5 protein-coding genes are annotated in these 40965 nt (G+C 57.6%); all 5 read left to right on the forward strand.

Going from position 1 to position 40965, the window contains the following annotated elements; genetic code table 11:
• The coding region (locus C1T21_RS00005) for a non-ribosomal peptide synthetase (RefSeq protein WP_103046694.1) at positions 1–14880 on the forward strand (14880 nt) is incomplete at its 5' end.
• Positions 14881–15034: 154 nt separating this feature from the next.
• Positions 15035–18343, forward strand: a complete 3309-nt coding sequence (locus C1T21_RS00010; protein WP_103046695.1) for a non-ribosomal peptide synthetase — start codon at positions 15035–15037, stop codon at positions 18341–18343.
• Positions 18333–20159: an ABC transporter ATP-binding protein gene (locus tag C1T21_RS00015; RefSeq protein WP_103046696.1), complete on the forward strand. Its 1827-nt coding sequence runs from the start codon at positions 18333–18335 to the stop codon at positions 20157–20159. The genes C1T21_RS00010 and C1T21_RS00015 overlap by 11 nt, the downstream gene beginning before the upstream one ends.
• A complete protein-coding gene (locus tag C1T21_RS00020) occupies positions 20156–21889 on the forward strand; it encodes an ABC transporter ATP-binding protein (protein WP_103046697.1) in 1734 nt (577 codons plus the stop codon). Before C1T21_RS00015 ends, C1T21_RS00020 begins: the two co-directional genes overlap by 4 nt.
• A gap of 230 nt (positions 21890–22119) precedes the next feature.
• A partial coding sequence (locus C1T21_RS00025) for a non-ribosomal peptide synthetase (protein ID WP_103046698.1) occupies positions 22120–40965 on the forward strand: 18846 nt, incomplete at its 3' end.

Raw genomic sequence — 40965 nt, forward strand, 5'->3', positions numbered from 1 at the left:
ATGGCTTTTGAAAAAGAAACGTTGTTTTGGAACGAAAAATTCGGTAGCGACGATTATACCTTGACGCGGCTGCCTTACAGCAAAGCTCCAAGCTCCCTGGCGCCCATTATGACAACCGTCGGCGGGACGCTTTCGGAGGAAGTGGCGCAGCGCGTCCTTCAAATGAGCAAGGGCGCTCCGCTGGCCACTTTTATGATTTTGCTCGCTGGTGTTCAGTCGCTCTTGCATAAATATACAGGCGCTTCTGACATTCTGGTCGGCATGCCGGTTGTACGGAAACCGACGGAGACGCGCCGATCCGTTAATCATACGATCATTTTGAAAAACTCGCTTTCGGCGGGTGCGACTTTTAAAACGCTTCTGAGCGAGCTGAGGACTTCCTTGCCGGAAGCGATTCAGCATCAACATATTCCGTTCTTGAAAATGACGGAGAAGCTGGACCTGCAATATGCAGGCGGGATACCCGTCGTCCATACGCTAGTATCCCTTAAGGAGCTGCATCTGGACGAAATCGGGCAAAACGTGGTCACAGATTGTTCCTTTGAATTCAGCTTAACCGGCGGGACGATACAGCTAGCGCTGTCATATAACGAGCACTTATATGACTCCGAGTTCATGACTCGGGTCGTCGGCCATCTGAATCGCCTGCTGGCCGTGGGGCTTCACGAGTTGGAGCTGGACATCGTGCGGGCGGACATGCTGTCGGAGGACGAGAAATTTCAATTGCTGCAAAGCTTTAACGATACCGAGAAGGACTATCCCCGTGATCGGACGATTCATCAGCTCGTGGAGGAGCAGGCGAAGCGGGTGCCCGAAGCGACGGCGGTTGTCTTTGAGGGGCGGCGGCTTTCGTACGCGGAGCTGAACGAACGGGCGAACCGGCTGGCGCGGACGCTGCGATCGGTCGGCGTGCTGCCCAATCAGCTGGTAGGCATGATGGCCAGGAGATCGCTGGAGACGGTCGTTGGCATTCTAGCGGTTTTGAAAGCTGGCGGTGCCTACGTGCCGATCGACCCGGAATACCCGGAAGAACGCATCCGCTACATTCTGGAGAACTCGAACGCGCAGCTGCTGCTGACTCAAAGGGAGTTGCTGCAGCAGGTGCCGTTCGAAGGGACCGTGGTGGCGCTGGATGACGAGCAGGCCTACAGCGACGATGGCTCGAACCTGGAGCCGGCCAGCGGTCCGAACGATCTGGCTTATGTCATCTATACATCAGGTACGACGGGCAAACCCAAAGGGGTCATGCTGGAGCATCGCGGGCTGGTCAGCCTGAAACTGACGTTTGCCCATACGCTTCACACGACCGAACAGGATCGAGTGCTGCAATTCGCCAGCCTATCGTTCGATGCGTCGTGCTGGGAGATGTTCAACGCTCTGTATTTTGGGGCGACCTTATATATACCGTCAACCGAGACGATTTTGGATGATCAGCTGTTCGAACGTTTCATGAACGAGCATGCAATTACGATCGCCACTTTGCCGCCAACTTATGCGGCTTATTTGAATTCAGACCGCCTGCCGAGTCTGAGCAGGCTCATCACGGCGGGCTCCGCCGTTTCAGCCGAATTCGTGCAGCAGTGGAAAGACAAGGTACAGTACTATAATGCGTACGGTCCGACGGAAGCCTCGATCGCCACATCCGTGTGGGCGGCGTCTACGCATGACACCGAACGCAGAGCGATACCGATCGGACGTCCGATCTGGAACCATCGCTTGTATATACTGGGCGCACAGAATCAGCTGGCGCCTATCGGAGTGGAGGGAGAATTATGCATCGCGGGCGTCGGCCTCGCCCGGGGATATTGGAACCGGCCGGATCTGACGGCGGAGAAATTCATCGAACACCCGTTTGAGCCCGGAGAGAGACTGTACCGGACGGGCGACTTGGCCCGCTGGCTGCCGGACGGAAATATTGAGTACTTGGGCCGGATTGACCATCAGGTGAAAATCCGTGGATTCCGGATCGAGATCGGCGAGATTGAAGAGCAGCTTCTGAAGATCGACTCCGTGCAGGAGACGATCGTAATCGCGCGGGAAGGCAAAAGCGGGCAAGAACTGTGCGCTTACCTGGTCGCGGGGCGCCCGCTTACGCTCGGCGAGCTAAGAAGCGCGCTGGCGCAAAAATTGCCGAATTACATGATTCCGGCGCATTTTGTTCAGCTTCCGCAGATGCCGCTCACGCCGAACGACAAAATCGACCGCAAGGCTTTGCCCGCTCCGGAAGGAAACGCGCTGACCGGCGGCGCGTACGTAGCTCCCCGCAATGAAGCCGAGCGGACGCTTGCCGATGTGTGGCAGGCGGTATTGAACGCCGATCGCGTTGGGGTAACGGATCATTTCTTCGAGCTGGGCGGAGACTCGATCAAGTCCATTCAAGTATCTTCGCGGCTTCATCAAGCCGGGTACAAGCTGGAAATCCGGGATTTGTTCAAATATCCGACTATTTCACAGCTCAGCCTGCATGTGAAACCGATCGGACGTACCATTGATCAAGGCGAAATAACGGGTGAAACGGCGCTGATGCCGATTCAGCATTGGTTTTTCGAGAGCTCCTTTGCGGACCCGCATCATTTCAACCAGTCGGTGATGCTGTACCGGAAGGAACGCTTCGACGAAGAGACGGTGCGTCAGGTGCTGCAAAAGCTGGCCGAGCATCATGACGCCTTGCGGATGGTGTTCCGCAAGACGGAACAAGGGTTTAGCGCGCGGAACCGCGCGATTCAGGAAGGCGGGCTGTTCACGCTGGACGTGTTCGACTTCAAGGATGCGGAGAATACCGCGCAGGCTGTGGAAGCGAAGGCAACGGACATTCAAGCGGGCATCGATCTGGAGAACGGGCCCCTCGCGAAGGCGGGACTGTTCCGGTGCGCGGACGGCGATCATTTGCTGCTCGCGGTTCATCATGCCGTGGTGGACGGCGTGTCTTGGCGCATTTTGATGGAGGATTTCGCTCTGGGTTACGAGCAGGCCGGCAAAAGCGAGGAAATTCGTTTCCCGGCGAAAACGGATGCGTACCGCACTTGGTCCGAGCAGTTGGCCGCTTACGCGCAAAGCCCGGAGATGGCGAAGGAACGGGCCTATTGGCAGGCCGTGGAACAAATTGCGGTTCCGGCCGTGCCGAAGGATCTGGAGGCGGACGTTACGACGCAGCAGGACAGCGAATCGCTGTTCGTCCGTTTGACTCCCGAAGAAACGGAGCTGCTGCTGAAGCGGGTTCACCGGGCCTACAACACCGAAATGAACGATATTTTGGTAACGGCGCTCGGCATAGCCGTTCGCAAGTGGACGGGACACGAACGGGTGCGGATCAATCTCGAAGGACACGGACGCGAATCGATCGGAACGGATATCGACATCACGCGCACAGTCGGCTGGTTTACGACCAAGTTTCCGGTCGTCCTGGAGCCGGAAACCGACCGGGATTTGGCCTATCAGATTAAACAGGTCAAGGAAAGCTTGCGCCGCATTCCGAACAAGGGGCTTGGGTACGGCGTATGCCGCTATCTCTCCAAATCGGAGGATGGCTTTGTTTGGGGCGCAGAGCCGGAAATTAATTTTAACTACCTCGGCCAGTTCGGCGATGATGTCAATCAGGACGAGATCGGCATATCTTCTTATTCCAGCGGCAGCCCGGCCAGCGACCGGCAGGCCCGCAGCTTTGTGCTGGATATCAACGGCATGGTGCTGGACGGCGCTTTATCGCTCGATCTCAGCTACAGCCGGAAGCAGTATCGCAAGGAAACGATGGAAGCCTTCGCTCAGCGGCTTGAGCAAAGTCTCCGAGAGCTCATTACCCACTGCGCAGGCAAAGAAAACACCGAATTGACGCCGAGCGACGTGCAATTTAAAGGCTTGACCATCGCGGAATTGGAGCAAATCGCCCAGCGCTCGGGCCATCTCGGGGAAATCGAAAATATTTACTCGCTTACGCCGATGCAGAAGGGCATGTGGTTCCACAGCGCGCTTGACCGGCAAACGGCCGCTTACTTCGAGCAGACGCGGTTTACGATGCGGGGAGCGCTCGACGTCCAGCTTTTCGAGAGGAGCTGGATGGAGCTTGCGAAACGTCATCTGGTGCTGCGGGCGAATTTTGTGAAAGGACCGGCGGGCGAGCCGCTGCAAATCATATACCGCGACAAGCCGGTCGGCTTTGAATATGAAGAGCTGCTTCATTTGCAGGCGGACGAGAAACAAGCGTATTTGGATAAAAAGGCGGAGGATGACAAGCTTCGCGGCTTCGACATGGAACATGACGCGCTCGTTCGGGTTACGATCCTACGCACCGAAGAGCAAAGCTATCATGTGCTGTGGAGTTTCCAGCATATTTTGATGGACGGCTGGTGCCTGCCGCAGCTGACGCAGGAGCTGTTTGAGACGTACTCGGCCTTGGCATCCGGCAAGCAGCCAGCGGGAGATAAGGGATCGGATTATGGCGCTTATATCGAATGGTTGGAGAAACAGGACGATCAGGCGGCATCCGGCTATTGGACGGCATTCCTGGCAGGTTATGAAGGGCAAACCGTACTCCCGGGACAAAAGGAACCGGCGCCAAACGGCAGATTTACGGCTGATCACGTCACCGCCGAGCTGGGCAAGGACTTGAGCGAGCGGATGGACCGGGTGGCGAAACAGCGCCTGGTTACGGTCAATACGCTGCTGCAAGCCGCTTGGGGCGTGATGCTGCAAAAATATAACGGAACAAACGATGCCGTATTCGGCAGCGTCGTGGCCGGAAGACCGGCGGAAATCCCGGGCATCGAGTCCATGATCGGGCTGTTCATCAATACGGTGCCGGTCCGCGTCACGAGCGAAGCGGACACCGTGTTCGCCGACCTGATGGCGAAGCTCCAAGAGCGGGCGCTGGAGTCCGGGCGTTATGATTACTATCCGCTGTATGAAATTCAAGCCCGCAGCGTGCAAAAGCAGAACCTGATCAACCATATCATCGCTTTCGAGAACTATCCGGTGGACGAGCAGATGGAGCAGGCGGGCGACCAGCAGCACGGCGACCTGACGATCGCTGACGTTCAGATGGAGGAGCAGACGAACTATAACTTCAACGTGACCGTGGTGCCGGGAGTCGAGATCGAAATTCGATTCGACTTTAACGCCGAAGTGTTCGATAAAGACAGCATCGAGCGGCTCAAGGGGCATCTCGTCCATCTGCTGGAGCAGGTGACGGATAACCCGGAAATTACCGTGGGCGAGCTGGAACTTGTGACGGAGGCGGAAAAGGCCGACCTTCTCGGACGTTTTAACGACACCACCACGGAATTTCCGCGCGGGAAGACGCTCATTCAATTGTTCGAAGAGCAGGCGGAGCGCATCCCGGATGCAGCCGCTATCTCCTTGAATGAGCAAGAGCTGACCTACCGCGAGCTGAACGAACGCGTCAACCGCCTTGCCCGTACCTTGCGTAGCCACGGGATATCCAAAGGCCGTCTGGTCGCCATTATGGCTGAGCGTTCCATCGAAATGGTGGTGGGCATGCTGGCGGCACACAAAGCCGGAGCGGCTTACGTACCGATTGACCCGGAATATCCCGAGGAGCGTATCCGTTTCTTGATTGAGGATTCGGGAGCGCAGGTCATGCTGACGCAAAGCCGCTTGCGCGAGCGCCTGGCGGGTTCGGACTCCGTGATCTTACTGGATGACGAGTCCTTCTATCACGAGGACGGCACAAATCTAAATCCGGGCACCGAAGCGACGGATCTGGCCTGCGTCATCTATACGTCAGGCACGACGGGCAAGCCGAAAGGCAACCTTGTTTCGCACCGCAACATCGTGCGGATCGTGCGAAATACGAATTATATCGACATCACCGAACGGGATCATGTCCTCCAGCTTTCGAGCTATTCGTTCGACGGAGCGATTTTCGATATTTTCGGCGCTTTGACCAACGGGGCGCGGCTGGTGCTGGTTCCCCGCGAGACTTTGCTGGAAATCGTCCGGCTGGCGGATCTCATCCAGCGTGAGCGCATCTCGGTCATGCTGATTACGACGGCTTTCTTCAACGTCCTTGTAGATGTGAACGTCGACTGCCTGCGGGATGTCCGGGCGATTTTGTTCGGAGGAGAGCGAGTGTCGGTCGGACATGTGCGTAAAGCGCTCGCCCATATCGGACCGGGCAGGCTCAACCACCTGTACGGCCCGTCGGAAAGCACGGTTTATACCACGTACCTTCCGGTCGACTTCGTCGATGAGTCGGCGGTTACTGTACCCATCGGACGGCCGATCAGTAATACGAAGGTGTATATCGTCGACAGCCGGAATAAGCTTCTGCCGATCGGCGTGGCCGGGGAGCTTTGCGTCGGCGGAGAAGGCTTGGTACGGGGCTACAATAACCGGCCGGAGCTGACGGCGGAGAAATTTGTGGACAATCCGTTTGTGCTGGGAGAGCGCATGTACCGGACGGGGGATTTGGCGAAATGGCTGCCGGACGGCACGATCGAATACGTGGGACGGACGGACGACCAAGTGAAAATCCGCGGCTTCCGTATTGAGCTGGGCGAGATCGAAGCTCAGCTTCAGAAAGTGGAGGGAATTCGGAAAGCGACGGTATTCGCGAGGGAAGACGCCTCCGGCGAGAAGCAGCTTTGCGCTTATTATGAAGCGGACCGCGAGCTTCCGGCGGCCGAGCTGAAGAGCGTGCTTTCCCAGGAACTGCCGGCCTATATGATTCCGGCGTACCTGATCCAGTTGGAGCAGCTCCCGCTGACGACGAACGGCAAGGTCGACCGCCGATCACTCCCGGCGCCGGAGGAGAGCTTGCAGCCGGGCGAAGAACGTACTCCGCCTCGGACTCCGCTGGAAGCCAGCTTGGCGGGAATTTGGAAAAGCGTGCTCGGACTGGAGCACATCGGGGTTCATGACAACTTCTTCGACCTGGGCGGCCATTCCCTGCGGGCGACGACACTGGTGAGCAAGGTGCATCAGGAGCTGAACGTCGAGCTGCCTCTGCGCGACGTATTCCGCTACTCGACGATCGAAGAGATGGCTCTCGCCATCTCCCGGATCGGAGAGCAGTCGTTCTCGTCGATTCCGCTGGCGGGCGCAAGAGCATATTATCCGCTTTCCTCAGCTCAGAAGCGGCTGTTTATCCTGAATCAGCTGGAAGGGGCCGATCAGAGCTACAACATGCCGGGCGTGCTGCTGCTGGAAGGATCGATTGACCGGAGCCTGCTGGAGAAGGCTTTCCGCGGACTGATCGCACGGCACGAAACGCTGCGAACCGGCTTTGAGATCGTACAAGGCGAAGCTGTACAGCGCATTTACGAGAGCGTCGACTTTGCCGTCGGGTACCGTCATGTGAGCGAGGAAGAAGCGCCCGAAGTCGTGCAGGCCTTCATCCGGCCTTTCGACTTGGCGAAGCCTCCGCTGCTGCGGGCGGAGCTCGTAGAGCTGGCAGCCGAACGTTATTTGCTGATGTTCGACATGCACCATATCGTCTCCGACGGGGTTTCGATGGACGTGTTAGTCGAGGAACTCGTTCGTCTGTACGGCGGCGAGTCATTAGAGCCTTTGCGCATTCAATACAAGGACTATGCGGTATGGCAGCAGTCGGACGAGCAAAAAGTGCAGTTGAAACGCGAGGAAGCTTACTGGCTGGACCGTTACCGGGGCGAGCTGCCGGTTCTGGAAATGCCGACGGACTATCCGCGTCCTGCCGTGCAGAGCTTTGAGGGACAAACGCTGACGTCCTTCGTGGACGAGGCAACGAACGAAGGCTTGAAGCAGCTGGCCGCTCAAAGAGGAACGACGCTGTATATGGTGCTGCTTGCGGCATATACCGTGCTTTTGCATAAATACACAGGTCAGGACGATTTGATCGTCGGAACGTCGATTGCGGGTAGAACGCACGGAGAAACGCAGCCTTTGATCGGAATGTTCGTCAATACGCTGGCGCTCCGCAATTATCCGGCTTCGGAGAAGACCTTCCTGTCGTATCTGGAAGAAGTGAAAGAAACGACCTTAGGCGCTTACGAGCATCAGAATTATCCGTTCGAAGAGCTCGTCGATAAAGTGCAGGTCAGCCGGGATTTGAGCCGCAACCCGCTGTTTGACACGATGTTCTCCCTGCAAAACTTGGAGGATAAAGAGTTTGAGCTGGAAGGGCTGAAATTGTCCCCGTACCCTAGCGAATACGGCACGGCCAAGTTCGACCTGAGTGTGGATGTTACGGAAGAAAACGGCGGCCTGGAGTGCAGCTTTGAATTCGCAACGGCTCTTTATAAAGAAAGCACGATCCGGCGGCTGTCGACTCATTTCGGACATTTGCTCGTAACGATCGTAAGCCGTCCGGATGCGAAGATCGCCGAGCTGAACTTGCTGACGGCAGAGGAAAAAGAACAAATTCTCGGCGCGTTCAACCCGGCGCAGCCGGAAGCGGCTCCTGCGTCGGCGTTCCACCGGCTGTTCGAGGAACAGGCGGAGCGCACGCCGGAAGCGGAGGCCGTCGTGTACGAGAACGACCGGCTTACGTATGCGGAGCTGAACGAGCGGGCGAACCGCTTGGCGGCTACGCTGCGTGCAAGCGGCATCGGCCGGGAGGCGATCGTCGGCATTCTCGCCGAGCGTTCGGTGGACTTGCTGGTGGCCGTGCTGGCCGTCTGGAAAGTGGGCGGGGCGTATGTGCCGCTCGACCCGGATTACCCGGCGGAGCGCGTGCGGTTCATGCTCGAAGACAGCGGAGCGAAGGTGCTGCTGACGCAAACGCCGCTGCGAGAGCGTGCCGAAGCATGGCTCGGCGAAGAGGAGCTGGCGCTGGCGGCGGTGCTGTACCTCGACGACGAAGCGTCGTACAGCGACGAGCGGGCGAATGCGTCGGTTGTCTCCGGCAAGCTGACGGATGCTGTAGATGACGGCGATGAGAGCCATCAGAATGTTGGCACCGACAGCTTCCATGAAGCCCGTCCGGAGGATCTGGCGTACGTGATCTATACGTCGGGAACGACGGGCAAGCCGAAGGGCGTGATGATCGAGCACCGCAGCCTGGTGAATACGGCGGCGGGCTACCGGCGGGAATACCGGTTGGATCAGTTCGCGGTGCGGCTGCTGCAGCTCGCCAGCTTCTCGTTCGACGTGTTCGTGGGAGATATCGCCCGGACGCTGTACAACGGAGGCACGATGGTGATTGTGCCGAAGGACGACCGGATCGATCCGTCTCGTCTGCACCACTGGATTGAGCGGGAGCGGGTCACCATCTTCGAATCGACGCCGGCGCTGATCGTGCCGTTCCTAGAGTACGTGTACGAGCAGCAACTGGATATGAGCCGGTTGGAGCTGTTGATCACGAGCTCGGACAGCTGCAGCGTGGCGGATTACCGGACCTTGCAGGAACGCTTCGGCTCGTTGTTCCGGATCATCAACGCATACGGCGTGACGGAAGCGGCGATCGACTCAAGCTTCTACGACGAGGAGCTGGCGAAGCTGCCGCAGACAGGCAATGTGCCGATCGGCAAAGCGTGGCTGAATGCGAAATTCTACATCGTGGATGCGCATCTGAACCCGGTGCCGGTCGGGGTGCTGGGCGAGCTGGTCATCGGCGGAGTCGGAGTGGCGCGCGGGTACTTGAACCGTCCGGAGCTGACAGAAGAGAAGTTCGTAGACAGCCCGTTCGCCGAGGGCGAGCGGCTGTACCGCACGGGAGACTTGGCGCGGTGGATGGAAGACGGCAACGTGGACTTCATCGGCCGGATCGACAACCAGGCGAAAATCCGGGGCTACCGGATCGAGACGGGCGAGATCGAGTCGCAGCTGCTGCGGGTGGAAGGCGTGCGCGAAGCGGTGGTGCTGGTTCGAAGTGACGCGAACGGGCAGAAGGCGCTATGCGCGTATTACACGCCGGATACCGGAGCGGAACTGGCGGTGAACGATCTGCGCGGCGCGCTGGCGCAGGAGCTGCCGGGCTACATGATCCCGTCGTACTTCGTGGAGCTGGAGCGCCTGCCTCTGACGCCGAACGGAAAGATTGACCGGAAGGCGCTGCCAGCGCCGGAAGGGGAAGCGGGAAGCGGAACGGAGTACGTCGCACCGCGCAATGAGCTGGAAACGAAGCTGGCGGCGATTTGGCAGGAGGTGCTGGGGCTTGCGAAGGAGATTGGCGTTCACGACAACTTCTTCGACATCGGCGGCCACTCCCTGCGGGCGACGACGCTGGTCAGCAAGATTCATAAAGAGTTGAACGTGGATCTGCCGCTGCGCGACGTGTTCCGCCATTCCACGATCGAGAGCATGGCGGCCGCCATTTCCCGGCTGGATGAGCAAACATTCGTTGCCATTCCGGTGGCGGATGACCGAGAGGTGTACCCGCAATCTTTTGCTCAAAAACGTCTCTTTATCCTGAATCAACTGGAAGGCGCGGAGCTTAGCTACAACATGCCGGAAGCGATGCTGCTGGAGGGTGCTTTAGACCGGGCAAGGTTCGAAGAAGCGTTCCGTAAGCTCGTGGCGCGGCATGAAACACTGCGCACCGGGTTCGAAATGGTGGATGGCGAAGCATCGCAGCGGATTTACCAGGACGTGAATTTTGCCGTGGAGTTCTATCGAGCGGATGAGCAAGAGGCCGAAGAGACGGTTCGCCGTTTCGTCCGTCCGTTTGACTTGGCGAAGCCTCCGCTGCTGAGGGTAGGCCTTGTCGAGCTGGCTCCGGAACGCCATATTCTAATGTACGACATGCATCATATTATTTCCGACGGCGTCTCGATGGAAATCTTTGTTGAAGAATTCGTCCGCTTGTACGGCGGCGAGCAATTGGAGCCTCTGCGCATTCAGTACAAAGACTACACCGTTTGGCAGCATTCGCAGGAGCAGAAGGAACGGCTTCAGCGTCAGGAGGCGTACTGGCTGGACATGTTCCAAGGCGAGCTTCCGGTGCTGGAAATGCCGACCGACTATCCGCGTCCGGCCGTGCAGAGCTACGAAGGCCAAACGCTGGAGTTTTTCTTTGACGCTTCGAAAACCGACGGCCTGAAGCAGCTGGCCTCGGAAACGGGCACGACGCTGTTTATGGTGCTGCTTGCGGCGTATAACGTCCTTCTGCATAAATATTCAGGTCAGGAAGACGTGATCGTCGGTACGCCGATTGCCGGAAGGAATCATGGAGATGTGCAGCCGTTGATCGGGATTTTCTTAAACACGCTGGCTATCCGCAGTTATCCGGCTTCGGAGAAGACATTCCTGTCATACCTGAACGAAGTCAAAGAAACGACCCTCCACGCCTTCGAGCATCAAAACTATCCGTTCGAAGAATTGGTGGACAAGGTGCAAGTCACCCGTGATTTAAGCCGCAATCCGCTCTTCGACACGCTGTTTACGATGCAGAATACGGAGAACGAGGAATTTGAGCTGGAAGGGCTTCGCCTGATTCCTTATCCGAGCGCACTGGATACCGCGAAGTTTGATATCAGCTTGGATGTGGGCGAGGAGAACGGCGGCTTGGATTACAGCTTCGAATATGCGACGGCTCTCTACAAAAGGGAGACGATCGAACGGCTGGCAAAACATTACGAGCAGCTGCTCGTAACGATCGTAAGCCGTCCGGATGCGAAGATCGCCGAGCTGAACTTGCTGACGGCAGAGGAAAAAGAACAAATTCTCGGCGCGTTCAACCCGGCGCAGCCGGAAGCGGCTCCTGCGGCCGCGTTCCACCGGCTGTTCGAGGAACAGGCGGAGCGCACGCCGGAAGCGGAGGCCGTCGTGTACGAGAACGACCGGCTGACGTATGCGGAGCTGAACGAGCGGGCGAACCGCTTGGCGGCTACGCTGCGTGCAAGCGGCATCGGCCGGGAGACGATCGTCGGCATTCTCGCCGAGCGTTCGGTGGACTTGCTGGTGGCCGTGCTGGCCGTCTGGAAAGCGGGCGGGGCGTATGTGCCGCTCGACCCGGATTACCCGGCGGAGCGCGTGCGGTTCATGCTCGAAGACAGCGGAGCGAAGGTGCTGCTGACGCAAACGCCGCTGCGAGAGCGTGCCGAAGCCTGGCTCGGCGAAGAGGAGCTGGCACTGGCGGCGGTGCTGTACCTGGACGACGAAGCGTCGTACAGCGAGGAGCGAGCGAATGCGTCGGTTGTCTCCGGCAAGCTGACGGATGCTGTGGACGACGGCGATGAGAGCCATCAGAATGTTGGCACCGACAGCTTCCATGAAGCCCGTCCGGAGGATCTGGCGTACGTGATCTATACGTCGGGAACGACGGGCAAGCCGAAGGGCGTGATGATCGAGCACCGCAGCCTGGTGAACACGGCGGCGGGCTACCGGCGGGAATACCGGTTGGATCAGTTCCCGGTGCGGCTGCTGCAGCTCGCAAGCTTCTCGTTCGACGTGTTCGTGGGAGATATCGCCCGGACGCTGTATAACGGAGGCACGATGGTGATTGTGCCGAAGGACGACCGGATCGATCCGTCTCGTCTGCACCACTGGATTGAGCGGGAGCGGGTCACCATCTTCGAATCGACGCCGGCGCTGATCGTGCCGTTCCTGGATTACGTGCACGAGCAGCAACTGGACATGAGCTGGATGGAGCTGTTGATCACGAGCTCGGACAGCTGCAGCGTGGCGGATTACCGGACCTTGCAGGAACGCTTCGGCTCGTTGTTCCGGATCATCAACGCATACGGCGTGACGGAAGCGGCGATCGACTCAAGCTTCTACGACGAGCCGCTGACGAAGCTACCGCAGACAGGCAATGTGCCGATCGGCAAAGCGTGGCTGAATGCGAAATTCTACATCGTGGATGCGCATCTGAACCCGGTGCCGGTCGGGGTGCTGGGCGAGCTGGTCATCGGCGGAGTCGGAGTGGCGCGCGGGTACTTGAACCGTCCGGAGCTGACGGAAGAGAAGTTCGTAGACAGCCCGTTCGCCGCGGGCGAACGGCTGTACCGCACAGGAGACTTGGCGCGGTGGATGGAGGACGGCAACGTGGACTTCATCGGCCGGATCGACAACCAGACGAAAATCCGGGGGTACCGGATCGAGACGGGCGAGATCGAGTCGCAGCTGCTGCGGGTGGAAGGCGTGCGCGAAGCGGTGGTGCTGGTTCGAAGTGACGCGAACGGGCAGAAGGCGCTATGCGCGTATTACACGCCGGATACCGGAGCGGAGCTGGCGGTGAACGATTTGCGCAGCGCGCTGGCGCAGGAGCTGCCGGGCTACATGATCCCGTCGCACTTCGTGGAGACGGAACGCCTGCCTCTGACGCCGAACGGAAAGATTGACCGGAAGGCGCTGCCAGCGCCGGAAGGGGAAGCGGGAAGCGGAACGGAGTACGTCGCACCGCGCAATGAGCTGGAAACGAAGCTGGCGGCGATTTGGCAGGAGGTGCTGGGGCTTGCGAAGGAGATTGGCGTTCACGACAACTTCTTCGACATCGGCGGTCACTCCCTGCGAGCGACGACGCTGGCGGGCAAGGTATTTAAGGAATTAAACGTCAACCTGCCGCTGCGCGACGTATTCCGTCACTCGACGATTGCGGCGATGGCCGAGGCGATCGCCCGGATGGAACGGCGGGAGCATGAGGCCATTCCTCAAGCGGAGGAGAGAGAGTACTACCCTCTGTCCTCCGCGCAGAAACGGCTGTTCATTCAGCACACGCTGGATGGAGCGGATCAGCTTTACAACATGCCGGAACTGGTGCAGGTGGAAGGCGAGTTTGATTTAGACCGGTTGGAAGCCGCCTTGCGGAAATTGATAACACGGCATGAATCGCTGCGCACCGGTTTTGAAATCGTGAAGGCCGAAGCGGTTCAGCGGATTTACCCGCAGGTCGATTTTGCTATCGAGCATCATCAAGCGGATAAAGAGGATGCGGCTCAAATCGAGCAGATCGTCCGCAGCTTCGTTCGTCCGTTTGATCTCGGCAAGCCGCCGCTGCTGCGCGCCGGGGTCATCGAGCTGGAGCCGAACCTGCATATTCTCCTTTTCGACATGCACCATATGGTGTCCGACGGCGTATCGATGGCGATTGTGATCGATGAGTTCTCGAGTTTCTACGCCGGGGAAGAACTGCCGCCACTGCGCATTCAATACAAGGATTATGCCGTTTGGCAGCAGTCGAAGGCCCACCGAGAGCGGATCGGGCGGCAGGAAGCGTACTGGCTGCAAACCTTCGAAGGCGAGCTGCCGACGGCGGACCTGCCGATGGACTACGAACGGTCCGCGGCTCGCAGCTACGAAGGCGCGCATCTGGAGTTCGACGTCGAAGCTTCTCTCTCTGCGCGGCTGCGCGAATTGGCGGCCGAGCGTGAAAGCACGCTGTTCATGGTGCTGCTTGCGGCTTATACCGTGCTGCTGTCCAAGTACAGCGGGCAGGAGGACTTGGTCGTGGGCACCCCGGTGGCGGGAAGAACGAACGCCGATTTGGAACCGGTCATCGGGATGTTTGTCAATACGCTGGCGATCCGCAATCGTCCGTCGGGCGACAAAACGTTCTTGTCCTACCTGGAAGAAGTGAAGGAAACGGCTTTGGGTGCTTTCGAGAACCAGGATTATCCATTCGAGGAGCTCGTGGAGCGTTTGAATGTGAAGCGGGAGCCGGGCCGCTTCCCGCTGTTCGATGCCGTTTTCGACTTGCAAAATATCGAAGAACGAGACGCCGAGCTGGAAGGGGTCAGCCTGAAGACTTACGAGCTTGACCATTTGGAAGAAGCGAAGTTCGATCTGACGCTGTTTATGTATGAAAACAACGGGGCGCTGAGCGGGGGCTTCTTCTACGCCACCAAGCTTTTCAAAGAAGCGATGATCCGCACCTTGACCGAGGATTACCTGCGGGTACTGTCTCAAATTGCGGAAAATCCACAACTCGAGCTAAGCCGGATTGAATGTCATAAACCGGCGGCAGGCGCAAAGAGTGCCGTCGATACGATCGAATTCGCGTTCTAATCCTACAAGCGCGCCTCCGCCGTCAAGTGAAAGCGGCGCGCATCCCAAGGAAGACGGCGAACAACGTCCAAGCCCGTAAACGCGCAGGCCGAAAGCAAGCTTTTTCGGACCTGCGCCGGGGCATGCGGTCACTTCATTTTTAGGGGAGGTACAAATGAAATCTTTGTTTGAAAAGGAAGAACGGTACTGGAGCGGCAAGTTTGACGCCGATGACAGCCTGAGCTTCCTTCCCTACAGTCAATCCTCCAAATTATCCGCCGACGGGGAAGCTGCGGCCGAGCCGGGCTTGCTTCACCGTACTCTGCCGAGCGAACTCTCGGAGAGAATCATTTGCCTCGCCAACGGTTCGGATTTGGCTTTGTACATGATTGTTTTGGCAGGAGTAAAAAGCCTGCTGTTCAAGTATACCGGGCGGGACCAAGTGCTGGTCGGCATGCCTTCTTATAGCGCAGACCCCGACGGGACTCCGCCGCCGCATGACATCTTGGTGATCAAGACGTCCGTAAGCCGCCAGACTACGCTGAAAACGCTGCTCGGGGGCATCAAAGCCTCCATCGGCGAGGCGCTGGAGCATCAGCACCTGCCTTTTCGGAAAATGGTGGAGCCGCTCCATCTGGACTATACGGGGGACGGCCTCCCGGTCGTCAACACCGTCGTATCCTTCGCCCCGATTCATCCGGAACCGCTGGGTAACCGGGTGGCGGCCGATACGGTTTTTCGCTTCGACCGCCAAAACCACTCCATCGAGCTGGAAATAAGCTTTGACGGGCAGCGTTACGAGCGGGCATTTGTGGAACAGGCGGCCGACCATCTTGTTAGGCTGCTGTCCGTGCTTTTATTTCAGCCGGATCTGGAGCTTGGACAAGCCGATGTGCTGTCCCCAGACGAGAGGGAGACGCTGCTGAAGCGATTTAATGACACCGAAACCGAGTTCGAGCGGGGGAAAACGATTTACGGCTTGTTCGAAGAACAGGCGGAGCTTTACCCGGACAACGTGGCCGCCGTCATGAACGAGCGGCAGCTGACCTACCGCGAGCTGAACGAGCGATCCAACCGCCTTGCGCGGAAGCTGCGAGAGACGGGAGTAGAAGCGGACCAGCTGGTAGCGATTCTGGCCGAACGCTCGCTCGATATGGTTGTCGGCATTCTGGCGATTCTCAAAGCGGGCGGAGCATACGTGCCTGTCGATCCCGACTACCCGGAGGAGCGCATCCGCTTCATGATCGAGGATTCGGGCGCGCCGTTATTGCTGATTCAAAAGCATCTGCACGAGAAGACCGACTTCGCAGGAACGCGCCTTGAATTGGACGATTTCGTGTGGGGCGACAGAGGGGCGGACTCCGCCGATGTGCGGGACGCTTCGAACCTGGAGCCGATTTCCGGGCCGGGCAACCTGGCTTATGTCATCTACACGTCGGGAACGACCGGCAGACCGAAAGGAACGCTGATCGAGCATAAGAACGTCGTGCGCCTCCTGTTCAACGACAAGAACCTGTTCGACTTCGGGCCGTCCGACACGTGGACGCTGTTCCACTCGTTCTGCTTCGATTTCTCCGTCTGGGAAATGTACGGAGCGCTGCTGTACGGAGGCAAGCTGGTCATCGTACCGCCGCTCACGGCGAAAAATCCGGCCGATTTCCTGGCGCTGCTGGGCCGCGAACAGGTCACGATTTTGAACCAGACGCCAACGTACTTCTACCAGCTGCTGCGTAAGGTCTTGGCGGACCATCCGTACGATCTGCGGATTCGCAACGTCATCTTCGGGGGCGAAGCGCTGAGTCCGCTGCTGCTCAAGGGATTCAAGACGAAGTACCCGGAGACGAAGCTGATCAATATGTACGGCATTACCGAGACGACGGTTCACGTTACGTATAAGGAAATAACGTGGGTCGAAATGGAGGCGGCGAAGAGCAATATCGGCAAGCCGATCCCGACGCTGAGCGTGTACGTCCTTGATGAAAACCGCTCCCCTGTGCCGATCGGTGTAGCGGGCGAAATGTACGTGGCCGGGGAAGGCCTTGCGAGAGGATACCTGAACCGTCCGGATCTGACGGCGGAGAAGTTCGTCGATTCCCCGTTTGCGGAGGGGGAGAAACTGTACCGCTCGGGCGACTTGGCGGCTTGGCTGCCGGACGGCAACATCGAATACCTGGGCCGGATCGATCATCAGGTGAAAATCCGTGGGTACCGGATCGAGCTGGACGAAATCGAGACGCAGCTGCTGAAGATCGCCGCCGTGCAAGAAGCCAAGGTGCTCGACCGCGACGACGCGAACGGCCATAAGCAGCTTGTCGCTTATTACGTCGCGGAAACGAGGCTGGCGGCGCATGAACTCAAGGAGGAGCTCGCCAAGCAGCTTCCGGGGTATATGATTCCTTCGCACCTCGTGCAGCTTTCGCGGATGCCGCTGACCCCGAACGGGAAAATCGACCGCAAAGCGCTGCCCGCGCCGGAGGAAGCCGCGGCCGGAGGAGCGGAATATGTCGCGCCGAGAACGCTGCTCGAAATGAAGATCGCCCGCGTCTGGCAGGATACGCTTGGCGTTCCGCAGGTCGGCGTAAAGGATAACTTTTTTGAGTTGGGTGGCAATTCGTTAAGTCTGATGAGGCTCGTTCAAGCCGTTTACGATGAAACGGACATCGAGATACCGCTGAACCGCCAATTCCACAATCTAACAGTTGAAGCCATGGCTTTCGGCGAGGGGGATCTGGGCCTGGATAAAGGGGGAGACTCCTTCATTAAGCTGAATAAAGCAGGAGATCTGAACGTGTTCTGCTTCCCTCCGGGCAGCGGCTTCGGCATCGGTTACCGAGAGCTCGCAAGCAGGCTCGACGGCCGGTTCGTGCTCTACGGCATTGATTTTATCGACGATGCCGTCGATTACGAGGCCATGCTGAACCGTTATGTGGACGAGATCGTCCGCATCCAGCCGGAAGGACCTTACGTGCTGCTCGGCTACTGCTTCGGAGGCAACCTGACGTTCGAGGTAGCCAAAACGATGGAGAAAAGAGGGTATTCCGTAACGGACGTGCTCATGTTGGACTCGTGGATTAAGGACACGCTGACGCCTTCCGAAACGTCGGAGAAAGAGCTTGAAGAAACGCTTGCCGATTTCGACGAAGAAGAGAAGGAATTAATGAGCAACCCGCTCGTGCGGGAGCGAGTTCATCGGAAGGTCAAAGCGACCTTGGCGTACGAAGCGCAGCTTATTAATTCCGGCACGATCCCGGCCAGGATTTACGAACTGATTGCGAAGGACAGCGAAGCGTTCCGCCTGGAGCACCAATTGCCTTCCTGGCGGGGGGCAACGACGCAAGCTTACGCCGATTACCGGCTGGAGGGCGCGCACGAGGAATTGCTGGAACTCGCGCGCGTGGAAGAAACGGCCGTCGTCATCCGGGACATCTTAGAGCAAGTCAAGCGGCGGATCGAAGCGGAGGCCGGGGTACTGCATGGAAGCTGACCGCCAGCCGTCTGTTCTAGAACAAGGCACAGCGGCGCCTTCCAAGCGCCAAACCGCTTACGCCGCCTGGAAAGCGTTCCGCTGGCTGATGTCCTATGTAAGCCGTCACAAAGGCTGGATGATCGTCGGTATCTTGTCCGCGATTGCCGCCGCCGTTATTGAGATATGGACGGGAAGTTTGATCGAGCAGCTGACCACCCAGGCCGAGAAGGGGGCGGGGCCAATCGTTCTGCAAATCGTGTACACGGTCTTTGTGGTCATCTTGATCGGTGTGCCGGCGAAGTTTTTCATGAGCTTCGGCGTGGAGCGAAGCAGCGCCTCTGCGGTGCAGGATATCCGCAACCATGTCATGCGTCATATCGGCAAACTCCCGGTCTCCTATTTGGAAAAGCAGCACTCCGGCGACGTATTGTCGCGGATCAACAACGACCTGCAGCTCATCCAGCAGTTTATGATTCGGGACCTCGCCCAGTGGTTTTATCATCCGCTGTTATTCATCGGCTGTTTCGCTTATTTGATCTACCTCCAATGGGAGCTGATGCTGTACAGCCTGCTGTTATTTCCCGTAGCGCTGCTGGTTTCCCAATGGATCGGCAAGCAGTTGGAGCGGTTGACGGAGGAAGCCCAGGCGAACATGGGCCGAATGAACGTCAACCTCCAGGATACGCTTGGGGGTATGCCTATTGTAAAAAGCTACCTGCTATCCGGCATGTTATCTCGCTCCTACCAAGTGCTGCTGCAATTGACGGCCCAAAAAAAGCTGGCCGTGAAAAAGCGGGAAGCCTGGGTCAACCCGCTGCTTTCCACGCTGATGATCAGCCCGATCATTTTCGCCGTCAGTTACGGAAGCTATTTGATCTACAAAGGGCAGCTAGGCGCGGGAGAGCTGATCGCCTTCCTGTACTTGCTGAATCTGTGTCTGGAGCCGCTGGAGCATATTCCCGAGCTCATCACGCGGACGTTCGAAATGGCCGGTGCCCTGAGAAGGGTCTCCGAAATCGTCGAGCAGCCGACCGAAACGGAAAATGGCCGTTCGCTTCCGAAAGCGAGCGCCGCCCCCATCGAGTTTCAGAACGTAACCTTCGGGTATGAGGAGAGCTCCCCGATCCTGCGGAATGTTAGCTTCTCGGTGCCGGAAGGGAAGACGATCGCGCTTGTCGGAGCGAGCGGCGGAGGGAAGAGCACGGTGTTTAAGCTTGTATGCGGCTTTTATCCGCTTCCGGAGGACCAGGGCGAGATCCGCGTGTTCGGCAGCCTGATCCACGGCGCCGATCCGGAGCAGCTTCGGTCGCATTTTTCCGTGGTAACCCAGGATTCATATTTGTTTAGCGGCACGATCGCTGAAAATATCGGCTACGGGCGGGAAGTAGCGTCGATGGACGAGATTATCGAAGCCGCCAAAGCCGCTCAGGCGCATTCCTTCATTATGCAGCTTCCCGACGGCTACCAGACGTATGTCGGAGAGCGCGGAGGCTTTTTGTCCGGCGGGCAGCGCCAGCGCATTGCAATGGCCCGGGCTTTTCTGAAGGATGCTCCCGTTCTGCTGCTGGACGAGCCAACGTCGGCTCTTGATCCGGAGTCGGAAAGCGCGGTTCAGGAAGCGCTGGGCGTATTGATGAAGCAGAGAACGACGATGGTTATTGCCCACCGGCTTTCTACAGTACAAAACGCCGACGAAATTTGGGTCATGGAACAGGGGAGTATTGTTGAAAAGGGCACTCATGAGCAATTGCTGAAGATGAAGGGACTGTACGCCCAGTCATACTATCAGGAATTTACCGAGTCTGCCGAACGCAGGGAGGTGGCGTACACATGAAAAAGGGCGGATGGCTCTCGCAAGTGAAAGAACTCGGCTACTTGCTGATGTTTATGAACCGCAAGCGCAAAACCCAGTACGCCATTGGCCTGGCCGTGACGGCGCTCACCCAGACATTGTTCCTGATCGCCTTCAGCTTGGTCGTACATAACTTGGTTGATTTCGCCGTGTCCCGAGATACGTCCCTGATGGTGGAAGCCTTTATTATTTTGGGCGCGGCCTTGTTCCTGGAAAATGTGATTTCTCCCTGGTTCATTTACTTATACCAGCGCAGTGTCGAGCTGACTGTGCTGAATATCCGCGAACGTCTTTATGACAAGCTGTGCCGGGTGCGACCGAGATTCCTGGAGCAGACGCACCATGGGGACTTGCTGTCGCGGGTGAACAACGACGTAACGACCGTTGAGTTTACATTCTCGCAGGTTTACTTCGTTTTGCTGCTTCAAGTTGTCTTTTGCATCGGCTCCATTGTCTCCATGGTGTTGATCGATTGGCGGTTTGCCGGCGTATCCTTCGTCATTCTGCTGCTGTCCTCCGTGGTCAGCCTGAAATTTGCGCGGGATATTCGCGCCTTGTCCGAACAAGGCTTGCAAACGCTCGGTAAAATGACCGAAAAATTCAAAGATTTTATGGGCGGCATTCAAATTGTGAAGCTGTTCCGCATCCGCACGATTTACGGCCAGTACGAGGCGTTGAACGAACAAATGACGCAGACGCTTCGGCAAACCGCGCAGAAGAACGGCACGCAGGCTGCGGTGAATCATTTTATCAGCTACGTCACGTTCTGCGGCATCATCGTCATCGGCAGTCTTCTTTATGCCTACGGACTGATGGGAATGGGAAGCGTCGCCGCCCTGGCGGTTCTGCAAGTGAATCTGACGCACGCCTTGTTGAACTTGGGGATGGTTCTGTCGATGACCCAAAATTCGCTCGCGGGCGCTCACCGGATTCAAGAGGTACTAAGAGAGGAAGAGGAACCGGAGCGTTTGGGATCTCCTCACAGCGAGCTCGTGTCGGAGGCTGCGGTGGAGTTTCGCGATGTGGTATTTTCCTATCAGGCGGATAAAAAGGTGCTTATCGACATCTCCATGCAGGTGTTTCCCGGCCAGGTCGCCGCTATCGTGGGGGCCAGCGGCAGCGGCAAAAGTACGCTGATCAAGCTGCTGCTCGGCTTTTATCCTGTGGACAGCGGAGAAATCCTGCTCCAAGGCAAACCGTTCGGCCATTACACGCTGGACGAAATCCGCAGGCAGATTGCATACGTTCCGCAGGAGCCGTTCTTGTTTACCGGCACGATTGAGGAAAACATCCGCTACGGCAACCCGGATGCAACGGATGAAGAAGTGATCGAAGCGGCCAAAGCGGCGTACGCTCACCATTTCATTCAGGAACTTCCTGAACAGTATAAAACGCCGGTGGGAGAGAGAGGAGCGTCGTTGTCGGGCGGACAAAGGCAGCGAATTGCGATCGCCCGGGCGATTCTCAAAAACGCCCCGATTCTGCTGCTGGACGAAGCGACTTCCGCGCTGGATAACGAATCCCAGCATTGGGTACAGCAGGCCCTGAACGAATTGATGAAGGGGCGCACCACCATTCTGATCGCCCACCGTCTCAGCACCGTGGAACATGCGGATTTGATTACCGTCATGAACCAAGGGACGGTCGTCGAGCGGGGCCGCCATCAGGACCTGCTGGCGCTCGGGGGGTATTACGCCCGGCTGTACGGCTAGACCCGCTTTACGGCGGGCGGCTTCCTGCTTGCGAATGCGACAGAGTCTTTTAGTAATCCAAGGTATGACTTTATAACCGGTAATTACCAGAAAACGTAGACACGAAAAAGGAGGAAGAGTCCGAAGGAGCCGTTCCGGGAATGGCCTGCACGGTTCTTCTAAGAGTGACTAAGTGACATCTAGGTACAAAGCCTATCTATAAAGAATCTCTAAACCGGGAGTGTGTCGATGTGAGAGAGAATACCAACGAGCAATATGGATTAACGCAAGCCCAGCGCCGAATATGGTTCATGGAAATTATGAATCCGGGAACGTCCATCACGATGCTTTCCGCGACCTACCAGATTACGGGCGAGATCAACACACAGCTTCTGGAGCAAGCGGCGGCAGAGATCGTCAAAACCTATGACGTTTTCCGAATCCGCATTAGCGGGGATTTGCAAAATCCAACGCAGTGGTTCGAAGAACCGGAGAATGTCCAAGCTAGGATAAGCCGCCTCGAAATAGGCACAACCGAACAATTCTATGCTTGGGTGAAAGAAGTAAGCGAAAAACCGGCCAGCGTGTTCGACGAACACCTCTACCAATTTACGATTATCCATTTTGCGAACGGCCAAGTATGGCTCAATTTGACGGTAAATCATATTATCGCCGACGGCTTGTCCGTCAATGCTTTGCTGCATGCGGTGATGGAAAAATACCTGGAACTGCGCAAAGGCATCTCCAGCAGTTACCAGGCCCCTTCCTATCTGGATTATATTTCTGCGGAGCGTGAATATGAGCAATCGCAGCGTTATCAAAAAGGCAAGGAATACTGGCTGACGAAGTACAACACTTTGCCTGAAACGACCGGCATTAAATCGTATCCGCCATTCTCGATCGGCAGCGAATCCAATAAACTGGCCATCACTTTGGACGGTTCCCGGTATGAACGCATTCTGGCCTTCAGCGAACAATATCAGGTCAGCTTATATACGTTATTTCTGTCCGCCATGTACGCCTTATTGTACAAGCTGACCGACAGCACCGATGTTCCGGTCGGCACGGTTTTCGCCAATCGCACCAGCAAGAAGGAAAAAGAAACGATCGGCATGTTCGTCAGCACCGTGGCTACGCGGATCCGTCTGAATCCAGACAGGCACGTGCTTTCCTTGATCCAAACGGTTTCCAAGGAAAATACGGCGGATCTGCGGTATCAGAAATACCCTTATAACCAATTGATCCAGGATTTACGCGAACAACACGGCCGCAACGATCTTTCGGGGCTGTTCCGCACGTCTCTGGAATATCTGCCTTTGAAAATCGTGGAGTACGAAGAAATCAAGGTACGCCTGGAGGCTCACTTCGCTAGGCACGAGATGGACGATTTGCTGCTGCGCTTCGACCATATGCTGAATGAAGGCCATGTAATTCTCCATGCTTCCTATCGTACCGGCCTGTTCGAGACGGCCGAGATTGATCGGATTATGGAACAGTATGTAACCGTTCTGGACCAGTTTCTTCAGACTCCCGAACTGCCGGTACGCGAGATTTCTCTGCTGAGCGATGAGGAGAGACACCGCATTCTCAACGTTTTTAACCCGCCGGTGGCAGGGCTGAGCGAGGGAGAAGCGTTTCATCGGTATGTTGAAAAGTTTGCCCTGGAAATTCCTGATCATCCGGCAGTCGTCTACATGGACAAACAGCTGACCTACGGCGAATTGAACGAACGCGCCGAGCGGCTGGCTTCTCTCCTTCGCGAACAGGGCGTGGGAAGGGAGACGATTACGGGGATCTGGGCGGAGCGTTCGGTGGAACTGCTGGTCGGGGTGCTCGCCGTTTGGAAAGCCGGCGGAGCCTATGTACCGCTGGACCCCGATTATCCGGCGGAGCGGATTGAGTACATGCTCAGCGATAGCGAAGCAACGGTGCTGCTTACGCAGCGTCATCTGTTGGAGCGGGCCGGAGTTTGGTTGGCCGATGACCGGCTGAAGCTTCAAGCTGTCTATGCCATGGACGATGAACAGATTTATAACGGGGATGCCTTAGCCGTGGAATTTGAATCTGCCGGCAGCGCCCCGCAAGACTTGGCTTATGTGATTTACACCTCGGGTACGACGGGACGCCCGAAAGGCGTCATGATCGAGCACGGTAGTCTCGTGAATACGGCGGATGCGTACCGTCGCGAGTACCGGTTGGATCAGTTTCCGGTGCGGCTGCTGCAGCTGGCCAGCTTCTCGTTTGACGTGTTCGTCGGAGACATCGCGCGGACGCTGTATAACGGAGGCACGATGGTGATTGTGCCGAAGGATGACCGGATTGATCCGAACCTCTTATACGGCTGGATTCGGGACCAAAATATTACGGTATTCGAATCGACGCCTGCGCTCATCCTGCCGTTCATGCAGCATATTTATGAAGAAGGGCTGGACGTCAGCTCCATACAGTTGCTGATTACCAGCTCGGATGCTTGCAGTGTCACCGATTACCGATTGCTGCTGGAAAGATTCGGCGGACAATTCCGCATCATTAACAGCTATGGCGTTACCGAAGCGGCCATTGACAGCAGCTTTTACGGTGAGCCGCTGGATAAGCTGCCGCCGTCGGGTCATGTGCCGATCGGCAAAGCTTGGCTGAACGCCCGGTTTTACATTGTCGATGCCGCGTTAAAGCCAGTTCCTGTAGGGGTTCCGGGCGAGCTTGTCATAGGCGGCGCCGGGGTGGCGCGCGGGTACTGGAACCGTCTGGACCTAACCGCCGAGAAGTTTGTGGACAGCCCGTTTGTGCCGGGCGAACGTGTGTACCGGACAGGCGATTTGGCCCGCTGGTTGGAAGACGGCAACGTCGACTTCATCGGCCGGATCGACTATCAGGTGAAAATTCGCGGGTTCCGTATCGAACTTGGCGAAATTGAAACGGCCCTGCTGCGTTTCCCGGGCGTCAAGCAGGCTGTGGTGACCGACCGCACGGATGAGCAGGGGCAAAAGTATTTGTGCGGCTACGTGGCGGCGGATGCTTCCTTGCAGCTGAGCGATCTGCTGTCCCAATTGAAGCAAGAGCTGCCGGCCCATATGGTCCCGGCCCGGCTGGTGTCTCTTGATAAGCTTCCGCTCACGCCGAACGGCAAAATTGACCGTAAAGCGCTGCCTGAACCGACCGGAGAGGTAGAAACAGGCGGTGAGTATGTGGCTCCTCGCACAACGCTGGAAACAAGACTTGCTCTCATTTGGCAGCAGGTGCTGGGTATTGCGCGAGTTGGAGTCCAAGACGATTTCTTTGACTTGGGTGGTCATTCCTTGCGGGCCTCCACGCTGGTTTCCAAGATTCGGAAAGAGCTGCAAGTCGAGGTTCCGCTGCGGGAAGTTTTCCGCTACACCACGATCGAACAGCTGGCCCAAAGAATCGGCGGTTTAAGGCAGCAGGAGACGTATGAGATTACAAAGGCGGCTGAGGCCGAGTACTATCCGGTTTCATCCGAGCAAAAGCGTCTGTACGTCCTGCGCCAGCTTGACGGGGCCGAGCGCAGCTACAATATGTCGGCGGCGCTTCTTCTCGAAGGCAAGCTGGACCGCACGCGCGTCGAGCACGCGTTCCGGGCGCTGATTCAGCGCCATGAGACGCTGCGTACCGGGATCGAGCAGGTTCAAGGCGAGCTTGTCCAGCGCATCTATGACGAGGTGGAGTTTGCTGTAGATTATTTCCAAGCGAGCGAGTGGGAAGTGGACCAAGTGGTGGAAGCATACTATCACCCGTTTGATCTGACCAAGCCGCCACTTCTCCGCATCGGCCTGATCGAAGTCGACGAGGATCGCCACATTCTGCTGTTCGATATGCACCATATCGTCTCGGACGGCATTTCGACAGCGCTGCTCTTCGACGAGTTCAGCCGCCTGTATCGGGGCGAGGAGCTGGCCCCGCTGCGCATTCAATACAAAGATTATGCCGTTTGGCAGCATTCCGAAGCTTACGGGCAGATGCTCCAGCCGCAGAAGGAGTATTGGCTGAAACAGCTGTCGGGCGAGCTGCCGGTCTTGGAGCTGCCGACGGACTTCCCGCGGCCTGCGGTGCAAAGCTTTGACGGCCGAACCGTGAAGTTTTATATCGAGAAAGATCGGACGGAGAAGCTGAAAGAGCTGGCGGCACGGACAGGGACGACCCTGTACATGGTACTGCTGTCGGCTTACACCATCCTTATGCATAAATATTCGGGTCAGGAAGATCTGATCGTAGGAACGCCGATTGCCGGAAGAACGCAGGAAGAAGTGCAGCCGATCGTAGGGATGTTTATCAACACGCTGGCCATTCGCAGCCGTCCGGAGCGTTCCAAGCCGTACCTTTCGTACCTGGAAGAAATCAAGGACATCACGCTCGGGGCTTTCGAACACCAAAATTATTTGTTCGAAGACTTGGTAGAAAGTCTTCACATTCCGCGCGCGACCGGCCGGAATCCGCTCTTTGACACGTTCTTCTCCCTACAAAATACGGAGAACGAGCAAATTGTCATCGAGGGGCTGGAGCAATCGTTTTATCCACTGGAAAACCAAACATCCAAGTTCGAGCTGCTCCTGGATATTTCGGAGCTGGACGGTCAGCTCGAATGCCGGTTGGAGTACGCTACGGCTTTGTATAAACAAGAGACCGCGGAGCGGTTCGCCAGACATTATGACAAGCTGCTCGAAACCATCGCAGCAGCGCCGGACGGGGATATTGCCTCGCTGGAAATGCTCACGGAGGAGGAAATCCGCGAGTTGGTGCGCGGTTTCAACGATTCGGAGGCGGACTACCCGCGGCAGCAGACGATTCACGGCTTGTTTGAAGAGCAGGCGGAGCTTTATCCGGACAACGTGGCCGCCGTCATGAACGAGCGGCAGCTGACCTACCGCGAGCTGAACGAGCGATCCAACCGCCTTGCGCGGAAGCTGCGAGAGACGGGAGTAGAAGCGGACCAGCTGGTAGCGATTCTGGCCGAACGCTCGCTCGATATGGTTGTCGGCATTCTGGCGATTCTCAAAGCGGGCGGAGCATACGTGCCTGTCGATCCCGACTACCCGGAGGAGCGCATCCGCTTCATGATCGAGGATTCGGGCGCGCCGTTATTGCTGATTCAAAAGCATCTGCACGAGAAGACCGACTTCGCAGGAACGCGCCTCGAATTGGACGATTTCGTTGGGGGCGACAGAGGGGCGAACTCCGCCGATGTGCGGGACGCTTCGAACCTGGAGCCGATTTCCGGGCCGGGCAACCTGGCTTATGTCATCTACACGTCGGGAACGACTGGCAGACCGAAAGGAACGCTGATCGAGCATAAGAACGTCGTGCGCCTCCTGTTCAACGACAAGAACCTGTTCGACTTCGGGCCGTCCGACACGTGGACGCTGTTCCACTCGTTCTGCTTCGATTTCTCCGTCTGGGAAATGTACGGAGCGCTGCTGTACGGAGGCAAGCTGGTCATCGTACCGCCGCTCACGGCGAAAAGTCCAGCCGATTTCCTGGCGCTGCTGGGCCGCGAACAGGTTACCATTTTGAACCAGACACCAACGTACTTCTACCAGCTGCTGCGTGAGGTCTTGACGGATCATCCATACGATTTGCGGATTCGCAATGTGATCTTTGGGGGCGAAGCGCTGAGTCCGCTGCTGCTCAAGGGCTTCAAGACGAAGTACCCGGAGACGAAGCTGATCAATATGTACGGCATTACCGAGACGACGGTTCACGTTACGTATAAGGAAATAACGTGGGTCGAAATGGAGGCGGCGAAGAGCAATATCGGCAAGCCGATCCCGACGCTGAGCGTGTACGTCCTTGATGAAAACCGCCGCCCTGTGCCGATCGGCGTAGCGGGCGAAATGTACGTGGCCGGGGAAGGCCTTGCGAGAGGATACCTGAACCGCCCGGATCTGACGGCGGAGAAGTTCGTCGATTCCCCGTTTGCGGAAGGGGAGAAACTGTACCGCTCGGGCGACTTGGCGGCTTGGCTGCCGGACGGCAACATCGAATACCTGGGCCGAATCGATCACCAGGTCAAAATCCGCGGGTACCGGATCGAGCTGGACGAAATCGAGACGCAGCTGCTAAACGTCGAGGGCGTGGAAGAAGCGGTGGTGCTTGCCCGTCAGGACGGCGGGGGCGAGAAGGCGCTTGTCGCCTACTTTGTGGCGGACCGGACACTGACGGTCAGCGAAATGAGAACCTCGCTGGCCCAGGGAATGCCGGGGTACATGATCCCGTCGTACTTCTTGCAGCTTGAGCGCATGCCGCTGACGTCCAACGGTAAAGTGGACCGCAAAGCGCTGCCGGAGCCGCAAGGCGGCTTGCAAACGGGCGTCGAATACGTAGCGCCGCGTAACCGGACGGAGTCCCAGCTTGTGAAGATCTGGGAGGAAGTGCTGGGTTACTCCGGCATTGGAGTCCTGGACAATTTCTTCGAGCTCGGAGGCCACTCCTTGCGGGCGACGAACCTTGTCAGCAAGATTCGGAAGGAAATGAACGTCGAACTTCCACTGCGCGATGTGTTCCGCTATACGACGGTAGAGTCGATGGCCGGGGCTATTGCCAGCTTGGAAGAAACACAGCACAGCTCGATTCCGAAAGCGGAAGAGAAAGCGTACTATCCGGTTTCCTCCGCGCAAAAAAGGCTGTACGTCCTGCACCAGCTGGATAGCTCGGAGCTGAATTACAACCTCCCAAGCGCCTTGCAATTGGAAGGGGCTTTGAACGAGGCCAAAGTGGAAAAGGCGCTGACTACTTTGGTGGCCCGGCACGATATGCTGCGCACCGGTTTTGAAATCGTGAATGGGGAGCCGGTTCAGCGTATTCATCCGCTCGTAGCTTTCAAGGTCGAGAAGCTTCAAGCAAGCGAAGATCAGGTTGCGGCCATTCTTGAAGGCTTCATTCAGCCTTTTGACTTGACCCAGCCGCCTTTGCTGCGCGCCCTACTGATCGAACTGGAGAAAGAGAAATTCCTGCTCGCGCTGGATATTCATCATATTGGTTCCGACGGCCTTTCCATGGACGTGCTGCTGCGCGAATTCGTGCGGCTTTACAATGGGGAAGAATTGCCGGAGCTGCGGATTCAATACAAGGATTACGCCGTTTGGCAGCAATCCGAGGAACAGCGCCAGCGCATCAAACGGCAGGAGGAATACTGGCGCGGGGTATTCAGCTCCGAGCTTCCGGTTCTTGAGCTGCCTCTCGACTTCTCCCGCCCGGCCGTCCAGCAGTTTGACGGTCAAACGCTCACGTTTACGCTGGATGCGGAGAAAAGCGAAGCTCTCAAACGGCTTGCCGGCGATTCGGGGGCGACGCTGTACATGCTTCTGCTGGCTGCTTACTCCGTATTGCTTCATAAATACGCGGGACAGGAAGATATAGTGGTCGGCACTCCGATTGCCGCCCGTTCTCACGCCGACCTGCAGCCGATTATCGGCATGTTCGTCAATACGCTGGCCCTTCGCTTGGGTCCGGTGGCGGAGCGGACGTTCCTGGATTACTTGCAGGAAGTGAAGGAAACGACGCTTGGAGCCTACGAGCACCAGGACTATCCGTTCGAGGAGCTGGTGGAAGCTCTTCAGGTGAGCCGGGATTTAAGCCGGAATCCTCTGTTTGACACCATGTTTTCTTTGCAAAAGCACGAAAGCTTGGATTTAACCCTGGAAGGCTTGCAATGGTCGCTGTTCGACATCGAGGAAAAGACGGCAAAGTTTGATCTTAGCTTTGATATCGTGGAAGCCGATAACGAGCTGATTTGCAAGATCGAGTACGCTACCTCGTTGTTTAGACAGGAAACGATGGTACGGCTGGCGGGTCATTACGAGCAGCTTTTGGCGTCGATCCTGGCTCAGCCGGGTGCGCGGATTTCGGATTTGGATATCTTGACGGACAGCGAAAAGCATGATTTGCTGGTCGGGTTTGACGTGTCGTCTTCGGCTCTTGCGAAGCAACCCGCCGCAGAGGGTACAGGTTTGGAAGCGGATGAGTCGTGGAGAGAGAGAACGTTCCACGAGCTGTTCGAGGAGCAGGCGGAGCGCACTCCGGGAGCGCTGGCGGTTGTCTACGAAGACAGCAAGCTGACGTATGCGGAGCTGAACGCCAAAGCGAATCGTCTGGCGTATGCACTGCGGGCGCGCGGGGTGAAGCCGGAGCAGGTGGTCGGCATTCTGGCCGGCCGTTCGGCGGAGCTGTTGATCGGGGTGCTCGCCGTATGGAAAGCGGGCGGCGCTTATGTGCCGCTCGACCCGGACTATCCGGCGGAGCGGATCGAGTATATGCTCGCGGACAGCGGGGCGTCGGTGCTGCTCACGCAGACCCGCCTGCTGGAGCAGGCGGAAGCTTGGCGCAGCGACGGAGCTCTAGTGCTGCAAACGGTGCTTGCGCTTGACGACGCCGCGACGTACAGCCTCGGAGCGGCGGAAGCGGCTGTGGGCGAAGCAGGCGCAGAGGCGGAGGCTTTGGCGCAAGCGGCTGCTGCCGAATCGTCCGCCACGGCAGAAGCCGAGAAGAACGTACTAGCGGCGGATCTCGCATCGAATCCGGCGAATGTGAACAAGCCGCGCGATTTGGCTTACGTCATCTACACCTCCGGTACGACGGGCCGTCCGAAGGGCGTGGCGGTGGAAAACCGCAGCCTGGTGAACACGGCGGCGGGCTACCGGCGGGAATACCGGTTGGATCAGTTCCCGGTGCGGCTGCTGCAGCTCGCAAGCTTCTCGTTCGACGTGTTCGTGGGAGATATCGCGCGGACGCTGTACAACGGCGGCACCATGGTCATCGTGCCGAAGGACGACCGGATTGATCCAACCCGCCTCTACGGCTGGATTCGCGACTACGCCGTGACGGTGTTCGAATCGACTCCGGCGCTGATCGTGCCGTTCATGGAGCATGTGCATGCCGAGGGTCTGGACCTCAGCTCGATGCAGCTGCTGATCACAAGCTCGGATGCGTGCAGCGTAGCGGATTACCGCACCTTGCAGGAGCGCTTCGGCTCGCAGTTCCGTATTATTAACAGCTACGGCGTAACGGAAGCGGCGATTGACTCCAGCTTCTATGACGAGCCGCTGGAGAAGCTGCCGAAGACGGGCAGCGTGCCGATCGGGAAAGCGTGGCTGAACGCCAAGTTTTACATCGTGGATGCGAATCTGAAGCCGGTGCCGATCGGGGTGTTGGGCGAGCTGGTTATCGGCGGAGCGGGTGTGGCCCGAGGTTACTTGAACCGCCCGGATTTGACGGCGGAGAAATTCGTAGACAGCCCGTTCGCCGCTGGGGAGCGGCTGTACCGGACGGGCGACCTGGCGCGCTGGATGCCGGACGGCAACGTGGACTTCATCGGCCGGATCGACAACCAGGTGAAAATTCGCGGCTATCGGATCGAGCTTGGTGAAATTGAAGCGGCCATGAAAAATTTTGCCGGCGTGCGTCAAGCGCTTGTCATCGACCGGACGGACGAGCGGGGGCAGAAATATTTGTGCGGGTATGTCGTAGCGGATTCCAGCTTCGATCTGGAAGGGCTTGTGGCCCATCTGGACGCCGCGCTGCCTTCCCATATGGTGCCTTCGCGCATCATGCGCCTGGATCAAATGCCGCTTACGCCGAACGGGAAGATCGACCGTAAAGCGCTGCCTGTACCGGAAGGAAGCATTCGTGCCGAGGCTGCATACACGGCGCCTCGTACTCCTGCCGAGCAAGCACTTGCGTCGGTCTGGCAGTCAGTGCTGGGCGTGGATCAGGTCGGCACGATGGACAATTTCTTTGCGCTCGGCGGCGATTCGATCAAGGCCTTGCAGGTATCGTCCCGTCTTTTGCAAACGGGGTACAAGCTGGTCATGAAAGATTTGTTCCATTACCCGACGATTTCCGCCCTTAGTTTGCAGCTGCAAACGGCGGAGAGAACGGCAAGCCAGGCCGAAGTGACGGGAGAGGTCATCTTGACCCCGATTCAGCGTTGGTTCTTTGAACAAAATCCGGCCGACGTGCATCACAGCAACCAGGCGTTCATGCAGTTCTCCAAGCAAGGCTTTGACGAAGAAGCTTTACGCCAAGCGGTGCGTCAGCTTGTCGTGCATCACGATGCTCTCCGTACGGTTTACCGCCAAACTGAGAACGGCTATACCGCCTGGAATCGCGGCGCCGGGGAGAACGAAGCGCTGTTCGATCTGGAAGTTGTCGATTTCAAGGGAGTCGGCGACGTGAAAGAAGCGGTAGAGGCTAAGGCGAATGACATTCAAGCGAGCATCGATCTGGAAAACGGTCCGCTGGTGAAGCTCGGCTTGTTCCGCTGCGACGACGGCGACCACCTGCTCATCGCGATCCATCACTTGGTCGTAGACGGCGTATCCTGGCGGATTCTGCTTGAGGATTTTGCTGCCTGCTATGAGCAGGCGCTGCAAGGGCAGCCGATCCGTCTGCCGCTCAAAACGGATTCATTCCAAACGTGGGCGAAACAGCTCGCTGATTATGCGAACGGTCCGGCGATGGAAAGCGAGAGAGAGTATTGGCAGCATATCGAGCAATTGACCTATGAGCCGCTTCCGAAAGATTTTGAACAAGGCAGATCCAAGCTGAAGGACAGCGGGCTCGTGACCGTTCGCTGGACGGCGGAGGAAACCGAACAGCTGCTGAAGCAGGCACACTGTGCTTACCATACGGAAATGAACGATTTGCTGCTTGCCGCGCTTGGCCTCGCGGTACAAGCTTGGAGCGGCCGGGAACGCGTGCTGGTGAATCTCGAAGGCCACGGCCGGGAAGATATTTTGCCGAATGTGGACATTACGCGCACGGTAGGCTGGTTTACAAGCCAATTCCCTGTCGTTCTGGAGCCGGGTCACGCCCAGGCGCTCGGTCATCAGGTAAAACAGGTTAAAGAAAGCTTGCGCCGCATTCCGAACAAAGGAATCGGCTACGGCATCCTGCGTTATTTGTCGGCGCCGCGTGACGGCGAGCGCTTCGCTTTGGAGCCGGAGATCAGCTTTAACTATTTGGGTCAGTTCGACCAGGATTACGAAAGCAGCGGCTCGAGGCCGTCTCCGTTCAGCCCGGGCTCCGATTCAAGCCCGGATGCAGTGATGGATTATGTCCTCGATATCAACGGTATGGTGTCGGAAGGAGTGCAGGAACTCACGATCCGTTATGGGGAAACCCAGTATAAACGGGAAACGGTAGAGCGCCTGGGCACCCTGCTTCATTCGAGCTTGCGTGAAGTCATCAGCCATTGCGTATCGAAAGAGCGGCCGGAGCTTACGCCTAGCGACGTACTGCTTCAAGATGTGACGTTGGAGGAACTGGAGCGGCTGGCCGAACATACGGCGGCGCTCGGCGAACTGGAGAATGTATACACCCTGACTCCGCTGCAAAAAGGGATGTTGTTCCACAGCCTGCTGGATGCCGATTCGGAAGCTTACTTCGAACAGGTGACCTTCGATCTGTACGGAAGCCTGAATGTCGAAGCCTTCACCCAAGGATTGGATACGCTGGTGCAGCGGAATGAGGCGCTGCGTACCAACTTTATTACCGGCTGGAGAGACGAGCCGATTCAAGTGGTATTCCGCGAGCGGAAGTGTGAAGTGTACTTCGAAGATATTCGCTCGGTAAGCGATGAAGACCCGGAGAAGACGATAGCCGATTTCGTCAGCGCGGATAAAGCGAATAAGTTCGATTTGGCCCGAGGCTCTCTTATGCGCGTGACAGTTTTGCGCACGGGCGACGAGTCCTACCATGTGATCTGGAGTCACCATCACATTTTGATGGACGGCTGGTGCATGTCCTTCATGATCAAGGAAGTGTTCGACACCTACTTCGCTTTCCAGGAGAAGCGGACGCTGGAGCTTCCTCCGGTTACCTCGTACTCCCGGTATATCGAATGGCTGGAAGCTCAAGATGCCGCGAAAGCTTCGCGTTACTGGTCCGAGTATTTGGCGGGTTACGATCAGCAGACCAAGCTGCCCCAGGAGAAAACGCAGCTGAAGCAGGGCGCTTTTGAAGCGGCTGAAATCGATGTGGAACTCAGCAAGGAACTGACCGGGCAAATCGAGCGGGTGGCGCGCCAGCAGCAGGTGACGCTCAATACGTTCATGCAGACCGTATGGGGACTGGTTCTGCAGGTATACAACAACAGCGAGGATGTCGTATTCGGCTCCGTCGTATCCGGGCGTCCGGCGGAAATTCCGGGCATCGAAAGCATGATCGGCCTGTTTATTAACACGATCCCGGTCCGTATTCAAGGCAAAGCCGAGGAGACGGTAGCCGATATCTTGAGAAAAACCCAGGATCAAGCGCTGGCATCGGGAGCTTACGAAACGTTCCCGCTGTTCGAAATTCAGTCGCTGAGCGAGCACAAGCGCGACTTGATCAACCATATCATGGTCTTTGAAAATTATCCGATGGAAGAACAGATTGAGCAGGTCGTCGGCGGAGACAAAGAAGCGCTGAAAATCGCTAATATCCAGTCGCCGGAGCAAACGAACTACGACCTGGACATTACCGTCATTCCGGAAGAGCATATTTTGCTGCGGTTTACGTACAATGCGCTGACGTTCAGAGAGGAAGACATCAGGCTGATCCACGGTCATTTTGCCCGGGTACTGGAGAAGGTTGCGGCTAACCCGAGCATCCGCGTGAATCAGTTGGAGCTTTTGACGGCGGCGGAAAAAGAGCAAATTCTTGGCGCGTTTAACCCGGCGCAGCCGGAAGCGGCTCCGGCGGCCGCGTTCCACCGGCTGTTCGAGGAACAGGCGGAGCGCACGCCGGAAGCGGCAGCTGTCGTGTACGAGAATGACCGGCTGACGTATGAGGAGCTGAACGAGCGGGCGAATCGCTTGGCGGCCACGCTGCGCGCAAGCGGCATCGGCCGGGAGACGATCGTCGGCATTCTCGCCGAGCGTTCGGTGGACTTGCTGGTGGCCGTGCTGGCCGTCTGGAAAGCGGGCGGGGCGTATGTGCCGCTCGACCCGGATTATCCGGCGGAGCGGGTGCGGTTCATGCTCGAAGACAGCGGAGCGAAGGTGCTGCTGACGCAAACGCCGCTGCGAGAGCGCGCCGAAGCCTGGCTCGGCGAAGAGGAGCTGGCGCTGGCGGCGGTGCTGTACCTCGACGACGAAACTTCGTACAGCGAGGAGCGGACGAATGCCGACAGCTTCCATGAAGCCCGTCCAGAGGACCTGGCGTACGTGATCTACACGTCGGGAACGACGGGCAAGCCGAAGGGCGTGATGATCGAGCACCGCAGCCTGGTGAACACGGCGGCGGGCTACCGGCGGGAATACCGGTTGGATCAGTTCCCGGTGCGGCTGCTGCAGCTCGCAAGCTTCTCGTTCGACGTGTTCGTGGGAGATATCGCGCGGACGCTGTACAACGGAGGTACGATGGTGATTGTGCCGAAGGACGACCGGATCGATCCGTCTCGTCTGCACCACTGGATGGAGCGGGAGCGGGTCACCATCTTCGAATCGACGCCGGCGCTGATCGTGCCGTTCCTGGAGTACGTGCACGATCAGCGGCTGGATATGAGCTGGATGGAGCTGTTGATCACGAGCTCGGACAGCTGCAGCGTGGCGGATTACCGGACCTTGCAGGAACGCTTCGGCTCGTTGTTCCGGATCATCAACGCATACGGCGTGACGGAAGCGGCGATCGACTCAAGCTTCTATGACGAGGAGCTGGCGAAGCTGCCGCAGACAGGCAATGTGCCGATCGGCAAAGCGTGGCTGAATGCGAAATTCTACATCGTGGACGCGCATCTGAACCCGGTGCCGGTCGGGGTGCTGGGCGAGCTGGTTATCGGCGGAGTCGGGGTAGCGCGCGGGTACTTGAACCGTCCGGAGCTGACAGAAGAGAAGTTCGTAGACAGCCCGTTCGCCGCGGGCGAGCGGCTGTACCGCACGGGAGACTTGGCGCGGTGGATGGAGGACGGGAACGTGGACTTCATCGGCCGGATCGACAACCAGGCGAAAATCCGGGGGTACCGGATTGAGACGGGCGAAGTCGAAGCGAAGCTGCTGAGTGTAGGTGGCGTGAAGGAAGCGGTCGTCGTCGTCAGGGAAGATCAAGAAGGTCAGAAAGCTTTGTGCGCTTATTATACAGCGGAAGAAGGCTTGACGGCGGCGGACCTGAAGCGGGCGATTGCCAACGAGCTGCCGGGGTACATGATCCCGTCGTACTTCGTGGAGCTGGAGCACCTGCCTCTGACGCCGAACGGGAAAATCGACCGGAAGGCGCTGCCGGCGCCGGAAGGGGGAGCAAGCGCAGGCCGCGAATACGTGGCGCCGCGCACCGAACTTGAGGCGAAGCTGGCCGCCATTTGGCAGGATGTGCTTGTTCGGGAGAAGGCGGTAGGCGTAACGGACAACTTCTTCGACCTCGGCGGACACTCCCTGCGGGCGACGACGCTTGTCAGCAAAATGCATAAGGAGCTAGGCGTTGAATTTCCGCTTCGCGACGTATTCCGCTACTCGACGGTTGAGGAAATGGCCGCGGCTATGGAGCGGCTGGAGATCGGCTCGTTCACGGCTATTCCGGCTGCGGAACCTAGCGAGTATTATCCGCTCTCTTCCGCTCAGAAACGTCTCTATATCTTGAACCAGCTGGAAGGAGCCGAGCTGAGCTACAACATACCGGGAGCTATGCTGCTCGAAGGGGAGCTCGACCGGCAGCGGTTTGAAGAAGCGTTCCGCGGGCTCGTAGCTCGTCATGAAACGCTGCGTACCGGCTTTGAGATGGTAAAAGGCGAAGCGGTTCAGCGGATTTACGAAGAAGCCGCCTTCCAGGTGGAATATGTGCAGATCAGCGCGGAGCAGGCGGAAGAAACGGTGCGCCAATTCGTTCGTCCGTTTGATCTAGCGAAGCCGCCACTTCTGCGGGTGGGCCTTGCCGAACTGGCGCCGGACCGGCACATTCTAATGTTCGATACGCATCATATCGTATCTGACGGCGTTTCGATTGACGTACTGATCGAAGAGTTCGTCCGCTTGTACAGCGGGGAGCAGTTGGAGCCGCTCCGCATTCAGTACAAAGATTATGCGGTATGGCAGCAATCGGACGAGCAGAAAGCTCAGCTTGCCAAGCAGGAAGCCTACTGGCTCGACATGTTCCGCGGAGAGCTGCCGGTTTTGGAATTGCCGATGGACTATCCGCGCCCGGCTATGCAGAGCTACGAGGGCCGCACGCTGCAATTGTTTATGCATAGCGAGAAAAGCGAGGGTCTGAAACGGCTTGCAGCCGAGAACGGCGCAACGCTTTACATGGTTCTGCTTGCTGGTTATACAATATTATTGCATAAATATACAGGGCAAGAAGACGTGGTGGTCGGTACGCCGATTGCGGGAAGAAATCACAGCGACGTTCAGCCGCTGATCGGGATGTTCGTCAATACCCTGGCCATCCGCAGTTATCCGGCTGCCGGTAAGACGTTCCTTGACTACTTGAAGGAAATCAAGGAGACGACGCTGGGCGCTTTTGAACATCAGAATTATCCGTTTGAGGAACTGGTGGATAAGGTGAACGTGGCTCGCGATTTAAGCCGCAATCCGCTGTTCGATACGATGTTTGCTTTGCAGAATACAGAGAATTTGGAAATCCAGCTTCCCGGACTCCATTTGTCGACGTATGCCAGCGAAGAAATTGTTTCTAAATTCGATCTCAGCTTGGACGTCACGGAGATCGAGGAAGGCTTGGAATATCTGTTTGAATACGCCACTGCTCTTTATAAAACCGAAACGGTGGAGAAATTGGCCGCTCACTACTTGCAGCTGCTTGAATCCATTCTCCGCAACCCGTCGGCGACTATTGCCGAGCTGGGCATTTTGACACCGGCGGAAAAAGAGCAAATTCTCGGCGCGTTTAACCCGGCGCAGCCGGGAGCGGCTCCTGCGGCTGCGTTCCACCGGCTGTTTGAGGAACAGGCGGAGCGCACGCCGGAAGAGGCGGCCGTCGTGTACGAGAACGACCGGCTGACGTATGCGGAGCTGAACGAGCGGGCGAACCGCTTGGCGGCTACGCTGCGCGCAAGCGGCATCGGCCGGGAGACGATCGTCGGCATTCTCGCCGAGCGTTCGGTGGACTTGCTGGTGGCCGTGCTGGCCGTCTGGAAAGCGGGCGGGGCGTATGTACCGCTCGACCCGGATTATCCGGCAGACCGCGTGCGGTTCATGCTTGAAGACAGTGGAGCGAAGGTGCTGCTGACGCAAACGCCGCTGCGAGAGCGTGCCGAAGCCTGGCTCGACGAAGAGGAGCTGGCGCTGGCGGCGGTGCTGTACCTGGACGACGAAGCGTCGTACAGCGAGGAGCGGGCGAATGCGTCGGTTGTCTCCGGCATTGTCTCCGGCATTGTCTCCGGCAAGCTGACGGATGCTGTGGACGACGGCGATGAGAGCCATCAGAATGTTGGCACCGACAGCTTCCATGAAGCCCGTCCGGAGGATCTGGCGTACGTGATCTATACGTCGGGAACGACGGGCAAGCCGAAGGGCGTGATGATCGAGCACCGCAGCCTGGTGAACACGGCGGCGGGCTACCGTCGGGAATACCGGTTGGATCAGTTCCCAGTGCGCCTGCTGCAGCTCGCAAGCTTCTCGTTTGACGTGTTCGTGGGAGATATCGCCCGGACGCTGTACAACGGAGGTACGATGGTGATCGTGCCGAAGGACGACCGGATCGATCCGTCTCGTCTGCACCACTGGATGGAGCGGGAGCGGGTCACCATCTTCGAATCGACGCCGGCGCTGATCGTGCCGTTCCTGGAGTACGTGCACGAGCAGCAACTGGATATGAGCTGGATGGAGCTGTTGATCACGAGCTCGGACAGCTGCAGCGTGGCGGATTACCGGACCTTGCAGGAACGCTTCGGCTCGTTGTTCCGGATCATCAACGCATACGGTGTGACGGAAGCTGCGATCGACTCAAGCTTCTATGACGAGGAGCTGGCGAAGCTGCCGCAGACAGGCAATGTGCCGATCGGCAAAGCGTGGCTGAATGCGAAATTCTACATCGTGGACGCGCATCTGAACCCGGTGCCGGTCGGAGTGCTGGGCGAGCTGGCCATCGGCGGAGTCGGAGTGGCGCGCGGGTACTTGAACCGTCCGGAGCTGACGGAAGAGAAGTTCGTAGACAGCCCGTTCGCCGCGGGCGAGCGGCTGTACCGCACGGGAGACTTGGCGCGGTGGATGGAGGACGGGAACGTGGACTTCATCGGCCGGATCGACAACCAGGCGAAAATCCGGGGGTACCGGATTGAGACGGGCGAAGTCGAAGCGAAGCTGCTGAGTGTAGGTGGCGTGAAGGAAGCGGTCGTCGTCGTCAGGGAAGATCAAGAAGGTCAGAAAGCTTTGTGCGCTTATTATACAGCGGAAGAAGGCCTGACGGCGGCGGACCTGAAACGGGCGATTGCCAGCGAGCTGCCGGGGTACATGATCCCGTCGTACTTCGTCGAGCTGGAGCGCCTGCCTCTGACGCCGAACGGGAAAATCGACCGGAAGGCGCTGCCGGCGCCGGAAGGGGGAGCAAGCGCAGGCCGCGAATACGTGGCGCCGCGCACCGAACTGGAGGCGAAACTGGTCGCCATCTGGCAGGACGTGCTCGGGCCGGTCACGATTGGCGTGACGGACAACTTCTTCGACCTCGGCGGGCACTCCCTGCGGGCGACGACGCTGGTCAGCAAGGTGCACAAGGAGCTGAGCGTGGACCTGCCGCTGCGCGATGTGTTCCGGCACTCGACCATCGAAGCGATGGCCGAAGCGATCAGCCAATTGGAGCGGCAGGAACACCTCTCCATTCCGGTTCTGGATAAGAGGGATTACTATCCGCTTTCCTCCGTGCAAAAACGGCTGTACATCCAGCAGCAGATGGAAGGCGCCGAGCTTAGCTACAACATGTCCGGCATGACGGTTCTCGTCGGGCGCTTGGAACGGAATCAATTCGAGGCGGCGCTCAAAGGATTGATAGCTCGTCACGAAATTTTGCGAACCGGCTTCGAAATGGTCGACGGCGAACCGGTACAACGGATTTATCCGGACTTGAAGTTTGCCGTCGAGTATACGAAAGCGACGGAAAGTGAAACGAAGAGCATCGTAGACGGCTTTGTGCGCGTCTTTGATTTGGAGCGGCCGCCGCTGCTGCGTGTGGGCTTAGTCGAATGGGAAGCGGAACGGCATCTGCTCATGCTGGACATTCATCATATCGTCACGGATGGCATGTCGATGGGCATCTTCGTCGAAGAGCTGCTGCGCCTGTATAACGGCGAGACTATGGAACCGCTTCGGATTCAATACAAGGAATTCGCCGCTTGGCAGCAGTCCGAACCTGTAAAAGAGCGGCTGAAACGTCAGGAAGCCTACTGGCTGGACGTGCTGGAAGGCGAACTGCCGACGCTTGAACTGCCTACGGACTTTGTCAGACCTGCCGCTCGCAGCTTTGAGGGAGATGTGCTGCCTTTCAGCATCGACAAGCAGATGACCGACAGCTTGCAGCGCATCGCCGATGAGAACGGTGCCACCCTTTATATGGTGTTATTGGCGGCCTATTCAATCCTGCTCAGCAAGTACTCGGGACAAGAAGACTTCATTGTAGGCACGCCGGTTTCGGGCCGCACACATGCCGACCTGGAGCCGCTCATCGGAATGTTTGTCAACACTTTGGCGATTCGCCATTATCCGTCCGGGGAGAAGACGTTCCTCGCTTACTTGAACGAAGTCAAAGAAACGATGCTGGGGGCCTACGACCACCAGGATTATCCGTTCGAGGAGCTTGTGAAAAAGCTGCAGGCGCCGCGAGATCAAGGCCGCAATCCTGTATTCGATGTCATGTTTGCTCTGGAAACCAAGGAAGATAACGTTCAAAGCTTCGGGGATATCAAGATCGAATCTTATCCGGAAACTCATACGGTTTCCCAATTTGATCTTACCTTGGTCATTTCGTTGCTGGATGAGGGAATGAACGGGCAGTTTGAATATGCCACCAAGTTGTTTACACGCAATCTGATCGACAATTTCGCTCAGGACCTGCTCGTGATCATCACCCAAATTTGCGAACAGCCTTCGGTGCTGTTGAAGGATATTTCCCTGAACGGGCAATCCGAACAGGAGCAAGATGTGCTAGAGACCATTGATATTATTTTC

It is taken from the genome of Paenibacillus sp. F4, from assembly GCF_002894905.1.
Classification (GTDB): domain Bacteria; phylum Bacillota; class Bacilli; order Paenibacillales; family Paenibacillaceae; genus Paenibacillus; species Paenibacillus polymyxa_B.

What these genes read in the sequence shown, in the direction of transcription:
- C1T21_RS00020 (WP_103046697.1), top strand. Translation starts at nt 20,156, where the DNA reads ATGAAAAAGGGCGGATGGCTCTCGCAAGTGAAAGAACTCGGCTACTTG.
- C1T21_RS00015 (WP_103046696.1), top strand. Translation starts at nt 18,333, where the DNA reads ATGGAAGCTGACCGCCAGCCGTCTGTTCTAGAACAAGGCACAGCGGCG.
- C1T21_RS00010 (WP_103046695.1), top strand. Translation starts at nt 15,035, where the DNA reads ATGAAATCTTTGTTTGAAAAGGAAGAACGGTACTGGAGCGGCAAGTTT.